The 57,170-nt window shown below is 70.9% G+C and carries 51 protein-coding genes and 1 pseudogene (2 of these 52 running past the window's edge); 28 read left to right on the top strand and 24 right to left on the bottom strand.

Translation table 11 applies throughout. The features are described from left to right. Positions 1-288, top strand: partial view of an RCC1 domain-containing protein gene (locus ACFQV6_RS25185; RefSeq protein ID WP_378030045.1) — the end only. The gene continues 876 nt to the left of window position 1, outside the view; 288 of the gene's 1,164 nt are visible here — the last part of the coding sequence; its start codon lies off the left edge, out of view; it ends in the stop codon at positions 286-288. 52 nt (positions 289-340) lie between these two features. Then, on the top strand, positions 341-718 hold the full coding sequence (locus ACFQV6_RS25190; protein ID WP_378030046.1) for a hypothetical protein: 378 nt from the start codon (positions 341-343) through the stop codon (positions 716-718). Between the two features lie 10 nt (positions 719-728). Here the strand turns inward: ACFQV6_RS25190 and ACFQV6_RS25195 are convergent, their stop codons facing one another. Then, entirely contained in the window at positions 729-881 is a 153-nt protein-coding gene (locus ACFQV6_RS25195) for a hypothetical protein (protein WP_378030047.1), read from the bottom strand. Beyond that, positions 878-1,531 carry a DsbA family protein gene (locus tag ACFQV6_RS25200; RefSeq protein ID WP_378030048.1) on the bottom strand — a complete coding sequence of 218 codons (654 nt, stop codon included), beginning with the start codon at positions 1,529-1,531 and terminating at the stop codon, positions 878-880. The genes ACFQV6_RS25195 and ACFQV6_RS25200 overlap by 4 nt, the downstream gene beginning before the upstream one ends. Before the next feature lie 107 nt (positions 1,532-1,638). Between ACFQV6_RS25200 and ACFQV6_RS25205 the strand changes: the two genes are divergently transcribed. After that, entirely contained in the window at positions 1,639-2,229 is a 591-nt protein-coding gene (locus ACFQV6_RS25205; RefSeq protein ID WP_378030049.1) for a TetR/AcrR family transcriptional regulator, read from the top strand. Between the two features lie 73 nt (positions 2,230-2,302). On the opposite strand, the gene ACFQV6_RS25210 is transcribed toward ACFQV6_RS25205, so the two are convergent. Then, positions 2,303-2,899 carry a DUF4352 domain-containing protein gene (locus ACFQV6_RS25210; RefSeq protein WP_378030050.1) on the bottom strand — a complete coding sequence of 199 codons (597 nt, stop codon included), beginning with the start codon at positions 2,897-2,899 and terminating at the stop codon, positions 2,303-2,305. Positions 2,900-3,605: 706 nt separating this feature from the next. Here ACFQV6_RS25210 and ACFQV6_RS25215 point away from each other — a divergent pair. From ACFQV6_RS25215 to ACFQV6_RS25230, 4 genes are all read left to right on the top strand, one after another. Then, entirely contained in the window at positions 3,606-4,982 is a 1,377-nt protein-coding gene (locus ACFQV6_RS25215) for a histidine kinase (protein ID WP_378030051.1), read from the top strand. Between the two features lie 164 nt (positions 4,983-5,146). Then, on the top strand, positions 5,147-5,794 hold the full coding sequence (locus ACFQV6_RS25220) for a response regulator (protein WP_378030136.1): 648 nt from the start codon (positions 5,147-5,149) through the stop codon (positions 5,792-5,794). Positions 5,795-5,817: 23 nt separating this feature from the next. Beyond that, entirely contained in the window at positions 5,818-6,270 is a 453-nt protein-coding gene (locus ACFQV6_RS25225; protein ID WP_378030052.1) for a hypothetical protein, read from the top strand. A gap of 215 nt (positions 6,271-6,485) precedes the next feature. Then, positions 6,486-6,782: a hypothetical protein gene (locus ACFQV6_RS25230; RefSeq protein ID WP_378030053.1), complete on the top strand. Its 297-nt coding sequence runs from the start codon at positions 6,486-6,488 to the stop codon at positions 6,780-6,782. A gap of 52 nt (positions 6,783-6,834) precedes the next feature. Here ACFQV6_RS25230 and ACFQV6_RS25235 read toward each other — a convergent pair whose 3' ends face one another. From ACFQV6_RS25235 to ACFQV6_RS25250, 4 genes are all read right to left on the bottom strand, one after another. Continuing rightward, positions 6,835-7,167, bottom strand: a complete 333-nt coding sequence (locus ACFQV6_RS25235) for a transcriptional regulator (protein ID WP_378030054.1) — start codon at positions 7,165-7,167, stop codon at positions 6,835-6,837. Then, positions 7,160-7,717: a hypothetical protein gene (locus ACFQV6_RS25240; RefSeq protein ID WP_378030055.1), complete on the bottom strand. Its 558-nt coding sequence runs from the start codon at positions 7,715-7,717 to the stop codon at positions 7,160-7,162. The genes ACFQV6_RS25235 and ACFQV6_RS25240 overlap by 8 nt, the downstream gene beginning before the upstream one ends. A gap of 75 nt (positions 7,718-7,792) precedes the next feature. Beyond that, positions 7,793-8,764 carry a phosphotransferase family protein gene (locus ACFQV6_RS25245; protein WP_378030056.1) on the bottom strand — a complete coding sequence of 324 codons (972 nt, stop codon included), beginning with the start codon at positions 8,762-8,764 and terminating at the stop codon, positions 7,793-7,795. Positions 8,765-8,790: 26 nt separating this feature from the next. Then, positions 8,791-11,487 (bottom strand): ATP-binding protein, encoded by a 2,697-nt coding sequence (locus ACFQV6_RS25250; protein ID WP_378030057.1) that lies wholly within the window; start codon positions 11,485-11,487, stop codon positions 8,791-8,793. A 116-nt stretch (positions 11,488-11,603) separates the two neighbouring features. On the opposite strand from ACFQV6_RS25250, the gene ACFQV6_RS25255 reads away from it, so the two are divergent. Then, positions 11,604-12,836 (top strand): MFS transporter, encoded by a 1,233-nt coding sequence (locus tag ACFQV6_RS25255; RefSeq protein ID WP_378030058.1) that lies wholly within the window; start codon positions 11,604-11,606, stop codon positions 12,834-12,836. On the opposite strand, the gene ACFQV6_RS25260 is transcribed toward ACFQV6_RS25255, so the two are convergent. Then, positions 12,826-13,770 (bottom strand): calcium-binding protein, encoded by a 945-nt coding sequence (locus ACFQV6_RS25260; protein WP_378030059.1) that lies wholly within the window; start codon positions 13,768-13,770, stop codon positions 12,826-12,828. The genes ACFQV6_RS25255 and ACFQV6_RS25260 overlap by 11 nt on opposite strands. A gap of 157 nt (positions 13,771-13,927) precedes the next feature. On the opposite strand from ACFQV6_RS25260, the pseudogene ACFQV6_RS25265 reads away from it, so the two are divergent. Beyond that, positions 13,928-14,374: pseudogene (locus ACFQV6_RS25265) on the top strand (ATP-binding protein); the annotation flags it as partial. Between the two features lie 22 nt (positions 14,375-14,396). Next, positions 14,397-16,796 carry a LuxR C-terminal-related transcriptional regulator gene (locus ACFQV6_RS25270; RefSeq protein WP_378030060.1) on the top strand — a complete coding sequence of 800 codons (2,400 nt, stop codon included), beginning with the start codon at positions 14,397-14,399 and terminating at the stop codon, positions 16,794-16,796. Here the strand turns inward: ACFQV6_RS25270 and ACFQV6_RS25275 are convergent. Beyond that, positions 16,779-17,060, bottom strand: a complete 282-nt coding sequence (locus ACFQV6_RS25275) for a DUF4242 domain-containing protein (RefSeq protein WP_378030061.1) — start codon at positions 17,058-17,060, stop codon at positions 16,779-16,781. The genes ACFQV6_RS25270 and ACFQV6_RS25275 overlap by 18 nt on opposite strands. 167 nt (positions 17,061-17,227) lie before the next feature. Here ACFQV6_RS25275 and ACFQV6_RS25280 point away from each other — a divergent pair, with 167 nt between their 5' ends. Then, positions 17,228-18,199, top strand: coding sequence for a hypothetical protein (locus ACFQV6_RS25280; RefSeq protein ID WP_378030062.1), 972 nt, complete (start codon positions 17,228-17,230; stop codon positions 18,197-18,199). Between the two features lie 116 nt (positions 18,200-18,315). Next, entirely contained in the window at positions 18,316-20,208 is a 1,893-nt protein-coding gene (locus tag ACFQV6_RS25285) for a discoidin domain-containing protein (RefSeq protein ID WP_378030063.1), read from the top strand. A 497-nt stretch (positions 20,209-20,705) separates the two neighbouring features. Here ACFQV6_RS25285 and ACFQV6_RS25290 read toward each other — a convergent pair whose 3' ends face one another. Beyond that, positions 20,706-21,197 carry a VOC family protein gene (locus ACFQV6_RS25290; RefSeq protein ID WP_378030064.1) on the bottom strand — a complete coding sequence of 164 codons (492 nt, stop codon included), beginning with the start codon at positions 21,195-21,197 and terminating at the stop codon, positions 20,706-20,708. Positions 21,198-21,319: 122 nt separating this feature from the next. On the opposite strand from ACFQV6_RS25290, the gene ACFQV6_RS25295 reads away from it, so the two are divergent. The 3 genes from ACFQV6_RS25295 (at position 21,320) to ACFQV6_RS25305 (ending at position 24,818) form a co-directional block, all read left to right on the top strand. Next, the gene (locus ACFQV6_RS25295; RefSeq protein ID WP_378030065.1) at positions 21,320-22,516 is read left to right on the top strand and encodes a serpin family protein; all 1,197 of its coding nucleotides are present in this window, start codon (positions 21,320-21,322) and stop codon (positions 22,514-22,516) included. Between the two features lie 156 nt (positions 22,517-22,672). Next, a complete protein-coding gene (locus ACFQV6_RS25300) occupies positions 22,673-24,175 on the top strand; it encodes a multicopper oxidase family protein (protein WP_378030066.1) in 1,503 nt (500 codons plus the stop codon). 25 nt (positions 24,176-24,200) lie between these two features. Beyond that, positions 24,201-24,818 carry a hypothetical protein gene (locus ACFQV6_RS25305; RefSeq protein ID WP_378030067.1) on the top strand — a complete coding sequence of 206 codons (618 nt, stop codon included), beginning with the start codon at positions 24,201-24,203 and terminating at the stop codon, positions 24,816-24,818. Positions 24,819-24,827: 9 nt separating this feature from the next. Here the strand turns inward: ACFQV6_RS25305 and ACFQV6_RS25310 are convergent, their stop codons facing one another. Then, on the bottom strand, positions 24,828-25,820 hold the full coding sequence (locus ACFQV6_RS25310; RefSeq protein WP_378030068.1) for an AraC family transcriptional regulator: 993 nt from the start codon (positions 25,818-25,820) through the stop codon (positions 24,828-24,830). A gap of 251 nt (positions 25,821-26,071) precedes the next feature. Between ACFQV6_RS25310 and ACFQV6_RS25315 the strand changes: the two genes are divergently transcribed. Both ACFQV6_RS25315 and ACFQV6_RS25320 read left to right on the top strand, forming a co-directional pair. Further along, positions 26,072-26,386 carry an STAS domain-containing protein gene (locus tag ACFQV6_RS25315; RefSeq protein ID WP_378030069.1) on the top strand — a complete coding sequence of 105 codons (315 nt, stop codon included), beginning with the start codon at positions 26,072-26,074 and terminating at the stop codon, positions 26,384-26,386. Between the two features lie 49 nt (positions 26,387-26,435). Continuing rightward, positions 26,436-27,320: a UbiA prenyltransferase family protein gene (locus tag ACFQV6_RS25320; protein ID WP_378030070.1), complete on the top strand. Its 885-nt coding sequence runs from the start codon at positions 26,436-26,438 to the stop codon at positions 27,318-27,320. 1 nt (position 27,321) lies between these two features. Here ACFQV6_RS25320 and ACFQV6_RS25325 read toward each other — a convergent pair whose 3' ends face one another. From ACFQV6_RS25325 to ACFQV6_RS25360, 8 genes are all read right to left on the bottom strand, one after another. After that, positions 27,322-27,930 (bottom strand): DNA-binding response regulator, encoded by a 609-nt coding sequence (locus ACFQV6_RS25325; protein ID WP_378030071.1) that lies wholly within the window; start codon positions 27,928-27,930, stop codon positions 27,322-27,324. Further along, entirely contained in the window at positions 27,927-29,081 is a 1,155-nt protein-coding gene (locus ACFQV6_RS25330; RefSeq protein WP_378030072.1) for a sensor histidine kinase, read from the bottom strand. Before ACFQV6_RS25330 ends, ACFQV6_RS25325 begins: the two co-directional genes overlap by 4 nt. Positions 29,082-29,091: 10 nt before the next feature. Next, positions 29,092-29,880, bottom strand: a complete 789-nt coding sequence (locus ACFQV6_RS25335; protein ID WP_378030073.1) for an ABC transporter permease — start codon at positions 29,878-29,880, stop codon at positions 29,092-29,094. A 73-nt stretch (positions 29,881-29,953) separates the two neighbouring features. Continuing rightward, positions 29,954-30,910 (bottom strand): ABC transporter ATP-binding protein, encoded by a 957-nt coding sequence (locus ACFQV6_RS25340; protein WP_378030074.1) that lies wholly within the window; start codon positions 30,908-30,910, stop codon positions 29,954-29,956. 165 nt (positions 30,911-31,075) lie between these two features. Further along, positions 31,076-33,337, bottom strand: coding sequence for a putative bifunctional diguanylate cyclase/phosphodiesterase (locus ACFQV6_RS25345; RefSeq protein ID WP_378030075.1), 2,262 nt, complete (start codon positions 33,335-33,337; stop codon positions 31,076-31,078). 182 nt (positions 33,338-33,519) lie between these two features. Continuing rightward, positions 33,520-36,003, bottom strand: coding sequence for an AAA family ATPase (locus ACFQV6_RS25350; RefSeq protein ID WP_378030076.1), 2,484 nt, complete (start codon positions 36,001-36,003; stop codon positions 33,520-33,522). Positions 36,004-36,025: 22 nt separating this feature from the next. Further along, on the bottom strand, positions 36,026-37,627 hold the full coding sequence (locus tag ACFQV6_RS25355) for an FMN-binding glutamate synthase family protein (protein WP_378030077.1): 1,602 nt from the start codon (positions 37,625-37,627) through the stop codon (positions 36,026-36,028). A 43-nt stretch (positions 37,628-37,670) separates the two neighbouring features. Beyond that, entirely contained in the window at positions 37,671-38,318 is a 648-nt protein-coding gene (locus ACFQV6_RS25360; RefSeq protein ID WP_378030078.1) for an AbfB domain-containing protein, read from the bottom strand. A gap of 134 nt (positions 38,319-38,452) precedes the next feature. Between ACFQV6_RS25360 and ACFQV6_RS25365 the strand changes: the two genes are divergently transcribed. The 4 genes from ACFQV6_RS25365 to ACFQV6_RS25380 all read left to right on the top strand — a co-directional run bounded on the left by ACFQV6_RS25365 (position 38,453) and on the right by ACFQV6_RS25380 (position 43,456). Beyond that, entirely contained in the window at positions 38,453-39,298 is an 846-nt protein-coding gene (locus ACFQV6_RS25365; RefSeq protein ID WP_378030079.1) for a serine protease, read from the top strand. Then, positions 39,282-41,345, top strand: a complete 2,064-nt coding sequence (locus ACFQV6_RS25370; protein ID WP_378030080.1) for a tetratricopeptide repeat protein — start codon at positions 39,282-39,284, stop codon at positions 41,343-41,345. Before ACFQV6_RS25365 ends, ACFQV6_RS25370 begins: the two co-directional genes overlap by 17 nt. Further along, complete coding sequence (locus ACFQV6_RS25375) at positions 41,333-42,505, top strand: hypothetical protein (RefSeq protein ID WP_378030081.1); 1,173 nt, start codon at positions 41,333-41,335, stop codon at positions 42,503-42,505. Before ACFQV6_RS25370 ends, ACFQV6_RS25375 begins: the two co-directional genes overlap by 13 nt. Positions 42,506-42,586: 81 nt before the next feature. After that, positions 42,587-43,456, top strand: a complete 870-nt coding sequence (locus ACFQV6_RS25380) for a hypothetical protein (protein ID WP_378030082.1) — start codon at positions 42,587-42,589, stop codon at positions 43,454-43,456. 7 nt (positions 43,457-43,463) lie between these two features. On the opposite strand, the gene ACFQV6_RS25385 is transcribed toward ACFQV6_RS25380, so the two are convergent. From ACFQV6_RS25385 to ACFQV6_RS25395, 3 genes are read right to left on the bottom strand one after another with little or no spacing between them, the layout of a single operon-like run. Continuing rightward, on the bottom strand, positions 43,464-44,645 hold the full coding sequence (locus tag ACFQV6_RS25385) for an amidohydrolase (RefSeq protein ID WP_378030083.1): 1,182 nt from the start codon (positions 44,643-44,645) through the stop codon (positions 43,464-43,466). A gap of 14 nt (positions 44,646-44,659) precedes the next feature. Beyond that, positions 44,660-45,160 (bottom strand): VOC family protein, encoded by a 501-nt coding sequence (locus ACFQV6_RS25390; protein ID WP_378030084.1) that lies wholly within the window; start codon positions 45,158-45,160, stop codon positions 44,660-44,662. A gap of 25 nt (positions 45,161-45,185) precedes the next feature. After that, positions 45,186-45,809, bottom strand: coding sequence for a TetR/AcrR family transcriptional regulator (locus ACFQV6_RS25395; RefSeq protein ID WP_378030085.1), 624 nt, complete (start codon positions 45,807-45,809; stop codon positions 45,186-45,188). Between the two features lie 52 nt (positions 45,810-45,861). On the opposite strand from ACFQV6_RS25395, the gene ACFQV6_RS25400 reads away from it, so the two are divergent. Both ACFQV6_RS25400 and ACFQV6_RS25405 read left to right on the top strand, forming a co-directional pair. Continuing rightward, positions 45,862-46,797: an LLM class F420-dependent oxidoreductase gene (locus ACFQV6_RS25400; protein ID WP_378030086.1), complete on the top strand. Its 936-nt coding sequence runs from the start codon at positions 45,862-45,864 to the stop codon at positions 46,795-46,797. Positions 46,798-46,922: 125 nt separating this feature from the next. Then, a complete protein-coding gene (locus tag ACFQV6_RS25405; protein WP_378030087.1) occupies positions 46,923-48,950 on the top strand; it encodes a cellulase family glycosylhydrolase in 2,028 nt (675 codons plus the stop codon). 47 nt (positions 48,951-48,997) lie between these two features. Here the strand turns inward: ACFQV6_RS25405 and ACFQV6_RS25410 are convergent, their stop codons facing one another. After that, on the bottom strand, positions 48,998-50,644 hold the full coding sequence (locus tag ACFQV6_RS25410) for a substrate-binding domain-containing protein (protein ID WP_378030088.1): 1,647 nt from the start codon (positions 50,642-50,644) through the stop codon (positions 48,998-49,000). A 79-nt stretch (positions 50,645-50,723) separates the two neighbouring features. Between ACFQV6_RS25410 and ACFQV6_RS25415 the strand changes: the two genes are divergently transcribed. The 4 genes from ACFQV6_RS25415 (at position 50,724) to ACFQV6_RS25430 (ending at position 55,980) form a co-directional block, all read left to right on the top strand. After that, on the top strand, positions 50,724-52,226 hold the full coding sequence (locus ACFQV6_RS25415; RefSeq protein ID WP_378030089.1) for a glycoside hydrolase family 43 protein: 1,503 nt from the start codon (positions 50,724-50,726) through the stop codon (positions 52,224-52,226). Further along, a complete protein-coding gene (locus tag ACFQV6_RS25420) occupies positions 52,201-53,226 on the top strand; it encodes a LacI family DNA-binding transcriptional regulator (RefSeq protein WP_378030090.1) in 1,026 nt (341 codons plus the stop codon). The genes ACFQV6_RS25415 and ACFQV6_RS25420 overlap by 26 nt, the downstream gene beginning before the upstream one ends. Positions 53,227-53,235: 9 nt before the next feature. Further along, positions 53,236-54,588 (top strand): gluconolaconase, encoded by a 1,353-nt coding sequence (locus ACFQV6_RS25425; protein WP_378030091.1) that lies wholly within the window; start codon positions 53,236-53,238, stop codon positions 54,586-54,588. A 633-nt stretch (positions 54,589-55,221) separates the two neighbouring features. Beyond that, positions 55,222-55,980 (top strand): hypothetical protein, encoded by a 759-nt coding sequence (locus ACFQV6_RS25430; RefSeq protein WP_378030092.1) that lies wholly within the window; start codon positions 55,222-55,224, stop codon positions 55,978-55,980. Here the strand turns inward: ACFQV6_RS25430 and ACFQV6_RS25435 are convergent. After that, entirely contained in the window at positions 55,959-56,621 is a 663-nt protein-coding gene (locus ACFQV6_RS25435; protein ID WP_378030093.1) for a hypothetical protein, read from the bottom strand. The genes ACFQV6_RS25430 and ACFQV6_RS25435 overlap by 22 nt on opposite strands. Before the next feature lie 171 nt (positions 56,622-56,792). Between ACFQV6_RS25435 and ACFQV6_RS25440 the strand changes: the two genes are divergently transcribed. Further along, positions 56,793-57,170: the 5' portion of a hypothetical protein gene (locus ACFQV6_RS25440; RefSeq protein WP_378030094.1), read on the top strand. 369 nt of this gene lie beyond the right edge of the window; only the first 378 of its 747 coding nucleotides appear in the window; it begins with the start codon at positions 56,793-56,795; its stop codon lies beyond the right edge, outside the window.

Genomic DNA, 57,170 nt, shown 5'->3' on the forward strand with positions numbered 1-57,170 from the left:
GTGAACGCCGGGGACAACTCGGCGTGCGCCGCCCGCACCGACGGCAGCCTGTGGTGCTGGGGCAACAACATGGCGGCGCAGCTGGGCGACGGAACCACCGTCAACCGGTACGCGCCGACCCGCGTCGGCACCGCGACCACCTGGACGAACGACGTGGCCATGAACTACCACAGCTGCGGGGTTCGCGCCGATCGCAGCCTGTGGTGCTGGGGCAACAACGACAACGGCCAGCTGGGCGACGGGACCACCACCCAGCGGTCGGCTCCGGCGCAGCTGACCCTCGGCTGACGCTCCCCGGGGGAGTGCGGCGCGAGCCGCACTCCCCTGCAAGGATGCTCCGGTGCCGAGCGAAGAGTTCTTCACCACGTCCGCGCAGGTCCTGCCGACGCTTCTGATCGGCTTCGTCGTCGAGGTCAGCCTCTTCCTCAACGCGTTCCGCGCGGCCATCCGGCAGGAGATCGGGGACGCGCGGGAACGGCCGGGCGGCGAGATCTCACAGGCTTGGCAAGCAGAGGTACGCCGTACGCGATCCGCCCTTGTGGTTTTCGGCGGAGCCGTTGCGATCTCCGAAGCGCTTGCCCTGACCGCCCTCTGGTCCTCCGACGACCAGGGTTTCGCGATGTTCGCGGCGGCGTCTTGCTTCACCGTGATCGTCGCCGGCATCCTCGCCATCGTGTTGTTTCCGCTGGGCAAGCTGACGATCGAGACGATGTCCTAGCTCGGTGGGGTCATTCCGGATCGCCCGGAAGGTCGCCCTCTCGGTGCAGCGGTGTTGTGCCGGGGATCTCGCAGAAGTCGCCCTCACAAACCGGGCCGTCTCCGCCGGCGAGGATCGTGAACGCGGGCTTCTTCTCCTGCGCCTCTGACTCGACGTCGCTCACGCGGCCGGCTCCTTCTCCTTGTCGATCTTCGCGAGGACGCCGGCGAAGGTGGCCGGTTCCTGCGCTCCGGAGACGCCGTAGCGGCCGTCGAAGACGAAGAACGGAACGCCGGTGATGCCGTAGCTCACCGCGGTGCGCACGTCGGCCTCCACGGCGGCGGCGTATTCGCCGCTCTCCAGTGACCGCAGGACGTCGGCGCGGTCGAAGCCGAGCCCGGCGGCCAGGTCGGTGAGCTCGTCGATGCGGCCGACGTGCAGTCCGTCGGTGAAGTACGCCGCGAGCAGCCGGTCCTTCGTCTCCACCTGGCGGCCGTGCGCCTTGGCGTAGTGCAGCAGCTCGTGCGCCTTGCGGGTCGGCGTGGGCTTGAGCAGGTCGTAGCGGAAGTCCAGCCCGACGGCCTCGGCGAGGGCGGTGGTCTGCCGCTCCATGCCGCGTGCCTGTCCGGCGGTGACGCGCAGCTTGGCGGCGAGGTAGTCGGCGTGGCTGCCGGCGAAGTCCTCGGGGGTGTCGGGGGAGAGCTCGAAGGAGTGATACTCGACCTCGACCGGTACGCCGGACGTGGCGGCGGCGGCCTCGAACTTGCGCTTGCCGATGTAGCAGAACGGGCAGGCGATGTCGGACCACACATCCACCTTGATCGGAGTCGCCACCCGCGCACCTCTTCCGCGTCCTCAACTTGAGGTCGGCCTCAAGTTACCGGCCGCCAACATACTCTAAGTTGAGGGCGGCATCCAAGTTTCCGGGTCAGGGGGCGATCATGGCGGTGGAAAGGGCGGCGCTGCGCCGGGACGCCCGGCGCAACGTGGAGAAACTCACCGCCGCCGCGGTCGAGGTCTTCCTGGACCAGGGCTTCCAGGCGCCACTCGAGACCGTTGCCCAGGCCGCCGGGGTGAGCATCGGGACGCTCTACAACCGCTTCGGTACGCGTGAGGCCCTGATCGAGGCCGCGGCCCCCGCCATCGCCGCCATCTGCACCGAGGCTCTCGCCGCGGAGGCGCAGGCGCAGCCGGACCCCTGGCAGCAGTTCCGCCACTACGTCACCGGGCTGCTCGAGAAGCAACTCGCGAGCCCGCCCGTCGACGACGTCATGGCCCGGCGCTTTCCCGGCTCACCGCGGCTGTCCCAGCAGTGCGACAACGCCATCCGGCACGCCACCCACTTCATCGAACAGGCCCAGGCCGCCGGCAGCCTCCGCCCCGACTTCCGCCCGGCCGACCTCACCGCGCTGTTCCTGGCCAACTCGGGGATCGCCCGCGCCTCGACGCCGGTCGCCGAGGATGCCTGGCGCCGGCACCTGGCCTTCTTCCTCGACGGCCTCAGAGTCCCGGCCGCCGGCCGGCGCAAGTGAGGCTCCGCTCTCCCTGCAGCTCGTTCGCCGGCCGCCGGCCGGCGCGATTGACACGCCGGCCGGGGGGCGACGGCTATTTCAGCGCTACCTCGACACCGCCGGAGAAGATCGAGTCGTGCAGTTCGAGCTTGGTGAGCTTGGTCCCCTTCGGTACGTCGAAGACCAGCTTTCCGGTGACCGAGTTCCCCGGGTTGATCTCGTTGAGGAACGTCTGTGCCTCACCGTTCGCGTAGATCTCGGCCCCGGTGTCGTTGGAGAACTCGGTGCCCTTCGCGTCGAACGCCTTCTGGTTCGATCCGGCGAACATCTGCGCCTCGTCGCCGATGTTCTTCACCTTCACGGTGACCAGGCAGAACTGGCCCTGAGCCTTCTGGTTCAGCAGCGACGAACCGACGGAGCTCTTGCCGCAGGCCATCTTCGTGACGGTGAACTGGAACTTGCCGTCCTTCACCGCCTTGCCGATTCCCGGCAACACTTCCGCGGCGGGCTTCTCGGGCTCGGCTTCTTCTTCTGCGGCCGGTTTCGCCGCCTTGTCCGTGGCCGGTTTGCTGGTCGCGTCGGCGACGGCAGCCTTGTCGGTGCCCGGTGCGGCGGAATCGTCGTCCCCACCGGACAGCGCGCTGCCGATGCACACGAGCAGAAGCAGCACGCCGGCCCCGCCGGCGATCATCGGCCATTTCTTCTTCTTGGCCGGGGGCGCGACCGGCTGCGGGTAGCCGGGCGGGGGCCCGTATGCCGGTTGACCGGGTGCGGCCTGCGGCTGGCCCGGAGCCGGCGGGTAACCGGGAGCGCCGGCCTGGCCGGGAGCGGGATAGCCGGAAGCGTCAGGGTGACCGGGAGTGGGGTAGCCGGGAGCGGCAGGGTAACCAGGAGTGGGGTAGCCGGGAGCGTCAGGGTGACCGGGAGTGGGGTAGCCGGGAGCGGCAGGGTAACCAGGAGCGGCGGGATAGCCTGGCTGCGGGTACCCGGGGGTGGCCGGCTGGCCTGCCGGTGGGTTCGCGGGCTGGCCCGAATAGGGGTTAAAGGGCTGGTCGGTCAAGGGGTCGGAGTCTCCACGGACGGGGGAGCGGACCTGGTCGCGGCCGGTCCCCAGTCCAGACATCCGACCGCGCCATCAGCCAATCCGATCAGCGCTCCGGACGCCTTCCGCACTTCGGCCGGGAAAGTGCAGCCGGCGAGTAACCCATCACCTCCGCGCGGTCACGGCCCCGCATCGACACGGTCATTCAAGATCACCTGTTCGGCCCGGCGATTGTCACTGTTCCTACAGCAGGGGTACGACACAAAACGCTCCGCCGTGCACTACGCCCAGCCCTACTTCTGGAGTAGGCCGGAGCACCTGGGAAGTGTCGTACCCCGTCGATACGGTTCCTTCTGTGTCCGCTCCTACTGTCCTCACCGCGATGCGGTCCCGCCGGTTCCTGATCAGCTGGTGGCCGTGGCGGTCGGTGCTGTTCGTGGTCAGCACGGTGCCGCTGGTGGCGGCCGTGGCGGTGCCGGTGGGTGTGCTCGTGGCGCCGTGGATCGTGCTGATCCGGCGGCTGTTCACCGGAGAGGCCGAGCCGGTCGGGTCGCTCCTGCTGTTCGTGGCGGGTGCGGTGCTGCTGGGCGGGTTGGGGCCGCTTGTCGCGCGGCCGTTGCCGGCGGTGGAGCGGCATCGGTTGCGCCTCGTCGACGATCGGCCGCTGGAGGTGGGGCGTTTCCCGACAGGCCGCTCGCTGACGGGGCGCTTGCCGGCGGGGCGGTCGTTGATGGGGCGCTTGCCGGCGGGGCGGTCGTTGATGGGGCGCTTGCCGGCGGAGCGGTCGTTGATGGGGCGCTCGCCCTGGCGGCGGCTGGGCTATGCGGTGGTGCTGGTGACGGCGGTGCCGATCGTGCACGTCGCGCTTGTGGTGACGGTGATGTTGATCGTGGTCTGCGCGTTGAGCCCGGTGCTGGTGGAGGGCGGGCCGATCTCGTTCGGTGTGGTGACGATCGTGACGGCGGCGCAGGCCGTGCCGTACGCGATCGGGGGTTTGATCGCACTGACCGCTGTGCCCTATCTGATCGCGGCGACCGCCGCGGCGCATGCCGCTGTTGCCCGCGCGGTGCTGCATACTGCGCCCACTGAGGAGCTTCGTGCGGAGTTGGTCGAGGTTTCGCAGTCGCGGGCGCGGCTCGCGGACGCGTTCGAGGCGGAGCGGCGCCGGATCGAGCGGGATCTGCACGACGGTGCCCAGCAGAAACTCGTCGGGCTCACCCTGCAGCTGGGTCTCGCGCGGGTCGACCTGCCGGACGACTCACCGGCGGCCGGTGCCGTGGCCACCGCACATCAGCAGGCGAAGGAGCTGATGGGGGAGTTGCGGGAGCTGATCCACGGCATTCGCCCGCAGCTGCTCACCGATCTGGGGCTCGGTGCCGCGCTGCGGGATCTGGCCGGTCACACGGCGGTTCCGGTGACGGTTCGTGCCGATCTGTCGCGGCGGCTGCCCGAGCATGTCGAAGCCACCGCCTACTTCGTCGTCGCCGAGCTCCTGGCGAACGTCGGCAAGCACAGCGGCGCCACCCGCGCCGCGGTCACTGCCGACGAGCGTGACGGCCAGCTGATCGTCGAGGTCACCGACGACGGGCGCGGCGGCGCCGATCCGGCTCGCGGCACCGGCCTGACCGGACTCGCCGATCGGCTCGCGGTCATCGACGGGCGCATGCTGCTGGCCAGCCCGACCGGCGGCCCGACCGTGATCCGAGCGGAGCTGCCGTGCCCGGCGACGTGACGGGATCCGCCGCGCTCGGATCCGCCGTGCCTGGCGGCGCGCTCGGATCTGCCGTGCCCGCAGCTGCCACGCCTGGCGGCGCGCTCGGATCTGCCGTGGCTGGAGCTGCCACGCCTGGCGGCGCGCCTGGATCTGCCGTGCCCGGAGGGGGCGGGACCGACTCGGTGGACGTGGTGCTTGCGGAGGATGGCGTGCTGCTTCGGGAGGGCTTGGCGGGGCTGCTGGAGCGGTTCGGGTTTCGGGTTGTGGCGGCGGTGGGCGACGGTGAGGCGCTGGTGCGGGCGGTTGCGGTGCATCGGCCTCAGCTGGTCATCACCGACATCCGGATGCCGCCGGGTTTCACCGACGAGGGGCTGCGTGCCGCCGTTCGGCTGCGGCGGGAGGATCCGGGGCTGGCGGTCGTCGCGCTCAGTCAGTATGTGCAGCACGGTTATGCCGCTGAGCTGCTCGCCTCCGGTGACGGTCGTGGGGTCGGATACCTGCTCAAGGACCGCGTGGTGGATGTGACCGAGTTCGTCACCTCGCTGCGGCGGGTGGTCGGCGGTGGCACGGTGATCGACCCGGATGTGGTTCGGCGGCTTCTCGGGCGGCACCACGACCCGGTGGCCCGGTTGTCGCCGCGCGAGCGGGAGGTGCTCGGGCTGGTCGCGCAGGGCCATTCGAACGGGGCGATCGCCCGGATCCTCGTGCTCTCCGAGGCGGCGGTCGGCAAGCACGTGGGGAACATCCTGGCCAAGCTGGACCTGCCGCCGGACGACAACATCAACCGGCGGGTGCTGGCCGTCCTCACGTACCTCAAGGATCAGGCATAGGAGGTGATCGATAGGGTGTGATCGTGCGGAAGTATGACGGAGACGCGTTCGGCCGGGCGCTCTGGGTGTGTGCCCTGACCGGCGTGGTGATCGGGCCTGCCACGTTCGCCGTGTACCACCTGGGGCTCGGCCACGACACCTTCTTCACCGGCATGGTTACCGTCTGGATCATCTTCGTGGTGATCGGCGCCTTCACCGGGACGCTGGCCGGCCTGCTGGCCGGATCGCTACTGCTGGTCGCCGGGCCCCGGCTGCGCGAGACGGCGTGGGCGGCACGGTCGGCGGGCGCGGCCGCGTGCGCCACCGGCTTCACGGTGCCGTTGCTGCTTGCCGGACTGGGGATCTCCTTCGTGTACGGGGGCGCCTGGACGCCGATCGTCCTGTGGGTCGTGGCTGTCGCCGCCGTGGTCGGAGGGTTCGCCGGACCGTACCTTTCGCGCGGCTCGGCCCGTGCCGTCGAGCCCCCGCTCTCGTAGCCTTCCGCCACCCGCGCGGCGTTCGGTGAGATCCAGGTGCCCTCGACGCCTCGTGTATTGCACCCACCCCGGAAGCTGACCAGGTGTTTCTCGGAACCGCGGACGGGGCAGCCCTTCAGGACTGGCGGGATGGCGGAAGGGCAGCCCTCCGGGGTTGGCGGGATGGCGGAAGGGCAGCCCTCCGGGGCTGGCGGGATTGCGGAAGGGACGGCCGAATGGCGGGCAAGGACAAGCCGGAAACCACCGACGACGGGCACTACGTAGTCATTTCCGGTCGCCGCTGGCGTGCCACTGATCCGGACATCCCTGAGGACGTGGCGGCGGAACTCCGGAAGGCGCTGATGGCTGCCCGGCGCGACGTCGGGACGATGATGCGGGCGGGCGACGACCCGGCGCCGGCGCGGGCCCGGGTGCAGGCGGCGAAGGTCGCGCTCGGCGAGCGCGGAACCCCGTGGTGGGAGGAGAGCCCCGAGCAGCGGCGGAAGCGATGGGAACAGGGCCTCGGCGGCTGACGGATCCGCGGCTGACGGATCCGCGGCTGACGGATCCGCACGGTTCCGAGGGTCAGGGATGTTCGCCGCGAGTGCTGCGGAATCTTTGCACCAGTTCGGCGAGGACGTTCATTTCGGCGGCGAGTGCTGTCCGTCCCTGGGGGGTGATCGCGGCCCAGGTGCGCGGACGGCGGCCCTCGTGCCCTTTCTGGATCTCGACGAGCGATTGTTCGGCGAGCGCCTCGAGGTGGCGCCCGAGGTTGCCGTCGGTGAGGCCGAGGAGCTTCTTGAGGTACGGGAAGTCGGCTCGGCCGGCCTCGTCCAGCACGGTGAGCAGGGCAAGTCTGGTTTTCTGGTGCACCCGCTCGTCCAGTTCGAGGGCGGGGTGAGATGCCGGATCAACCATTGATTTTCCGCTCCCGCTGTCGTTCGACGGCGCCCGCCGCCGTCATGGCGAGGCCTCCGCAGCCCATCATGAGCGGGTCGTACCAGTCGGCGGTCACCAGGGATCCCGCGAACCAGCCGGCGATCATCAGGCCGCCGATGATGCCGGAGCGCCGGGCCAGCGGCTTGTTGCGCTGCCGCAACGCCATGATGGTCAGGACTGTCCCGGGCCACAGCAGCATCTTCGTGAGCGGGTAGAACCAGATCAGATTTCCGGCGACGATCACGGCCAGCAACACGGCGGCCGTCTTTCCGTACGACAGCCGGCCCTCACCGACTCCGGTGCGGCCGCGGCGGATCCGGTCGATGCCCCAGAGCACGAGCAACGCGAGAAGGCTGCACAGCGGCCAGAACAGCGGCGCGGGCACGAAGTAGTAGTGGACCGCGGCCAGGTAGCCGGCGAAGACCATGGTCGTCACGCCGAAGACCAGCAGCGGCCCGGACGTTGCCCATCGGGAGGCCCGCACCCGTAGCCGCAACCGGTTGAGTTCCCTGTGTTCATCGAGCGACATGACCAGTCCAATCTCTCCAGTGCAGAGAACTCTGTCAGGCAGAGTAAGATTGGTCAACACCGGAAGTGGTCGCGCTCAGAGTTGCGCCAGGATCTCGGTGAGCTGGGTGCGGGTCCAGGCGAGGTGGTCCGGGTCGGTGAAGCCTCGGTAGGTGCCCTCGATGACCATGATGAGGACCAGGTGCAGGGCGTAGAGGCGGCGGCGCTGGAGCTGGCCGGGCGTCAGGTCGGTTTGCCCGTACCCCTGCATGAAGGTTGTGGGGTTGCCGAAGTCCGGCAGGACATGACCGACGAAGCCGGCTTCCATCAGGTGATCGCCGTAGAGGGCGCGTTCGTGGTCGAGGATGGCGGCGATCGCGCCGTCGCGCACCATGACGTTCTTGTCCCAGAGGTCCCACCCGACGAAGCGGGGTTCGGTGACCTCGTCGAGGTGGTGGGCGTTGGCGGCGATCGAGGCGCGCACGGTGTCGTAGCCGATGCCCAGGTCGACCTGGCGGCGTTCGCCGTCGCCGAGCACGTCCTCGAGGATGCCGGTGAAGACGGCGCGCCAGCTGGGGTCGCCGGGGCCGGCGAGCGGACCGAAGGCGGCGCCGCGGATCTCGTTGAGCTCGCGGTTGGCGGCGCCGAGTGCCTTCCCGTACGTCTCCCGCTCCTCCGCGGACATCGAGTCCCGATCGACGCCGAAGTTGATCGCGTCGATGTACTCCATGAAGAACCAGTCGGCGTCGCAGAGGTCGTGGCTCTGATCCGCGTAGTCGACCGCCGGCACCGGGACGCTGCTCCGCTCCTGGATGAGCTTGATCGCGGCCAACTCGATGCTCATCGCGCCGCGCTCGTACGTCATGACCTCGACGTCTGAGGGCGGCGCGATCTTGAGAACCTTCTGCGAGCCGTCGCGCAGCCGGATTCGGTACGCCACGTTGAACCAGCCCTCGCCCAGCTCGCTGAACCAGCCGTCACCGGAGGGGACCTGGGTGTCGCCGTAGGCCCTGGCGATCATCGCGCGCAGCGTTTCCGGCGTCTGACGGTTCTTGGTGATGCTCTCCACGCGGGTACGCTACCGGTCCGGGGACGTCAGCCGAGTGCCCTGCTCCGGGCGGCCTGAAATCCGCAGCCGGCGGCCTCGAACGCCTCAGCAGTTGCCAGCGCCCGCGTCTGATCACCCTCGAACAATGCGGCCGCCCGCTCCACGATCGCCGCGCAGACCGGATTTCCCGCCACGATCTCCCGCGCCTCGGCCAGCCGCGCGGCCGCCGACGCGTGCCCGGCGAGCACCGACGCCTCGGCACGCAACGCCACGTACCAGTGCAGCCAGATCCACGTCACCCACTTCCACACCTCGTCCGGCTCGGGCGCCATCCGTTCCAGCGCCTGTTCGGGTCTTCCCTGATCCAGCAGCAGGATCCCGTCGAACACCGCCCCGTAGCTGAGCGTGCGACCCGGCGACGGCCCGAGCTGGTCCAGGATGTCCAGCCATTCCCGGCGAGCGGATTCGTCCCCGCGCAGGCCGTGGATCATCGCCACTCCCGCCACCGCCGGGCCGAGGTGGGCGCGCGCCGGACGCCCGGCCCGTTCCCAGGCGTCCCGGAACCGCAGGCTGACACCCACCACCTCGTCGGCGTCGCCGGCCAGGGCACCGGCCATGAGCAGCCAGTTCGTCGCCCGGTGCCCGACCTCCGCCATCAGCGGATGATCGGCCAGCTGCCGGGCCCACTCCCGCGCCCGCCTCACATCGCCCGCGCCGAGGCCCGCCTCCGTGGCGTCACCGAGCGCGTCCAGCAACTCGTGGGTCCCGGCCGGCGTCGGCGGCGCGGACGCCAGCAGCGTCACCCGCCGCCGGGCGGTCGCCGCGGTCCCGAACGTGTCGCCGGCCCAGCTCTGCGCGCCGGTCAGCGCACCGAGGGCGGCCGACTCGGTGAGCGGATCCCCGGTGCTGTCGGCGAGCGTGACCGCGAGTTCGGACCGGGCCAGCGTCGAGGGCACGTCGTTCTCGGCCGGGCCCTGCACGGAGCCGAACGCGTCGGTGATCACCGCGGCCTCGGCGAGGGCCACCGCCGCCCGCGCGGCAGGATCATTTCCGGACAGTTCGCGGGCTGTGTTGATCAGGGCGACGGCCTCGCCGTGTGCCGGGAGCCGTTCGAACTTGCCCGAGAACCGGTAGGTGGTCGTGGCGGCGGTGGCCAGGTCGACGGCGGCGGCCGCGTCGTCGCCGGCACGCCGGGCCGCGTCCGCCGCCGCGAGGAACAGCCGGTACATGTCGTCGCCGCGCATCCGGCATCCGGCCGCGGCCGCGGCCTCCCGCAACATCCGGGCCGCGGCGGCGGGGTCACCGGCGAGTGCCGCCGCTTGCTCGAAGCGTTGCTGGGCTTCGCCCACGAGGGTACGGGCAAACGACGACTCCGCCAGCCGACATGCCAGCTGGTGCGCCTCCAGGGCGTGCGCGGGCTCTCCGGCGGCCCAGGAGAGGGCGGCCCGCAGATCGTCGGCGGCCCGGTCGAAGCGGGCCCGGAAATCCGGCCGGGTGACCGGCAGGTCCAGGCTCAGGCACCAGCGCAGATGACGGGACCGGGCGTCCGCCAGCCGGCCCGACGAGACCAGCTGTTCAGTGCCGTACTGGCGGATCGACTCCAGCGCGCGGTATTCGAGCCCGGTGCCGGCGGTGGTCACCACCAGCAGGCTTTGCTCGGCGAGCCGGGCCAGGCCGTCGGCAACGAGGTAGTGGTCAGAATCGGTCACCTCGGCCGCGGCCGCCACGGTGAACGGGGCCACGAACACCGAGATTCGGTGCAGCAGCGCCTGGTCGGCCGGGTCGAGCAGGGCGTGACTCCAGTCCAGCACGGCGCGTACCGAGCGGTGCCGTTCGTCGGCCCGGGGACCGCCGGCGAGCAGCCGGAGCTGGTCGGAGAGCCCGGCGGCGAGACCGTCCAGGCCGAGCGTCGCGTACCGGGCGGCGGCCAGCTCGATGGCCAGCGCCACGCCGTCGAGGCGGCGGCAGATGGCGGCGACATGGTCGCGCAGCGCGGGCGGCGGCGGATGGCCGGCCGCCGCGGCCCGGTCCAGGAACAGCGCGACCGCGTCCGACTCGCTGTCACCCGACAGCGACAGCGGCGGCACCGGGTAGACCCGCTCGAACGGGACCATCAGCCGCGCCTGGCTGGTGGCCAGCACGGTCACCCGCGGGCAGGCGGCGAGCAGCCGTTCGAGGAACGGCACCACCCCGTCGCGGACGTGCTCACAGTTGTCCAGCACCAGCAGGGCGTGCCGGTCGGCGAGGGCGGCGAACACCGACTCGTCCAGGCCCTGACCGGGTTGCTCGCCGACACCGAGCGCGCCGGCGACCGCTGCCGCGCAGGCCCGCGGGTCGGTGACCGGGATCAGGTCGGCGAACCAGACGCCGTCCGGGTAATCGGCGGCGACCTCCGCGGCGACGGCCAGGGCGAGCCGTGTCTTGCCGACGCCGCCCGGGCCGACAGCGGTCACCTGCCGGCTGTTTCTGATCACCTCGGCGAGGGCGGCGCGCTCCGGCGACCGGCCGATGAACGAGGTGAGCGGCGTGGGCAGGACGGGCGGGGTGCGATCGCCGGACACCGTCTCGGCGGGTGCCCGCTGCGCGAGGGCCCTGCGATCGGCGACGTTCAGCTTGCGCAGCAGGGAGGAGACGTGGCTTTCGACGGTACGCACGGAGATGTAGAGCCGAGCCGCGATCTCGGCGTTGCTGAGGTGCTCGCCGACGAGCGTCAGCACTTCGGACTCCCGGGAAGAGATCTCCACAGACCCATCATCACGTACGGGCTACGTGTGCGGTTCCGTGGTGAGCACGGATGTGGGGTGAAGGGCGGATCGGAAGGGTGGGGAGTGCTTACGCCGTACCCCAAGGAGGTTTTGTCGTGAAGCACTATCGGCAGGTGATCGAGCAGCCCCGGTTGCGCCGGATTCTGCCCGGTCTGGCGGTGTCGGCGCTCGGCGACGGCATGACCATGGTCGCGGTCGCGTGGCTCGCCGTGCAGATCGCGCCGGCCGGGCAGACGGCGATCTGGACCGGTCTGGCGGTCGCCGCCTACAGCCTGCCCGCGACGCTCGGGGCGGCGCTGTTCAGCAGGCTCGTCCGCCGGTTCAGCGGTGCCCAGCTGGTCGCGGCGGACGCTGCGGTGCGTGCGGTGGCTCTCGGCGCGATCGCGGTGCTCGCGGTGACCGGCCGACTCGATCCCGTGGGCTATGTGGTGCTGCTGGCCCTGTCGTCGCTGCTGCACGCGTGGGGGAGTGCGGGCACCTACACGCTGGTCGCGGAGCTGCTGCCGGAGCGGGATCGGCTGGCGGGCAATGCGCTGATCTCGACGTTCGGGCAGGCCGCGTTCGTGATCGGGCCGGCGCTCGCGGGCGGGATGGCGGCTGTCACCGGGCCGGGGTGGGTGATCGCCTTCGACGCGCTCAGCTTCGCGGTGCTGGCGGTGAGCTGTGCCTTCATCCGGCGCGGCGGGACCGTCACACCTCCCTCCACCGCGGCCGGCTGGCGGATCGTTCTCGGTCAGCCGCGACTGCTCGGGCTGCTGGGTGTGACGTGCGTGTTCTTCCTCCTGTACGGGCCGGTCGAGGTGGCGCTGCCGATCTACGTCGCCCACGATCTGGGTGGGTCGCCGGCGCTGCTCGGCGCGTACTGGACGGCGTTCGGCGTCGGGGCGGTCGCGGGCGGTCTGGGCGCCGGCCTGCTGCACGCCCGGCGGCTGTCCACTGTGGTCGTCGGCATCATCGTCGGGTGGGGTGCGGCGCTGCTGCCGCTGGCGCTGACCCATGCGGTCTGGGCCGGGCTGGCCGGGCTGGCGGTCGGCGGTCTGATCTACGGCCCGTTCACGGCGATCTGTGTGGCGCTGTTCCAGCAGGCCAGCCCGCCGCACCTGCTCAGCCGGGTGCTGGCGACCCGCACCGCGCTGACCATCCCGTCGACGGCCCTGGGCACTCTCGCCGGCGGCCCGGCCGTGGCCGAGTTCGGCGCACAGCCGACGCTGCTGCTCTCCGCGGTGCTGACCATCGCCCTCGGCGTCGCCCTGGTGGTGGCCCGGCGGCTGTTCCGGGCGTTCCCCGGCAGGGTGCACCGGGCAACGCCCGAGCTGGTCACCTTGTGAAGACCTCGCAGGTCATGCGCATGTCGGCCGGGGTGATGACGCACAGGTCGCGGTCCGCGTCCCCGAACAGCACGTCGAGCCTGCTGTCGTTGTCGTCGGCGTAGAGCCTGTCCCGCCCGGCACCGCCGAGAAGGGTGTCACTGCCCGCGCCGGCGACCAGGTCGTCACGGCCCCGGTCGCCGACGAGGACATCGTCGCCGCCGTTACCGGCGAGCCGGTTGTCCAGCGAGTTGCCGAACAGGCGATCGGCTCCGCGGCCGCCGGTCACATCCTCGACGTCCGAACCCACGTTGTCCCGCTCGCCCAGCCCACCGTCGTTGGGCCGCCTGTCGGACGTCACGATCACCGGGCCTCCTCTGCTCGCGTAGGTGACGTGGTCACGGCCCGTGCCACCGGCGAAGACGTCGGCGCCGCCGAGACCGTCCAGAGTGTCGTCCTGTTCGTCGCCCAGCAGAGTGTCGGCGTGGGCGCTGCCGATGACGGTGTCGTTGCCGCCGCCTCCGTACAGGGTGTTGTGTGGTGCGCGCTGCCCGGACATGTTGATGGTGTCGCGGCCCGTACCGCCCTTCGCGGTGACCGGCACCGTCACCGCGGCGACGATGGAGTCGGTGAAGTCACCGGTGTCGATCCGGACGCTGGTCACGTGCTCGCCCTGGCACAACAGCGTGCCGTTGGCGCGCGGGGCGCACCGTGCCCCGGGACGCAGGTAGGCGGCGTTGCCGGTCCTGTTCACGACGAAGTCGCCGTTGCTCATCGTGACGCGGATGTTGTCCCAGCGGTTGACGTCCGCGGTCACGAACAGGGTGCTGCCCGCGACGTGGACGTTGGGTGGCAGCGCGGTCGTGGCGGAGTGGAGCGCCGTACCGAGCGGGCCCGTCGCCATCGCGGCGGTGACCAGCAGGACGTGGCTCAGGTCCCTGATGCGAGTGTGCATGGTTTGCCTCTCCTCGGGCTGGTTGTTCCTCCCCTCAGGCTGGATTTCGGCGCCCGCCGCAACATGACCAGAACCCACCATCTTGCGGGTGGCCGCCCGGGTGGCCGAATCTGGCTACGAGCGCCTTTCGCGCCTGCCGGCGGAGGTTTCAGCCGAGATGGTCGAGTTGGAGGGTTGGGAGCGGCCGCTCTTCGCCGCTCGCTGGACAGGGCACCCCGCTTTTGTGGGGCGTGCCCCGGACCTGGCCGTCCTCCGGCAGGCATGGTCAGCCGCGGCCGAGGGCGCACGGCAGGTTGTCGTGGTGTCCGGGGAGCCGGGTGCGGGAAAGTCGCGGCTCGCCGCCCACACCGCCGCCGCCCTGTACGAGGACGGAGCGGCGATCCTGCACGGCGCGTGCTCGGCGGATCTGAGCCTGCCCTACCAGCCGTTCGTCAGGCCCATCGAGGCGCTGCTGCCCGCGGTCCGGGACGAGTCACCGGATCGGCCCAGCCACCGCAGCCGGCTGTCGGTCCTGGCCGGGCGGGCGCCCGGCGAAGGGCTCGCGCCGCCGCACCCGCAGCGGCGCCGGGAGCTGTACGACGCCGCAGTCGACGCCTTCGCCGCGGCCGCCCGCCCAGCAGCCGCTGGTGCTGGTGCTGGAGGACATGCACTGGGCCGGGGACGCCACCGTGCAGCTGCTCATCTACCTCGTCGAGCGGCTGCCGGACGCCCGAATTCTGATCATCCTCACCTGCCGGAGCACGGCACCGGACCGCTCCGAGCTGCTCACCCGGCAGCTCGCCCAGCTCCGCCGTCTCGACGGTGTGCACCAGCTGGACCTCGAGGGCATGGAGACCGGCGACATCGTCGAGTACCTCGGCGTCAGCCGGCGGCAGGCAGCGGACCTGCGGGAGCGTACCGGTGGCAACCCGTTCTTCCTCCGTGAGCTCTGGCGAGAGCTGCTGGCTCGGGGCGTGCCGGCCGGGCGGATCACCGACACCCCGGTTCCGCAGTCGGTCCGCGACGCCTTCCAGATCCGGCTCGACACGTTTCCCGCGGAGCAGCGGCGGGTCCTGGAGTTCGCCGCGGTCGCCGGCGACGACATCGACATCACCGCGGTCAGCAGCGCGGCCGGTGTCCCGGCCGAGTTGACGCTGGACACCCTGGACCGGGCCGTCGCCGGATGCCTCGTCGAACGACGTCCACCCGCACCCTTCAGGTTCGTGCACGCGCTCGCCCGGCAGGGCATCCTGGAACTGGCCGCTCCATCCCTCGTGGTCCGTGCGCACGCGCGGGTCGCCGAGGTGATCGAGAGCAGGCAGCCGCTGACCGGCGAACGGATCCAGCAGCTGGCCCATCACTACGCGCGGGCCCACGTTCTCGGATACCGCACCCAGGCCGTGCGGTACCTGACCGCGGCCGCCGAGATCGCGGGGTGCGGACTCGCCCACGCCGACGCCGGGGCCCTGCTGGAGCAGGCCGCCGGCCTGGCCGACGCGATACCGCAGAGCGACGCACTCCTGCTGGAGGCGGCACATCGGTACATGCTCGGCGCCGACTTCGCCCGCGCCCGCGACCTCAACGAGCGGGTCGCCGCGCACAGCGAGGGCGCCCTGCTGCTGCGAGCCGCCATCGGGTTGGAGGAAGCGTCCTGGTGGATCGGCCGCCCCGGGCAGCAGGCGACCGATGTGCTGACGCGGGCGCTCTCCGAGGCGCCGCACGACGCCACCTACGTGCGGGGACTCGGCAGCCTCAGCCGCGCGCTGGCATTCAGCGGCGCCGTCGAGCAGGCCGAGCAGGTGTCGGCCCGCGCCGCGCACCTCGCCCGGGAACGCGGCGACGAGGAACTTCTGGCGCACGTACTGCTCGCCCAGCCCGAGATCATCCGGCTCACCCTGGTCAACCCCGAGGAGTCCGCGGACGCGGCGATGCGGCGGGCCCGATCGTTGTGGGAGCTGGCGAAGCGGACCGGCAACGCCACGCACCTGGGCCCGGGCGCGTACCACCGCGCTGTGCGGGCCTACCTGTACGGATGGCCGGAGGACGTGGCGGCGGCGCTGGCGGATCTCGTCTACTACGCGCGGGTGTCCGGCCAGCCGGTCCTGGAGTACCAGGCGGCCTGCATGACCTACGCGCGGCAGTTCGTGACCGGGGACTTCGCGGGGGCGGAGCTGTCCAGCGTGCACGCGTACCAGCTGGGAAGGCAGATCGGCAGCAGCAACACGGAGGGGCCGCACGGCCTGCAGATGTTCATGCTGCGGCGCGAGACCGGTGGTCTCGACGTGATCCGGCCGCTGGTCACCGGGCAGGAGGACCCGGCCGGCCACTGGGCACCCGGGCTGCTGGCCACCTACACCGAGCTCGGCCGGCGGCAGGACACGGCCCGCCTGCTCCGGTGGATCATCGACGAGCAGCTGACCGCACACCAGCGCTCGTCGTCGTGGCCGGGCGTGCTCGCGTTCCTGGCCGAAGCCACGGTCGCGATCGAGGACGAGCCGACGGCCCGGCGCCTGCGTCCGATGATCGCCGAGTACGCCGGGTGCAACCTGATCTCCGGAGGCTTCGACGCCGTGTTCGGCAGCGCCGACCGCTACCTCGGCGCGCTGGACTCGCTGACCGGCGAACACGATCCGGAGGCGTCGTTCGCCGCCGCGACGGAGATGGACAGCCGGATGGCGGCACCGGTGCACGTGGCACACACCCTGCTGGCCCGGCTGTGCCACGCTCGGCGCGGGACGTCCGCCCCGGCTCCCGAACTCGCCCGGCAGACCCGGGAAGCGGCGAGGGTGGCGGGTTCGATCCGGACCGCGCGTGCCGCCGGGCCGGCCGAAGCCGGACCGCGGGACACCGGACCGGACGGGCTCACCCGCCGGGAGCGGGAGGTCCTGGCGCTGATCGCCCAGGGGCTCGGCAACCGGCAGATCGCGGCGAGGCTGTTCATCACCGAGAACACCGCCGCCAACCATGTGCGGAGCATCTTGTTGAAGACCGGCTCGGCGAACCGTACCCAGGCCGCCCGCTACGCCACGTCACACGGGCTGCTGTAACGCGACGATCACCCCGTGCGGCTCGACCATCCCGGTGAGTTCTTCGATCTTGTCGGCCGGGATGCCGGCCCGCTCCGCCGCCCGGCGGATGTGATCCGCGCTCGGCGCCTCATAGAGGCAGAACGTTTTACGCAGATCGGCGGAGAGGAACGACCGGAACCATCGGACGCCCTCCTCGTCATTGATCAGGTTGATCCGGTCGGCTTCCTCGCGGCTGATTGCCAGCGCCTCGGCGAATTGGCGCTCGACCATGAAAATCGGCATGACGGGCCTTCTTCCTCAGTCGTCTCCCTCCGAGCGGACCACGCCTCGCGCCCGGCACGCATGACCAGAATTGGCTATGCCCGGCGGCCCGCCTCTCCCTCGGAAGAGGGACACGGATCCCCTCCGGGCGGGAATCGGCCGCGGTGCCGGTGCGTGACGATCGGGGCATGACGACATCGGTGGTTATCACTCGGGATGCCGGGCGGGGATTGACGTACGCGGTGCTCGGCTGGGCCGTGGCATACGGGGGCGTGCGTCTGCTCTGGACGGTCGGTGAGGCTCCGGACTTCGGGCCGTTCGGGTCGGATCTGCTCGGCTTCACCGGGTGGTGGTCGGTCGCGCTGTGTGTGGCGGCCGGCGCCATCGCTGTCGTCCTGGACCGGGCGGTGACCTGGCGGCCGGTGCTGGCCGGGGCCGCCTGGACCGTCGCCGGCGCCCTGGTCGCCTCCGCGGCGATCCTGCTGCCGGAACTCGTCGGGTTCCTGCTGTTGCACGTCGGGCCGAACTTCGACCCGCTTCCGTTCGCCAGCCGGATCGGCTGTGTCAGCGGGGCTGTGCTGCTGGGCCTGGCCGTCGCCCGCTACCAGCGGCGCACCCGCGGCGACTGCCCGTCGTGCTGCCGCACCGGCGAACCCAAGCACCGGCCTGAGGCACCGGCACGCCGGCAGGAGGCATCGGCGCGCCGAACACCGGCACGCTGGGCCGTGTACGCCGCCTACGCCGCCGTCACCGGACTGGTGGCCAGGTTCGCCGCACAAACCATGGTGGGCTTCGACGACCTCCACCAGGAGCCCTCGCTGATCGGGCTGGAGATCGGCCTGCTGCTGGCCGGAATTCTGCTGCCGCTCGCTCTGGTGCACGGCTGGGGCAGGATCTGGCCGCGGTGGGTACCGCTGCTCGCCGGCCGTACCATCCCCCGGTTGTTGTTGTTGATCCCCGGTCTTGGCCTCGGCGTCGGCATCGTGGCCTATTTCGGCATGGGCATGGTGCAGTTGGCGTCCGGGTCGGTCAGCCAGTTCTCGGACACGTTTCTGCTGGTCGCGATGTCCGCCTACTGCGTGCTGGGGCTCGGCCTGATCGTGGCGTCGAGCGACTATCACCTGGCGACGCGCCGCCCCTGCGAGAACTGCGGCCGGTGACTGTTTCATCAGTTACATGAGTTCCGGAACGACTTCCGCTTGACCGGCGTGTTTCCGAACTGTTTCGCTGACAACAGCTATCGATCTCTGTTTCATCTGTTTCATTGGGGGACGGGATGCGGCGCGTTGTAGCGGGACTGTTCGGAACTCTGCTGCTGTTCACCGGCGGGTCGGCGGCGATCGCGAGGCCGCCGTCACCCGCCGCACGGGTCTGGGTGACCACTGTCGATCGGGCCGAGCTGCTCCACGAACGAGCCCCGGTGAAGTTCCGCCGCGGCGAGAGCACGCACCCGACCATCACGATCAACCCGGAGCGCACCTACCAGCGGATGGACGGCTTCGGCGCCTCGATCACCGACTCGTCCGCCGCGGTCCTCCACCGCCTTTCACCAGCACAGCGGGACCGCGCGATGCGGGACCTCTTCGACACCCGGCACGGTATCGGCGTCAGCTTCCTGCGCCAGCCGATCGGCTCGTCGGACTTCACCGCCGCCGCCGAGCACTACACCTACGACGACGTCCCGGCCGGGCAGACCGACTTCGCGCTGCGCCACTTCAGCATCGATCACGACCGCGCCCAGATCCTGCCGCTGCTGCGCCGGGCCCGGTCGCTGAATCCGTCCCTGAAGATCCTCGCCACCCCGTGGAGCCCGCCGGCCTGGATGAAGACCGGTGACTCCCTGGTCGGCGGCAGGCTCAAGGACGATCCGCGGATCTACGACGCCTACGCCCGTTACCTGGCTGAGTTCGTGCGGGCCTACACCGCCGCCGGCGTACCGATCGACTATCTGACCGTGCAGAACGAGCCGCAGAACCGCCGCCCCGGTGGGTACCCAGGCACCGGCATGCCGGTCCGCCAGCAGGCCGCCGTGATCGAGAGGCTCGGCCCGCTTCTCAAGAAGACCAAGATTCTCGGGTACGACCACAACTGGCAAACCCATCCCGGAGACGTCGAGTCGACCCCGCCGGGGGAGGATCCCGAGACCGACTACCCGTACCAGCTCCTCGACACCCCCGCCGCGAAGTGGCTGGCCGGCACCGCCTACCACTGCTACTCCGGCGACCCGAGCGCGCAGACCACCCTGCACGACGCGCACCCCGGCAAGGGCATCTGGTTCACCGAGTGCTCCGGCTCGCACGGCCCCGGCGACACCGACGCGCAGATCTTCCGCGGCACCCTGACCTGGCACGCCCGCAACCTCGTCATCGGCGTCACCCGCAACTGGGGCAAGTCGGTGGTCAACTGGAACATCGCCCTCGACAGCACCGGCGGCCCGCACCTGGGCGGCTGCGGCACCTGCACCGGCCTGCTCACCCTGCTGCCCGACGGCACGCTCCGTACCGACGCCGAGTACTACACCATCGGCCACCTTGCGAAATTCGTGCGGCCCGGCGCCGTACGCATCGCCAGCACTTCTTTCGGCACCACCGGCTGGAACGGCCAGATCATGGACGTGGCCTTCCGCAACCCCGACGGCACCACAGCCCTGATCGTCCACAACCAGAACGACGACCCCCGCCCCTTCGCCGTCTCGGTGGGCGACCGCCTCCTCGAATACACCCTCCCCGGCGGCGCCCTGGCCACCTTCGTCCTGCCCCGCTCCGTCACCGCCCACCCGCACGAACTCTCCCTGACCGGCGCCACCGCCACCGCATCCCCCGCAGGCGAGGGCCCTCTCCTGGCCGTCGACGGTGACGCTTCAACACGCTGGTCCAGCGGCGCGGCCCAGACCCCCGGCCAATACCTCCAGGTCGACCTCGGCGCCACCCGCACCTTCCGCCGCGTGGCCGTCGACAGCGGCGGCAACCTCGGCGACTACGCCCGCTCCTGGGAACTCTCGGTCAGCCGCGACGGCCGCACCTGGACCACCGCGGCGGCCGGCCTCGGCACCGGCCAGCTGACGAACATCAACCTGCCACCCACCCGCGCCCGCCACCTGCGCATAACCGCGACCAGCAGCAGCGCAGGCTGGTGGAGCGTGGCCGACGTGCGCCTCTACAAAAACTAACCCCGTCCCTGTACTCGCAACCAGCTGGCGCTAAGCGGTGCCTCGGGCGGCGAAAAGCACCCCTCACGCCCAGCCGGCCCAGCCGGCTGGCGCTCAGCGGTGCCTCGGGCGGCGAAAAGCACCCCTCACGTCCAGCCGGCCCAGTCGGCTGGCGCTCAGCGGTGCCTCGGGCGGCGAAAAGCGCCGCTCACGCCCAGCCGGCGCAACCGGCTGGCGCTGAGCGGTGCCTCGGGCGGTGAAAAGCGCCGCTCACGCCCAGCCGGCCCAGCCGGCTGGCGTTCAGGGGTGCCTCGGGCGGTGAAAACGCCGCTCACGCCCAGCTGGTTTGGTCGGCTGGCGTTGAGGGGTGTGTCAGATTGTCATGGCGAGCCGAGGATGACGGTGAGGCGGGAGCGCTCAACGGCGCCGTCGGAGAGCCCATGCACGCGCAGAACCTGGCGGACGGTGCGGACCGTCCCGTTGGCGCCGGCGACGTGCACGGCGGCCACTGTAGACGGTCAGCGCTTGGCCAGGGCCTTGAGTGTTTCGTCGAGGGTGGAGAAGACGACGTCCGGGCCGCCCTCCCAGGCGGGCAGGGGATCGGGCCGGCCCGGGGCGGGCGCCCAGAACCACCACAGGTTGTCCCACCGGTCCAGCATCCGGCCGAGGGTCGTCTCCGCGTAGAAGGGTGTCGCCTCGGTGACGATGGTGGCGCCGTTCGCGACGCCGCGCGCCAGGGTCGCGGCCACGTCGTTGACCCACACCTGGAGCAGGGCGGGACGTGCGGGCCAGCCGTCGAGCCTGTCGGCGACCATCAGGTCCACGGTGCCGAGGCGCAGCTGCGCGTGGATGAGCTTGCCGTCGGGCGCCGGGGTTCTCGCCTCGAGGGTTTCCGGTACACCGAAAACCTCGGACACGAAATCGAGGAAGCCGGACGCGTCGTCCACGATCACGAACGGGTTGAGCACGGCGCCGGTGCCCGGGACGGACTCGGCGGGAAGCAGAATCATGCCACTGATCCTGGCGTCGATTCAGGTCAGTCTCCGGCCGCTGGTGGAACCGTCGTGACTGGTGTGGCGTCCTATCCGGCGGGAGGTGGGCGCTCGTGCGTACGAGAAAAGGGTTTGCGGTCTTGATCGTCGGAGTGTTGATGGTGGCCGGATGTGGCTCGGGCGGCGCTCCGGGTGACGCGGGGCGGATCGATGCGCGACTGGTCGCCGAACTGGAACCGGGTGACGCGCGGGCGGTGGGTGATGCGGTGAACGCGTTCGCCTTCGACCTGTTCTCCGAGGTGACGGACGGCCGGGAGAACGCGGTGACGGCGCCCCTGTCGATGACCGTGCTGCTGTCGATGATCCTGGCCGGCGCCGACGGGACCACCGCGGACCAGATCGCGAAGGCGCTGCATCTGAGTGATCGGCGCGATGTGCGGGTCGGTGCGCTGCTGCGGAAGCTGGCTGACACGGACGAGGTGACGCTGTCGGTGGCCAACTCGCTCTGGGCGGACGAGGGGCGCCCGTTCGAGGAGGACTATCTGACGTTCCTGCGGCGCACGCTGGGTGCCACCGCTGAGGAGCGTGACCTCGGGTCGCCGGGGACCGCCGAGGAGATCGACGCGTGGGCCGGCAAGAACACCAACGGGCTGATCGACAAGATCGCCGGTGACCTCGGGCTGCCGAACCCGGATGCGGCTCTGGTGCTGCTCAACGCGGTCTACTTCCTCGGCGAGTGGAAGACCCAGTTCGACAAGGGCGACACCCGGCCGGAGACGTTCGAGGGTGTGGGCGAGGTGCCGACGATGCACCTGGCGGACAAGAAGTTCGGGTACGTGGAGCGGGACGGCTATCGGATGCTGCGGATGCCCTACGGCGAGGACGGCCGGTACGGCATGGAGATCCTGCTCCCGGACGAGTCGCTTCCCTCGTTGCTCGGGTCGCTGGACGCCGCCGAGTGGCGTGCGGCGGTCGACGGCCTGACCGAGCAGACGCTCGACGAGGTGGCGGTGCCGCGGTTCGAACTCCGGTGGAAGGGCGAGATGACGCCGGCGCTGCGGAAGCTGGGAGTCTCGGCGGCGTTCACACCCGGGGAGGCGGATTTCCGGCCGATGTCGCCGGTGGAGCCGTGGCTGGAGACGGTGATGCACAAGACCTATATCAAAGTCGATGAGAAGGGTACGGAGGCCGCCGCGGTCTCCGGCGGGTCGATGGCGACGTCGGCGCAGATCAATCAGCGGGTGTTCCGGGTGGACCGGCCGTTCGCGTTCACGATCTCCGACCGGGAGACGGGCACCGTTCTCTTCCTGGGAGCTGTCACCGACCCGCGCTCCTGACGATCGCTCCGGGGAGGCTCAGGCTGACCCTGAGCGCGGTAGGCGTACGGATGCATGGAATTTCCCTGAGACGGGCGTCCGGGGAGGCACCCAGCTTTCCCCCGCATGTTTGTGCAGGTCTGGCCGCCGCGCCCGCGTGACGGCAGCCTTCGGAGCATGCGTAGGTGGTTGATCGGTGGCCTGATGGTTTCCGTGCTGGTTGTCGCCGGTGCGGGCGTGGGTGTGTGGGTGCTGACCCGGCCGGGGCTGGACACGGTGGGGAAGGTGGCGTTCGAGCGGAGGCTGGCGGTGCCGCCGCTGGCGAAGTCCACTGTCGACGAGCAGGGGCGGAGGGTGTTCGATCTGCGGGCGCAGGCGGGGGAGAGTGATCTGGGGCGGGGGAAGGCGACGGCGACCTGGGGCTACAACGGGTCGTATCTCGGGCCGACGCTGCGGGCGAAGCGTGGGGAGCGGGTGGTGGTGAACGTCAGCAACGGGCTGGCGGAGGACACCACGGTGCACTGGCACGGCATGCATCTGCCGGCGCGGATGGACGGTGGGCCGCAGACGCCGATCCGGCCGGGGGCGGCGTTCTCGCCGGAGTGGAAGGTCGATCAGCCGGCGGCGACGCTCTGGTACCACCCGCATCCGCACGAGCGGACCGAGAAGCAGGTGTACCGAGGGCTTGCCGGGATGTTCCTGATCGACGACCCGGGGACCGATGTGGCGGCGCTGCCGCACGAGTACGGCGTCGACGACGTGCCGGTGATGGTGCAGGACAAGGCGTTCGACGACGACGGGCAGCTGTCGGAGAGCGGGCCGTTCGGCAGTGAGATCGGGATTCTCGGTGACTCGGTGCTGGTCAACGGGACGGCCGGGCCGTATCTGGACGTGACCACCTCGCTGGTGCGGTTGCGGCTGCTGAACGCGGCCACGGCGCGGATCTTCAACTTCTCGCTGTCGGACGGGCGGCCGTTCACGCTGATCGGCACGGACGGGGGGCTTCTCGACCGGCCGCATCGGCTGGACCGCCTCCAGCTGTCGGTGGGTGAGCGGGCCGAGGTGCTGGTGGCGATGAGGCCGGGGGAGCGGGTGGTGCTGCGCAGCGGTCCGCCGGCGCCGGAGGGTGACTTCGCGATACGGCGGTTCCAGGGTGGTGGCGACAGGTTCGACGTGCTCGAGCTGCGTGCGGCGGCCGCGCTGCGGGACAGCCCGGCGACGCCGGGGACCCTGGTGGAGACGCCGCGGCTCGATCCGGCTTCGGCGGCGCAGACCCGGGAGATGACCTTCACCGAACGGGACATCAACGGCCGCAAGATGGAAGGTGCCCGGGTGGACGCGGTGGTCACGCGGGACACCACCGAGGTCTGGACGGTTCGCAACGGGCACGGTACGCCGCACAGCTTCCACCTTCACGACGTGCAGTTCCAGGTGCTGAGCCGTACCGGCGGCGAGCCGGTGCCGCCGTCGTTGAGCGGCTGGAAGGACACGGTCTACCTGCCGCCGCACGAGGGCTACACGGTGATCATGAGGTTCGCGGACTTCGCTGATCCGGAGACGCCGTACATGTTCCACTGCCACGTGCTGCGCCACGAGGACGAGGGAATGATGGGCCAGTTCGTGGTCGTCGAACCGGGCGGTTCGGCCCGGGTCGGCGCGCACCACTCGCACGGTGGATGATCCCGATATGATCGTTTATGGCTAGGTGGCTGACGACGGTCGGGAGGGCTCGATGATCACGGTGCCGGCGGGGAGCAGCCTCACCCTGCGTAACCCGGGTGCGCAGGACGCCGTCGTCGTCACGCTCGCCGACGTGAGTGCGGAGTTCTTCACCGAGCTGCCGGCGATCCCCGTGCTGAGCCTCGACGGGCCGGGCGTCCGGCGCATCGGCATCGTCGAGCTGGTCACCAGCTCCGGCGTGACCTGGGCCGAGGCGGAACTGCGCGACGGCCAGCTGCAGATCATCGGTGACGCGCCGACCGAGGTGGTGCAGCGGCGCGCGTCGGCCCGGAAACCGGGGACCTATCCGGCGGCGGGGACGGCCCAGATCGACCGGCCGGTGGGGCGCCGCCTGGTGGCGGTGTCGGGGCGGGTGGAGGACATCTCGACGGACGGGCTGCTGTTGCGGGCGACCGGGGACGACGGGGTGCCGTCGCTGCCGTCCGGGATCGAGCGGACGCTGCTGCACGTGACGATGCCATGGGGGGAGATGACGGCGGCCGTCGCCACGGTGGACCAGCGGGCGGATCTGCTGCGGGGGACGTACGAGTGGATCGATCCGGTGGACGCGGCGGCGCTCGTGCGGTTCTGCTCTCCCGGGTAGGCGGGTCCGTCAGTCGTCGCCGCGCAGTGTCTCCGCTGGTGAGACGTGGAACCGCGCCCGGTAGAGTTCGGTGAATCGGCCCGGCCCGGTGAAACCCCAGCGGTGGGCCACGGCGGTGATCGACGTCCGGTCCGGGTCGGCGCCGAGGAGTTCCTCGTGGGCGCGCATCAGGCGGACCTCACGTACGTACGTCATCGGGGTGGTTCCGAACTGCCGCCGGAAGGCAGCGCGCAACCGGCCGGCCGTGGTCCCGGCGATCTCGGCGAGGCCCGCCACGGTGTAGGCCCGCCGCGGTTCGGCGTGGACGGCGTCGATCGCGGGCGCGATGCCGCCGGACCGATTTCGTACGGGTACGTCCGATCGCATCGCGTCGTGGTACTGATGGTCGGCGGAGACCAGCAGTGCCGTCATCAACGCCTCCTCCAGCGGTGCCGCAACGATCGGCTCGAAGCACAGGCTGTCGGTATTCCCGATCTCCCCGGCCAGAAAGTGGATCAGGGAGGCGTACGTGCGGCCCGGCGCCCGATCCACGTCGAGCCGGCCGGTGAACCTGATCGCGCCCCGGACGGTGACGTCGTGCGCCAGGTGGAGGTGGGTCTCCAGAGCCTGCGTATCGATCTTGAGGGCGAGCAGGTGACAGTCGGCGCTGGCATAGTGCAGCTCGGTCAGGCCGACCGGCCGGTAGACGGCCGCGTGCCCCGGGCCACCGCTGATCGGCCGGCCGTCCTGCCCGGCGAAGAAGCGGCCGGACCGCGCCACGTTGACGTGGTAACTGCCCAGCTCGCCGGTCACGCCGGCGACTGCGGCCCCGTACCGCACGTCGCCCAGAGTGATGGCCCCCAGCTGCAGGAACGCGAACCTGGCGTCGAGCCTGGAACCGGGTTCCACCAGGCGCATCGATCGCGGGTACAGGTGCTCCCCGCAGACCGCCCGAGCCTCAGCCAGATCGCCCGTCCGCACCGTGATCGCGTAGGACTGGGTGCCACCGCGACGCGCTTCCATCAAGCCCGCCCTCCGAGCCGTTCGCCATTCCCCCGACATCTCGCTCGATATTGAGCGCTTCTTTGTCATACGGCAACTGCCCCGGCCGAATGCCCTACTCCGCGCGAAGTACGCTCCGCGAGCCGTGGCCCGCCGACGGTTCGGCCGCTGTGAATCGAGTAAAATCCTGCGCGCTTCCGGTTTTGCCGGAGGCATCGATGGGTAGGGGTGGCCGACGCTGATCACAGCGTCTGTGGGGAGGGGAGCGGTTCATGTCGTTCGACTGCACTATCGAGCGCAACGGCGACACCCTGGTCGTCGTTCCGGAGGGCGACGTGGACATCGACAACGCCGCCGTGCTGCGTCAGGTGCTTCAGCAGGTCATCGACCGCGGCGACTGCCCGCATGTCGAGGTGGACATGAGTTCGGTGACGTTCCTGGACTCATCGGGTCTGGGCATGCTGGTCGCGGCGCGCCGTGCGGCTGAGGCCAAGGGTGCGACGTTGCGGCTCAGCAACCCGGGGCCGGTGGTGCGGATGGTGCTCGAGGTGACCAACCTGCACGACAGCTTCGTGGTCGCCAAGTAGGGCGACGCTCTCAGCGCGGGCACAGCGGCGGACGGCGATCCTGGTCGGCATGACGATCAGGGAGCGTCCCGCGGCGGTGCTCGTCGCTGTGTCGAGGCCGTGGTTCTGGCCGGTGTCCTGGGTACCCGCGTACCTGGGCACCGTCCTGGCCGGTCACGCCTGGCTGCCCGAGCCCGGGGACGTGGGCCGCGCGCTGGTGGCGCTGCTGGTGCTGGGCCCGCTCGTCTGGGCTGCGGTGCTCGCGCAGAACGATCTGCACGACCTGCCGAGCGATCGCGCGAACCCGCGTAAGGGAACGGCGCCGCTGGTCACCGGTGCGGTCTCCGAGGTTCGCCTGCGCCGGTGGTACTGGCTGGCCGCGGCCGCGTCGGTGGGCTTCGCGCTGTACGTGGGGCCGCTGTTCGTGCTCGGTGTTGCCGGGGTGTTGCTGCTCGGATGGGCGTACAGCGTGCCGCCGCTGCGGCTCAAGACCCGGCCGGGCTGGGACGTGGCGGTCAACGCGTTCGTGGTGGGGGTGCTGTCACCGGCTGCGGGCTGGTCGATCACCCGGCCGCCATGGGAGTTCCCGTGGCAGTTCGGGCTGATCGGGGTGCTGTTCGCCGCCGCCCTGTACGTGCCGACCACGGTGACCGACCTGGCCGCCGACCGGGGAGCTGGGGACACCACGTTCGCCGTCCGGTACGGGCAGCGTGTCGCCTACCGGCTCGGGATCGGGCTGTGGGCGGGGGCGCTGGCGCTCTGCGTGGGCTTCGCGTGGCTGGACCAGGTGGTCCCGAGGTCGACCTTCGTGCCGCAGCTGGTGACCGTGCCGGTGCTGCTGGCCGCGTACGCGCTGCTCACCCGCCGGCCCAGCATCCCCCGGCTGGCCGTGCTGTCGTTCTTCTTCGCCGTGCCGACCGTCGGATTCGCCCTGGCCTATGTGGCCGCAGGCTAGCCTAGATCCAGCCGTGTTTGCGGGCGATCCGGGCCGCCTCGTGCCGGTTCACCGCGCCGAGCTTGCCGGCCGCCGACGACAGGTAGTTGCGCACGGTCCCGGGCGACAGCGAGGCGCGCCGTGCGATCTCCTCGACCGGGGCGCCCTCGGCGGCGAGCTGGAGCACGTCGGCCTCGCGGGCGGTCAGCGGGCTGTCGCCGGCGCTGATCGCCTCGGCGGCCAGCTGCGGGTCGACGTAGCGGCCGCCGCCGTGAACCGTGCGCACGACCATGGCGAGGTCGTCGGCGGAGACGGTTTTCGGCAGGAAACCGCGGACGCCGGCGGCGAGGGCCTGCTTGAGGTGGCCGGGCCGTCCGTGACTGGTCACGATCATCGTGCGGCAGTTGGGGACCTCCGCCTGCAGCCGGGCCGCCACTGTCACCCCGTCGAGGTCGGGCATCTGGAGGTCGATGACGGCGACGTCGGGGCGCAGCGCGCGGGCGGCGGCGATCGCCTCGGCGCCGGTGGCCGCCTGGCCCACCACCGTGATGTCCTCCTCCAGGGCGAGCAGCGCGGCGAGCGCCCCGCGGATCAGGTGCTCGTCGTCCGCCAGCAGAATCCGGATCGTCACGCCGTCACCTCCTCGGTCGCCGGTAGCCGCACCTCGACCTGGAAGCGGTCGGGCGGTACGCGGTCGGCGCCGACGGTACCGCCCACGGCCGTGATCCGTTCGGTCAGCCCGGTCAGCCCGTTGCCGTAGCCGGACTGGGCACCGGCTGCCCCGTCGTTGGTCATCGTGAGCGTGACAGTGCCGTCCGCGGACCGGTCCAGGGTGATCGTGCACTCGTGGGCCTCACTGTGCCGCAGCACGTTGGTGGTGGCCTCGCGGACGGCCCAGCCCAGAGCGGTCTGCGTCCGGGGCCCGAGCCCGCCGGCCTCACCGATCACCCGGCAGGTGATCCCGGCGGCGGCCAGCAGCGAACGGGCACCGGCCAGCTCCTCGTCCAGCTGAGCGGTGCGAAGGCCGCTGACCACGGCACGGAGTTCTGCGAGAGAGTCCTGCGCGATTCTGCGTACCTCATGCATCTCCTCGACGGCCTCGGGCCGGCCACGGGCGCCGAGCTTCGCGGCGAGCTCCGCCTTGAGCGCCACCACCGACAGGGCGCGACCGGCGACGTCGTGCAGGTCCCGGGCGAAGCGCAGCCGTTCCTCGGCGACCGCCAGGTCGGCCCTCACCTGCTGCGCGTCGTCGAGCTGCCAGACCAGGTCGAGCATCCAGACGGTGCTGCGGCTGGTGGCGACCATGCCGAGCAGCAGGATGAACAGGACGCTGTGCGCGGCGAACGCGGTGCCGTCCCGGAGGATGGCCGGGCCGGCGGCCACCAGCCATCCGGCCGCGGCGATCGCGATGGCGAAAAAGGTGGAGATCGCGGGGGTCCAGGCGGTCAGGAACGCCGCGACCACAAACGTCACAACCATGGGGTACGTCGAGTCAGGTGCTTCGTAGGCCGGCCAGCTCGCCAGGACCGTGGCAACACACAGTCCCGCTGCCAGGGCGACCCGCCATGTCGGGCGGGCCGCCCTGCCCAGGCGGAAATTGATCGCCTGGTGCAGCAGCGAGATCGAGGCGGCGACGAGTGCCAGCGCCAGCGTGCCGGCGATCAGCCCCGCGTTGCCGGCCCGCGCCCCGACCTGGCTCCCGATGGCCAGGGGCACCGTCGCGTACAGCGCGTAGAGGGAACCGCGCATGTACCAGTCCACGCGAGAGGCTCGGGACATCATGATCGTCAACCTACCGCCGCGGTTCCCAGCGGAACCGGCGCCGGACCGTCACCAGGCCCACGACGATCCACGCCGCCAGGATCGCGGCGGGGACCAGCGCCTCGCCGAACACCTCGGTGAAGCCGGCCGGCGCCGCCGTGCCCGTGGTGCCCAGCCAGCCGAGCCGCATCAGGTCGACGACCGGGGTGAGCGGCAGCGCCCGCAGTACCGCGACGACCACCTCGGGAGCGTCGTCGAGAGCCGAGTAGATCATCGAACCGATCAGGCAGGCCAGCATCACCGGCAGCGTGGTGACCTGCGCCGACTCGGTGGTACGGGTGAACTCGGTGGAGAGGGCGGCGAGCAGCACGAACACGACCACGCCGCCGAGGGCGCCGCCCAGCAGCAGGAACACGTTGACCGGCGCGGGCAGTCCGAACAGGACGGCACCGACCAGCACGAAGACCACCATCTGCGCGAGGGCCACCGCGACCATCGGGGTGGCGATGCCGGTGAGGATCTCGCCGTCCGAGAGTTCGCCGGCGCGCAGCCGTTTCAGGACCAGCTCCTCGCGGCGGCTGACGTAGGTGGTGACCAGGTTGTAGTAGACGGCGGCGAGCAGCACGTAGCCGAGCAGCGAGGTGACGACGATGGTGGCCGCCGAACCCTGGGACTCGTCGACGCCGGCGCCGGAGATCGCGGCGGCCAGGATCAGCGGCATCGCCAGGGCACTGAACAGGGCTGTCCGATTCCGCCCGAACAGCCGCAACTCCGCCAAGCCCACCGACCGGAGCCGGCTCATCCGAATCGTGGTGCTCATGCCGTCACCTCCGCTGCGCTCCGGCGCCGCCATGAGCTCCGAACTGGGCCTGATGATTCGCTCGCAAGCTCGCTCATCCCCGTGCCTCCGCAGGGTTTTCGTCGTCGGCGACCGCGAGGAAAGCCTCCTCGAGAGAGGCGGGACGGGCCTCCAGAGCTGCCAGTTCGACGTCGTGCCGCCGCGCCCAGAGCAGCAACTCGGTGAGCGTGTGTTGCAGCGCGTCCGTGCGGATCGTGACCGCGCGGCCCGGACCGGCGTCGTCACTGTCGGCACGAAGGCCCGGCAGCATGGGCAGCGCCTCGAGCCCGGCCCCGTCCGGAAGGCGGAAAACGATCCGGGCGGGGTGCCCGGCGACGATCTCCGCGGGGGAGCCGGCGGCCACGATCGTGCCCTGATGCATGATCGCCAGCCGGTCGGCCAGCTCCTGCGCCTCGTGCAGGTAGTGGGTGGTGAGCAGCACCGTCGCGCCGTCGGCGAGCAGATTGCGGATCATCTGCCAGGCGTTGCGGCGACTCTCCGGATCCAGGCCGGTGGTGGGCTCGTCGAGCAGCAGAACCTCCGGGCGGCCGAGCACGGCGAGGGCGAGATCCAGGCGGCGGCGTTCACCACCGGACAACTGCCTTACGCGTACGGCCGACCGGTGCGCCAGATCAACCAAGTCCAGTGCCTCGGCTACCGGGCGAGCATCGGTCAGCGTGCCCGCCCACATGGTGGCGGTCTCCGCGACTGTCAGGTCGGCCGGGAAGCCACCCTCCTGAAGCATGATCCCCAGGCGGGGGCGGACGGCGGGCCGCTCGGCGAACGCGTCGTGACCCAGCACCCGCACGGTGCCCCGCTGCGGCCGGGAGAAGCCGGCCACCAGTTCCATCGTGGAGGTCTTGCCCGCGCCGTTCGTGCCGAGAAGCGCGAACAATTCCCCGCGCCGGACGTCGAAGGAGACGCCCCGCACCGCCTCGAAGCCGTTGCTACCGCCATATCGGCGATGCACAGCGGTCACCTCGACCGCCGCCGATGTCGTCGATGTCGTCATGTATCGAGTCTGTGGGCGGGGAAGCGGGCGGGGCAGTGCCGTCACACACGAGTTCGGGTGCGCGGCACACGGGTTAGGCATGACATATGTCAGCTCGCTGATGCTGCCGCGGGTGGCGGGGGAGGAGAGCTGCGCGGTTCGCGTACGGAAGAGGGAGGGTGACGGTCACGCCGCGGCCGGGACGTCCTTGAGGAGGTGGAGGTCGATCTGGTCGGCGGGGGCGGGGCGGGCGAAATAGTAGCCCTGTGCGTAGCGGTACCCGAGTACGTAAAGGCGTTCGGCCTGGTCCTGGGTCTCCACGCCCTCCGCGACGGCGCCCAGGCCGAGCGTGTCGGCGATGCCGCTGAGGGAGGCGGCGATGGCTTCCTGCTCGGGGCTGCCGTTGAGCTCGTCGATGAACGACTTGTCGACCTTCAGCGTGGTCACCGGGCAGGTGCGCAGCAGGGTGAGCGACGAGTGGCCGGTGCCGAAGTCGTCGAGGGCGATGCCGACGCCGAGTTCGCGCAGGGCGTGCACGGTGGCCAGGGCGGGACCGCCGACGAACACGGCGGTCTCGGTGATCTCCAGGGTGAGCTGGTGCGGTGGCAGGCCGTGCCGCTGGAGGGTGGCGGCGACCAGGCCGGGCAGCTCGGGGTCGAGGAGCTGGCGGGCGGAGACGTTGACGCTGACACGGGGTGCGGCGTCGCCGTGCCGCCGGAGCCAGATGGCGGCGTCGGCGCAGGCGGTTTCGAGGATCCACGCGCCCAGGTCGATGATCAGGCCGGTCTGCTCGGCGACCGGGATGAACTCGGCGGGGGACACCGTCGTCGTACCGTCGCCGGGGTGCCAGCGGACCAGGGCCTCGACGCCGCGGATCTTGCCGTGGGGCAACTCGACGATGGGCTGGTAGACGAGGCGGAACTCGTCCTTCTCGATGCCGTGGCGCAGCGCGGCGGCCACATGGGCGTGATGCTGTGCGGAGGCGTCCATGTCGGCGGTGTGCGTCTCGTAGCGGTTGGCTCCGACGCGCTGGGCGGCCTGGAGGGCGAGTTCGGCGCGGCGCAGCAGGTCGGCGACGGCGTCGTCCTGGCCGGTGGCGACACCGACGGTGACAGTGACCAGCAGGTCGTGACCGTCGACGCAGAGCGGCGCGCGGAAGGCGTGCAGCAGCTCCTCCGCCAGGCCGGTGTGGTCGTTTCCGGACAGCAGGACGCCGAACTCGTCGCCGGCGAGCCGCGCGACAACGGCGGTGCCGCCGACGGTGAGCGTGATCCGTTCGGCCGCCTGGCGCAGCACCGCGTCGCCGGCGTCGTCACCGAGGCGGTCGTTGAGCGCGGAGAAGTCGTCCAGGTCGCAGACCGCCACGAGGGTGCTCGCGGTGCCGTGGTGCAGGGTGTCGGTGAACGAGCGCCGGTTCGGCAGCCCGGTGAGGTCGTCGAACCGCGCCTGGTCGGCGAGCCGGCCGAGCAGCATGGCGTTGTCGGACAGCGCCGCCTGCTGGCGGACCAGGACGAGCAGAATAAGCAGTACGGTGCCGGCGGCGTGCCCGGCCGGGAGGTAGCCGCGGTGCGCGGTGACGCCGATCAGCATGCTCGCGGTCACAGCGACCGCGATGTACGGGACCGGGCTCGTGCCGTGCCGCTCCCTGACCTGCTGCACGGCTTCCGGCGCCGGGCCGGCGAGATTGTTCCGGGTCTGCGCCCACGCGGCGAGCGTCAGCATCACCGCGAACGGCGGCAGGATGATCACGGTGGCGTTCAGGTGCGGCCACGCCTGGACCATCGGCGCGATCACCAGCGCACCGGGCGCGAGAAGCCCCACCGGGCTCAGGATCCACAGCGCCCACCCGTGCACCGGTCCGGCGCCGCTCATACCGACCTTGACGATGGCGACGACGGAGGCCGCGGAGGTGGCCAGGACGATCGTGTTGAGGGCGGTCGACAGCACACTGTCCGCCATCAGAACGGGCATGATCGACAGGAACTGCAGCATCACCAGGGCGGCCGCGACGCCGACGATGGCGACGTCCAGCCAGAGCGCGACCGACGCCCGCCAGGACCGGCGCCGGCCGGGCAGGCGGAGCAGGGCCACCACGGCGACACCCACGGCTGACATGTAGAGCACACCGGTGAGCGGGCTCATCACGACGATCTTGCCGGGGTCGCGCATCGTGTCGAACGACTGGCTGAGGGTCCCGATGTCCAGGAGCGCGGCCGCGACACCCAGCCACTTCCAGAAGAAGCGACTGGCACCGGAACCCGTGGAGGCGGCAACCGCGCAGGCCAGCACCCCGATGGCCAGGGCAATGATCGTCATCGGCCACATGACCCAGGCCGGTACGGCGACGTGGGCACCGAGGACACCGAGCAGCAGGGTGACACCGGTCCAGCCGGTGACGGCGAGGGTGAGCCAGCCCGCTGTGCGGGCCGGCCGGGAGAACTGACGCATCAAAACCCGCGGTTCCTTCGCCTCGCACCTGGTCGTCGGTGCTTCTCATCGGCAGTGGGACCGCTGACCTGAGTGCGGTGCCTGTCACGCTTGAAGAGGGGAAACCTCCACCGGCGGAACAGTGAGCTTTTTCAACGTGGCGAGGGCCTCGGTCGCCGGTGCCGGACAACGGCCCGGCAGCCTCAGGCCCGATGCCAGGTTGAAAATTGCTCAGTGGTGGCGCGGGAACGGCCGGCCCAGGCGGTCGCGCCGAGAGCGTCGAAGGTCGCGGTGGCGGCGGCCAGGTGCGGGCGGGACTCGGTGGGGCGCCCGCGGCGGCGCAGCCAGGCACCGTACGCGTGCTGCCGCCGTGCCCGCTCGAAGGGCCAGCCGGTCAGATCCTCGGCGAGCGCCTTCTCGAAACCCTCGGCGGTGTCGGCGAGCACCGCCTCCGCATAGCCGAGCCCTCTCAGCAGCGCGGGGGAGCGGCACACGTCCGCGAGTGGGGTCAGCGAGTCGACCAGTCGGCGCAGCTCGGCCGTTGCCCCGCAGCCGGCCGCGGCCTCGGCCAGGTGCGCGACAAGCATGAAACCAGTGCTCACATGGTACGAGTCGTCCGCCTCGTCGAAGACCCGGCGCAGCTCGCCGAGCGCCTCCCGCGGCCGCCCGGCGGCGAGCGCGGCGACACCCCGGACCTGCCGCACCCCGGCGAGCAGCGGATTGCGCCCGTACGCCCGCAGCACGGCCTCGGCAGCCGCCGCGTGCCCCTCGGCGACGGCCAGTTCGCCGCGCAGCGCCTCGGCGGTGCCGGCGGCCGTCCACGCCGAGGGCACCCAGTTCGGGTCGCCGAGTTCCCTGGCGAGCGCCTCGCCCTCGGTGATCAGGGGCAGCGCGGTCCGGGCGTCACCGAGGTGTGCGGCGTTCGCCGCGTGGCAGATCAGAGCGCGGTACAGGGTGCCGACGCGGCCCTGTTTCCGCAGGCCGGCCTCCGCGACGGCGTGGAACTCGCACGCCGCCGGGCAGTCGCCGACGGCACCCACCCCGAGCCCGAGGTTGTAGGTGACGTGGGGGTCGGTGGCGCCGGACGCGGACACCGTACGCAGCAGCCGCCGGCACTCGTCACCGCGGCTGACCGGTGCGATCAGCGCCAGGAACGCCGGGAGCTGCGGGTCGGCGGACACCGCCATCACCCGGCCGACCGCCGCGGCCAGCCGCTCGATCACCGCCGGACCAGGGTCGGAGTAGTGGGTGCGCAGGCTGATGGCGTCGAGGAGCCGGATCGCACCGGCCGCCTCACCGGCGTCGGCGAGCGATTCCAGCGCGGCCGCGAAGGCGGACAGCCGCTCGCTGCCGGACGTTCGGGTGCCCTGGAAGACCTCGGCGAGGTATTCGTGCAGAGCCCGGTCGCCGGGGGCCAGCTCGTGCGCCCGGATCTCGCTGAGCAGGCGGCTGTTCGTGGCGTGGTCACCCTGCTCGGAGGCCATCTCGACGGCGGACAGCAGCCGGTGGCCGCGGGCGGCGGGATCCTCGCTGAGCCGGGCAGCCCGTTCGAAGGCGGTGAGCGCGATGCCGGCGGCCTGCCGGTGCCGGGCCCGCGTGGCGGTCTCGGTCAGCTGCCGGGCCAGCTTCTCGTCGGGGCCGTCGGCGGCGGCCGCCCGGTGCCAGACGCCGCGTTCGAGGTCCCCGCTCAGGACCTCCGCGAGTGCCGCGTGCGCCCGGCGGCGCCGCGCGGGCGTGGCCGACTGGTGGAGTGCCGAGCGCAGCAGCGGATGCCGGAACCGCAACCGGAAGCCGTCGTCGACCTGAGCCAGCCGGGCGGCCACGGCCGGGTCGATGTCCTCGTGCCGCACCGGGCCGGTCTCGACCAGCCGGCAGGCGCGTACCGCCTCGTCCAGGTCGTCGCTCTCGTTCAGGGCCGCCACCAGCAGCAGCGAGCGGGTGACCGATGGCAGCTCGCCGGCCAGCCCGGCGAACGTCCGTTCCAGGCGCTCGCTGAGCGGCAGCCGGTGCGGCAGCACGACGACGCTGCCGGAGCGGGCCGCGATCTCGCCCAGCACCACCAGCCCGAGCGGGTTGCCGTGCGCGATGAGCATGACCTGGGTGGCCAGGCTCGGCTCCAGCCCGGGGGCCACCCGGTCCAGGAGGACCCTCGCATCCTCGCGGCCGAAACGCTCCAGGCGTACCTCCGGAAGTGCCGCCCCGGAAAGCCGGCGGTTGACGTCGCGGCCGTCGCGCGCGGTCAGCAGCATCGCCGCGCGGCCGATGCGGAGGCGCCGCGCGGTGAACGCCAGGGCGTGCCAGCTCGCCTCGTCCAGCCACTGCGAGTCCTCGACCGTGATCAGCAGCGGGGTGTCGCTCGCGCCGATCACGTCGAGCAGGGCGGCGGCGGCGCGGAACGGCAGGGTGCCGGGCGAGCCGAGGACCTCTTCGGCGGCGGCGGCCAGGTCCGGCGCGGTGCGCAGCAGGCGATGAAGTCCGGCGTACGGGATGTGCACCTCGGTCTGCACCCCGGCGGTGGACAGCACCCTCATCCGGTGGGCGCCCGCCTGCTCGCTCGCGTGCTCCACCAGCGCGGACTTGCCGATACCGGCCTCGCCGCGGACGACCAGCGCGCCGCCGCGGCCTTCGACGGCTGCTGCGAGCAGGGTGTCGAGCCTGGCAAGCTCCGCGCGCCGACCCAGAATCACCTGGGCCATCCTAGTCAGTCGCTCAGTGACTCACCTTGTCCGTGGCTTGGCCGATTGCGTCGGGGGATGGGGGCGCGGTGCCGCCCTGGGGTTCGGTGGCTGTCATCAGAGCGATGATGGCGTCCTGGTCGGCCGGCGACGGCAGTCCCCAGCCCGGCTGGTAGTCGTAGACCTTGTCCAGGGCGGTGGCGGCGGTACGCCCGTCGAGGATCTCCACCGAGCCGGTGCCGATCAGCCCCGGGTGCTCCACCCCGCACGCCTCGGCGACCTTCACCAGGTCGCGCCGCAGCGTCTTGATGTAGTTGGCGGTGCGCACCGACTTCAGCGCCGGGTCCAGGCCCCGGGTCAGCCACCTGTTCTGGGTGGCCACCCCGGTCGGGCAGGTGTCGGTGTGGCACTTCTGCGCCTGGATGCAGCCGAGCGCCAGCATCGGCTCCCGGGCCACGTTGACCATGTCGCAGCCCAGCGCGAACGCCACCACGGCGTTGTCCGGCAGGCCTAGCTTGCCGGCGCCGATGAAGACCACCTTCTCGTGCAGGCCCCGCTCGGCGAACAATCGGTAGACCCGGGCGAAGCCCACCTGGAACGGCAGCGACACGGTGTCGGTGAAGATCAGCGGCGCGGCCCCGGTGCCGCCCTCGCCGCCGTCGATCGTCACGAAGTCGACGCCGCGGCCGGTGGTCGCCATCAGCGTGGTCAGCTCGTCCCAGAAGTCCAGGTCACCGACCGCCGACTTGATACCGACCGGCAGCCCGGTCTCGTCGGCGAGCATCTCCACCCAGTCCAGCAGGCTGTCGGTGTCGGAGAACTCGGCGTGCCGCGACGGGCTCACACAGTCGACACCCTCGGTGATGCCCCGCGTGGCGGCGATCTCGGCCGACACCTTGGCGGCGGGAAGCAGCCCGCCCAGACTCGGCTTGGCACCCTGACTGAGTTTGATCTCCAGAGCGCGGATCGGCGCACCGTCCACCAGGTCCTTGAGCCGTTGCAGGTCGAACCGGCCCTGCTCGTCGCGGCAGCCGAAGTACGCGGTGCCGATCTGGAAGACCAGCTCACCGCCGTGCCGGTGGTACGGCGACAGCCCGCCCTCACCGGTGTTCTGCAGGCATCCCGCGAGCGCCGCACCCCGGTTCAGCGCCTCGACAGCCTTGCCGCTCAGCGAGCCGAAACTCATCCCGGAGATGTTGACCACCGACTCCGGCCGGAACGCCTTCCGCCGCCCCCGCGCCGCACCGAGCACCTTCGCGCACGGCACGTACGTCTCGTAACCGGCGGCCGGCGCCGAGCGCGGAACGGCACGTCCGAACGTCCGGTGCTTGATGATCGGGTATCCGGACGTGTATTCGATGTCGTTGTCCGTACCGAAGCCGAAGTAGTTGTTCTCTTTCTTCGCCGACGCGTAGACCCAGCGCCGCTGATCGCGGGTGAACGGCCGCTCCTCGTTGTTGCCCGCCACCACGTACTGCCGCAGCTCCGGCCCGATCGCCTCGACCAGGTACCGGGCGTGTCCGATGACCGGGAAGTTCCGCAGCAGGGCGTGATTGCGCTGGAGAAGATCACGTACGGCGACCGCCGCCACCGCTGAGCCGGCGGCGGCCATTGCCGCCCGTAAACCGCGTTTCATGACCGGTGACAATTGCCGCCGGGCGGTTGCTTGAAACAACCTGTCAGTTCGGCGGCTCCTGGACGGTGAAGGTGCTCTCCGCGGTGAACTTCTCCGAGCCGTCCGGCTGGTCGATGAAAAGCTGCGAGTCGCGCCGGTGCAGCACGTGCTCCGGATAGTTCTTCGAGCGCAGCCGGATCGTGCCGGCGGGCAGGCCGTCCTCCAGGCAGAAGGTGGCGTCCGCGCGGAACAGGTCGGAGCGGTCGTTGTCGTCGAAGCGCAGGCGGTAGTCGAAGTGCCGCAGGTATTTGCCGCCGTCGCCGCGGAACGTGAAGCAGTCCTTGTCGGCCAGCCCGGGAAGCACGGTGATCACCATCGGCTTGCCGGACGAGATGGCGGCGAACTCGCCGTCGGCTCTCAGGTGCTGGTCCCGGTCGTCGGCGGGGGAGAGCAGCCACAGGCCGGTGGTGAGCCGTGGTTTGGCCGGGCTCGGCGCCGATTCCGCGGACGATGCGGCCGCCGCCGGAGAGGCTGCCGGTGCGGCGGCGGGGATGGCCGGCGCGGGCGGCTCGGCGGGACTGCGCAGGATCCAGTAGCCGAGCGCCGCGACGACGATGATGCCGGCGCTCACCACCAGGGCGATCACTCCGGGGTGCAGCCCACCGCCCCGCGGCTCGCGGGTGTGTACGCCGCCGCTTCCGTAGACGGTCATGCGCGTGTTTCCCCCCGGTTCACCGGCTCGATGAGTTGACGTCGCCGCTCCCCGGCGTACTGTCGGATCCAGCCGCACACTCAGGAGGTCAACGCCTGTGTCCGCGATCGATCGTACGGGTCGGTAGCGCCCACGTGGACGCGGAGGACTACTGGGTGACGTTCACCTCGGAGTCCGGCAGCCCCGGAGCCGGCTTCCTCCTCACCAGGCGCTGGGTGCTGACCGCCGCGCACTGCCTTCAGGGTTCGGAGCTCTACGACCGCGTGACTGTCCGGCGTGGAGACGACACCGCCCCGGCTCGCGTGGTGGAGGTGAACCAGGGCGGTGACGTCGCACTGCTCAAGGTCGACGGTCCGCTCGGCTGGACGCGCCTGCCGATCGACACGTGCCGGGCTCAGGACAACGACTCGTGGTTGTCGCCCTACACGCCCGCGGAGAACCTCGCCCGGCTCAAGGGCCAGGTCATCACCGGTTCGCGGAAGTTCACCTGCCTGGGCGGCGACGAGATCGAGGCACTGGAGCTGGAGGTGCGGCAGGTCGTCGGCAGCTACCACGGCTACAGCGGAAGCCCTGTCGAGCGCGACGACGGCCCGGCTGGGGACGACCGCCGGCCGGCCGTGGTGGGCATGCTCATCGAGCAGCACCCCCATGCTGTGCGGCCGGAGGAGGCATCGAACGTCCTGTTCGCGATCACCATCGGCCACGCCATCCAGGCGTTGGAGTCACTCGAGCTGCCGGTGCGGCTTCTCGGCCGCGACAAGGCATCGGGCCCGGAGGATCGGCCGGCGAGTGCACGGACTCCGGAGTCGGTGGCCGCCGACCGGTACGCCGGATATCGCGCCGCCCGGGCGGAGATCCATAAAGACCGGGACGGCGGGCATCTCTCCGTCGAGGAGGCGGCCGACTTCACCCGATACGCGCTGCGGGAAGCCACCAAGGCGACAGTCGCCTGGAACGCCGACAATGATCCTCTTTCTTAGGCTGGCCGGGTTGCTGGAGACAGCGCTGGCCACCCGAGCGGCCCTCGATCGCGAGCGCCTGGCGCGGCAGACGGACGGCCTGTTGCGGGTCATGACCCCGGACGATGTTCGTGATCATCCGGGGATGGCCCGTCACGTGGCAGGGCTGCTGAACACGACGGGTCTGTCCGAACAGGCCGACCGGGTACTGGACCTCGCCGCCGACGAGCCCGACCCGGCGATCGAAAACCTGCGGGGCCTGCTGGCGGCTGCCCGCGGCGACAACAGCCGGGCGATGACCATCTGGTCGGCGGCGATGCGGCTGCCCGCCCGCGACCGCACTGAGACGGACCGGATCCGGGCGAACCTCGCGGTGCTCGCGTTACGCATGGGCGATCCGCAACGCGCCCGGGCCCTCGTCGAGGACCTGGCCGCCGCACCGCACGACGGTCCGGCGAACCTGACGGCCGTTCTGAGCGCCGCGGCCGCGACGGCGGCCGACGCCTGGCTCGATCAGGAGGTTCCCCACGACCGGCTGGACCGGATGCGGCGTGTCGTCACCGGCCTGTCCACCGAGGCCGGCCTCGTCACCAGGGTGCGCATCACGGCCGAACTCGCCGCCATCCATGTCGAGGTGGTCGCCGCGACCGGCGACTGGGAACGCGCCGAGGATGCGATGGAGGTGCTGGAACTCGCCGCGCAGACGATGGGCGCCACGCTGGGGTCCAAGGACCCGGCCACCCTGTCGATTCGTGTCCTGACCGCCGCGGCCGAAGCCCGCTGGGCGGCGGCGACCGGCAGCGGTCAGCGCGCCGATCACGCCGTGGCGGTGCTGGCCGGGCTGCTGGACCGCTGCCGGCAGTGGCTGGGTGAGGCCGACCGGGTCACCGTGCGTGCCCACGTCGAGCTGGCCGTCGTCCGTCTCGCGCTCGCCGAGCGGCGTCCGGACCTCGAGCACCTGGAGCGGGCGCTGCGGTCGGCGCAGGAGGCGGCCGCGGCCGCCACGGCCCTTCACGGAGACCGGCATCCCGCGGCGGTGCAGGCAGCGAGCGCGCTCTACGACAGCCGTCAACTGGCCGCCCGGCGGTTCGGCCTGGAGCCGTACCTGATGCCGGCGCCGCGGCCGGACCTGCGGCGCGCGGGTGCCGTCCTGTCCGTCAAGACGGTTCGCGCGCAGGACGACACCGTTCAGGTTCACCTGGCGTGGCCCGAGGCCTCCCCGCGGGTCGTGCGGATCCGGCACAGTGACCGGCCTCCGCCGTGGGAGCCGGGAACGACCATCGCGGTCGAACGGCTGGAGGAGTACGGCAGTGAGGTGGACGGTGCCTGGCTGGGCACCGACGACGGCCTGGTCCTCGCCGCGACCCTGCCACGGGAGGAGCGGCAGTGCGTTGCTTTCGCCGTCGAGGACGGTTGGGCTGTGGTCGGCACCGTGAACACCGCACTGGTGACGTGTCCCGTCGAGGACCTTCAGGCCAGGAGGCTGGGTGACCGGGTTGTTGCTGGTTGGCACTGGCCGGAGGGCGTACGCCAGGCGCGCGTGTCGTGGACGACCCCGGAGCGAGGGCCGCTCGTCCGGACTCTCACCAAGGCCGAGTACGACAGAGGCGGCGGTTGTGTGCAGGAGGTCGGCAGGGGCGGCGGCGTGCTGTCGGTACGAGCTGTCGTGCCCGGAACGTCCGGGGAGATCCTCTCCGATCCCCGTGAGACCACGGTCGGCGGCGTCACGAAGCGGCTCAACTACCGTTTCGACCGCCCGGCGGGGTTGTTCCGGCGACAGCACCGCACGGTGCGGCTCTGGGCGGACGAGGAGTGTGCGGGGATCAGCGTGACAGTCATCCTGACGCAGGGTCCCCGGTTGCCGCTTGACCCGGACAGCGGGCAGGTTCTGCTGCGCGCCACCGGCCTGCGGGTCTCGCCCGGCGAGGAGCTCGTGCTCGGCTTCGAGGTGCCTTCCGGCACCGCCCGGCCGTTCGTCCTGCGCTGCTCAGTGGACAGTGAGGAGCCGCTCGCGGTGATCGACCCGCCCGTACTCGAGCCCGGAGGCAGCCGCGCATGGCCGACGTGACCTGCCCCTTCTGCTATCGCGCCTTCAACCGCCGCGAACTCTGGTTCGAGTGCGCCGGGCAGCCCGCGATCGGTCATCCGGCGTGCGAACCCACGCTCGACGTGGCGCGGGTGCGGCTGCTCGGCGACGAGGCGATGAGCCGCACCGCCTTCGCTCCGCCGCGCCGGCTGCTGGGGGAGACCCGCGAGGCGACGTGCCCGGCCTGCCACGGCCGCACCGCCCGGCGGGTCTGCCCGCACTGTCACAGCCGTCTGCCTTCGACGTATGGCTCCTCGCCCGTTCCGCTCATCGCGGTCGCCGGCGCGCGGGCTGTGGGCAAGACCGTTTACCTGACGGTGCTGGCGCACACGTTGATCCGCCAGCTCGGCAGGCGATTCGGCGCTGACGTCACCATGCCCGCGTGGGCCGAGGAGGGTGCCGACCCGATGAAGTTCCGCATTCACGACCTCGTGGATCGACTGCAGCTCTCGCCACTCACCACGCCGGCGATCGGCCCCGGGCACCGGAAGCCCGCCGTCATCGAGTGGCGGTCCCCACCGTCGCGGTTGGGGCGACTTCGTAGTTCGGTGCTGTCCCTCTACGACTCCGCGGGCGAGGACCTGGCGTCCTTCCGGGCGGCGGAGGAGCTCCGCTACGTCGCCGCAGCGGATGGCCTGATCCTCCTCATCGACCCGACGACCCTGCCGCAGGCGCGCGATCTGCTGACCACACCACCCATGGACGGGTACGGCGTTGCGGCGATCGACGTCATCAGCCGGGTCACCGAGCTGCTCAGGCAGAGCCGTCAGGTCGACGGGCGTCGTCGTATCGATGTTCCGGTGGCCGTCGTGCTGACGAAGATGGACGTCTTCTTCGACGTCCTCGGGTCCGATCACCCGCTGCTGCAGGAACCCGCACCGGCGCCGTTCTACGACGACGCGGTCGGCCGCAGCACTCACGAACACGTCCGTGCCCTCCTCCATGGGTGGGGTGCCGACGACATCGACGCTCATATCGCGCACAACTATGCGAACCACCGCTACTTCGCGGTGTCCTCGCTCGGCGCCGCGCCGGACGAGCAGGCCGGGCGGGTGAACTCGCTGGGTGTGCGGCCGCTCCGGGTCGCCGAGCCGCTCATCTGGCTCCTCCACGAGTTCGGTGTGGTTCCGGCGAAGGGGTGAGCCGGTCGGCCGGGTGCCGTCGGGCGGGTGTACCGTGCCTCCCGGACATCGACCGTCATTTAAGACAATTTGGAGTTTGGCGTGGGTGTGGACGCTGCGCACGGGGGCCGGCCGGCCGACGAGGGGGCGGAGTTCGCGGATCAGCGGGCCGCCTCGCTGCGGAGGATGTTTCCGCATCGGCAGCCACCCGTGATCGCGGTGCCACCGGTGGCCACGCCGCAGCCGGTCAGACCTGAGCCGAGCCCGGAGGTGCCGGCCCGCCGTCGCCGGCGGTGGTGGATTCCGGTGGTGGCCGGGGTGACGCTGGGGCTCGTCGCGGCCGGGTCGGTGGTGGCGTTCCGGGTCGTGCAGGCCCGGACCGGTGCCGGGCCCGCGGTGGCCGGTCAGCTGCCGGAGGGCTTTCCCGTCGTGGTGGCGCCCTCGTTCGAGGCGACCCCGTCCGCCGCGGTACCCGTTGTGGCGTCGCCGCCGCCGTCGGAGCCGGCGCCGGAGGAGCCGAGCGGAGCGGGGGTGGTGAGCAGATCGGCCGGTCCGCTGCCGGTGCACACGGGCGCCACCAAGGCGACCACCACGAGGAAGGGGCCGATCACCGCGTACTCGGCCTGCTCGACCAGCACCGCGGTGACCTTCGCCGCTACGTTCACCGAGACGTTCTCCTGGCATCACGTCTTCGTCGACTCGGACGGGGACAAGAAAACCGGCTATCAGATCCCCGAGGTCGCGGGTGGCCTCGGCGCGGAGTACATGATCGAGGACGGTTTCCTGTACGAGTCGACCGGCACCGACTGGGCCTGGCGGGAGATCGACGGGGTCAGCCCGCTGCTCTCCCGGTCCGGCGGGGAGTTTCGCTGGCAGGTGCTGCCGTCCTACGGCGGTGTGCGGGTGACCTTCAACGGCTCGCAGGGCGAGAAGGACGTCTTCACTCCGGCGGTGCGCGTCAAGCCCTGCTGAACGCGCTTCACCCGAGGACGGCGTGCGCCGCGGTGGTCAGGGCGGTGACGACCGTGCGGACCGCGGACAGGTCGGGGGCGAACCGGGAGGTGTGGTTGCCGGGCACGCCGCGCAGCTTGTCCGCGGGACGGTCGCCCGGTGCGGCGTCCCAGACCGGCTGCGGCGTGGTGCCGACGAACCAGTACGCGTACGGGATGTCGCCCGCACCGAAACGGGGGAAGTCCTCGCTGGCCATCAGCGGGTCGTACTCGAGCACCGCCGCCGGTCCGAACACCGCGGCATGGGCGGAGCGCACCCTGCGTACGGTATCGGTGTCGTTGGAAAGGGCGGGAAAGTCGCCTGCCGTGGTGATCTCGGGTTTCCGGGGGCAGCCGGAGGCCGCGCACTCGGCTTCGGCGATGCGGCGGACGGCCTCGAGCACCCGGTCGCGGACGTGTTGTTCGCGCGTGCGCAGGTTGAGCGTCAGCACTGCCTCGTCCGGGATCACGTTCGCCCTGGTGCCTGCGTGCATCCGGCCGACGGTGACCACCGCCGCCTCGCCGGCGCCGATCTCGCGGGACACCACTGTCTGCAGCCGGGTGACCAGGTAGGCGGCCGTGACGACCGGGTCGACGCAGTTCTCCGGCATCGAACCGTGCCCGCCCCGCCCGAAGATCCGGATCTCGACGTCGAGCGCCGCGGACATCAGCAGGCCCGCGCGGTGCCCGACGGTGCCGGCCGGCGCCGGGCCGACGTGCTGGCCGAGGATCACGCCGGGGTGCGGGAACCGCTCGAACAGGCCGTCGGCGAGCATCGCGACGGCGCCCTCGGCGGTCTCCTCGCCGGGCTGCCCGACCGCCAGCAGGGTGCCGGACCAGGAGTCGCGCACCCGGGCCAGCTGGCCGGCCGCACCGGCGAGGCCCGTGACGTGCAGGTCGTGGCCGCAGGCGTGCATGACGCCGGGGACGGTGCTGGCGTACGGGAGACCGGTCTCCTCGGCCAGCGGCAGCGCGTCCATGTCGGCGCGGAGCATGACCGTCGGCCCGTCGCCGTTGCGCAGGACACCCGCCACGCCGGTGCCACCGATGTTCTCGGTCGTGTCGAAGCCGGCGGCACGGAGTTCTCCGGCGAGGCGGGCGGCCGTACGGTGTTCCCGCATCGACAGCTCGGGATGGGCGTGCAGGTCACGGTAGAAATCGACGAGGGTCATGAACCCTGTTCGCGCTACACACCGCGGTGGATGATCCGGCGGCGCATCTCGTCGTCGAACGTCTGCTGCGCCGACTTCATCACGGCGAGCTCGGCCGGATCGCTGAAGCGCTCCAGCATCGTGGCGTGGTCGATGTCCTCCAGGTGGGTCTGCACCCACCAGATGTTGCCGACCGGGTCCTTGATGCGCCCGCCACGGTCACCGATGATGCCCGAGGTCCGGACCTCGGTGACGAGCGTGGCGCCCGCCGCGAGCGCCCGGGCCACGACCTTGTCGGCGTCGTCGACGTAGACGCTGAGGAACGCCGGGGTGTCGGGCCACTCGGGCCGGGAGTCGAACACCATGATGACCGAGTCGCCGATGCGGATCTCCGCGTGGCCGATCGTGCCGTCCCCGTTGAGCACCGTCATGGCCTTGCCGGTCTGGAAGACCTCCTCGGCGAACGCGAGGAACCGGGCCGCTCCCTTCGCCGCGACGTAGGGCGTGACGGTCGACTTGCCTCCGGGAATGTTCATGCCCTCAGCCTGCCGGGTGCAGCGGTCAGTTCCTGACCTCAATGGCGCCAGGTGTGATGAGGTTGCGGGCGGCTTCGACGGCGCGGGCGGCGATGTCGTCGGCGGTGCTGGCGTTCTGGGCGAAGAAGCCGTCGGCGTAGAGCGACGTGTACCCGTGTGCGACGGCGATCGTCGCCTCGACCAGCTGAACACTCTCCTGGTAGGACCGGGCCTCGGTCGCCGCGGCCAGCTCGACCAGGGTGGTGATCAGGGCGCGGGTGTGCTCGCGGCGCTCCTCGTCGGGGAGCCGGTACAGCTCGGCGGCGAAGATGACGTGGAAACCGGCTCCGGTGCGTGCCACGTAGCGGACGTAGGCGCCGGCTGTCGCGGCGAGCCGGTCGGCGGGATCGGGGCCCGCCGCGTCCGAGGCGGCGACGATCTCGGCGCGCAGGTCGCGGGCGGCGGTCGTGGAGACCGCGCTGAGCAGGTGGTCGCGGCCGGGGAAGTGCCGGTACGGCGCGGCCGAGCTCACCTGGAGGCGGCGGGCGACGGCGGCGACCGAGAAGCGTTGCAGGCCGCACTCGGCGAGCAGGCCGAAGCTGGCCTCGATCAGCGCCGCGCGCAGGTCGCCGTGGTGGTAGGCCCGGTTCGCCGCCACGCTTGCCTCCATGTGAGTAGGCTCTTACATTAGCAAGTGATAGCCCTCTTACATCGGAGGCAGTGTGAGCATCCGGCTCGGTTACCAGATTCCCAACTTCACCTATCCCGGCCCGGTCGAGCAGACCTTCGACACCGTCGCCGCGCAGGCGCGGGAGGCCGAGGCCGCCGGTTTCGACACCGTGCTGGTGATGGACCACCTCTACCAGCTGCCGGGCATCGGCGCTCCGGAGAACGCGATGCTGGAGGCGTACACGACGCTTGGTGCTCTGTCGTCTCTCACCTCGACGATTCAGCTCTCCACGCTTGTCACCGGCAACACCTACCGCAACCCGGCCCTGCTGGCGAAGACCGTGACCACGCTCGACGTGGTCTCGCACGGCCGGGCGATCCTGGGCATCGGTGCCGGCTGGTTCGAGCGCGAGCACCACGACTACGGCTTCGAGTTCGGCACCTTCGGGCAGCGCTTCGAGCGCCTGGAGGAGGCGCTGACCATCATCACGCCGATGCTGAAGGGCGAGCCCGCCACCCTCGACGGGAAGTGGTACACCGCCCGGGGCGCCATGAACAACCCGCGGGTCCGCCCGACCATCCCGGTCATGCTGGGCGGCAGCGGCGAGCAGAAGACGTTCCGGCTGGCCGCGCGCTTCGCCGACCACATGAACATCATCTGCGACCTCGAGGTTCTGCCGCACAAGGTCGCCGTGCTGCGGCAGCGGTGCGAGGAGATCGGGCGTGACCCGGACACGCTGGCCACCAGTTACCTGGCGATGGGCCTGGTCGGCGAGACCGAGCAGGAGGTCAAGGAGCTGGCCGGGACCATCCCGGAGGACCGGCGCAACCGCGCCTTCCTGGGTACGCCGGACCAGGTCGCCGAGCAGCTCCACAAGAACGTTCTCGGTGCCGGGATCGGCGGGATCACCATCAACCTCATCCGCAACGGCCACCGCCCCGGTGTCGTCAGCCGGGTGGGAGAGGCGCTGAAGCCCATCGTCGATTGACGATCCTCAACGCCTCGCGTAGCGTCCGGGCCGGAAACTTTCGTTATGGGGAGTGATTGTTTCCAGATATCGGAGCCGGACGGCGCGCCCTGGGGGCAGGGCGCATCCTGACTGCGAGGCACAACGTGAGAAAGACCCTGCTCGCTGCCCTTTCGGCCGCGGCGCTACTGACCACCCTGGTGATCGCGGCCGCCGCGCAGGCGGCCGCGGGATGCCGGGTGACGTACGCGGTCGCCGCCCAGTGGGCCGGCGGCTTCACCGCGAACGTCGCCGTGACCAACCTCGGCGACCCGATCAACGGCTGGAACCTGAAGTGGGCGTTCGCCGCCGGTCAGCGGGTGACCCAGGCGTGGAGCGCCTCGGTCACCGCGGCCGGTGCCGACGTGACGGCGACGAACGTGTCCTGGAACGCCGCGGTGGCGACCAGCGCGAACGTCTCCTTCGGCTTCAACGGCTCCTGGACGGGCACCAACCCGGTGCCGTCGTCCTTCTCCCTCAACGGGGTCACCTGCACCGGAACCGTCGGCACACCGTCGGCGTCACCGTCGGCGTCGACGCCTCCCGGCCCGTCCGATCCGGCGGCGACCGTGGCCGCCATGCAGCCCGGCTGGAACCTCGGCAACACCCTCGACGCCATCCCCGACGAGACCGCCTGGGGTAACCCGCTGACCACACGGGCCCTGCTGCGCCACGTCAAGGCCCAGGGCTACAACAGCATCCGCATCCCGGTCACCTGGACGAACCACCACGGCAGCGCACCGGCCTACACGATCGACACGGCCTGGCTGAACCGGGTCAAGGAGATCGTCGACTGGGCCCTCGCCGAGAACCTCTACGTGATGATCAACCTGCATCACGACTCGTGGCAGTGGATCAACACCTACCCGTCCGACCGCACCACCGTGATGGACCGTTACACCAAGCTCTGGACCCAGATCGCCACGACTTTCCGCGATCACTCGAGCCGGCTGGTGTTCGAGAGCATCAACGAACCGCAGTTCGCCGGCACCTCCGGCGACGAGCAGAACTACCAGGTGCTGCGGGAGCTGAACGCCGAGTTCGTGGAGCTGGTCCGCGCTTCCGGCGGGGGCAACACGACCCGGCTGCTGGTGCTGCCCACCCTCTTCACCAACGCCGAGCAGGGGCGGCTCGACGCGCTGAACGCCGAGTTCGACGCGCTCGACGATCCGAATCTGGCGGCCACCGTGCACTTCTACGGCTACTGGCCGTTCAGCGTGAACATCGCCGGCGGCACCCGTTACGACGCCGCAGTGGAGCAGGATCTCGTCGGCACCTTCGACCGGGTCAAGGCCAGCTTCGTCGACCGCGGCATTCCGGTGATCGTGGGGGAGTGGGCGCTGCTCAACTGGGACCACAACCGGCCCGGCGTGATCGAGCGCGGTGAATTCCTCAAGTTCCTCGAAGCGGTCGGATATCACGCCCGCATCCGTGGTCTGACCACGATGCTGTGGGACGCCGGTCAGTTCCTCAACCGCACCGAGCTGCGCTGGCGCGACCAGGGCGTGCACGACATGATCAAGGCGAGCTGGACGGCGCGATCCGGCACCGCTTCCGCCGACCAGGTCTACCTGCCGAAAACGGGCGCGATAACGAGCAAGACATTGACGCTCAACCTCAACGGCACCACGTTCCAGGGGATCACCGGTCTCACCCAGGGCACCGATTACACCGTCTCCGGGAGCACTCTCACGCTGACTGCGGCGGCGCTCACGCGCCTTGCGGGCAACCGCGCCTACGGCGTCAACAGCACCATCGAGGTGCGTTTCTCCAGCGGCGTGCCGTGGCAGATCAACATCATTTCGTACGAGGAACCTGCGCAATCCCCGGCGAGTGGCACCACGGGTTCGTTCGCGATTCCCACCCAGTTCCGCGGTGACCAGCTGGCCACGATGGAGGCCAAGTACGCCGACGGCAGCAATGCGGGGCCGGCTGACTGGACGCCCTACAAGGAGTTCTGGACGCACTTCCAGCCCGACTACGCCGCGGGAACCGTTCTGCTCAAGCCGGAGTTCTTCGCCGAGGTCAAGGACGGGACCGTCACGCTGACCTTCCATTTCTGGAGTGGTGCGGTTGTCTCGTACCGGATCACGAAGTCGGGTGAGAGCGTGACCGGGACGCCTGGCTCATCCTGAAACGGTCTATCGGCCGTCCGCGACGCGATGTCGCGGACGGCCTGCTTTCAGCGGCCGGAATCGGTCAGGGCTTTGGCCATCAGGGCGCGTGCCTCCTCGCCACCGTTATCCCTCCACTCCTTCACCAGAGCGTCGAAATCGGACATGGGCCGGCGCCCGCGCAGCACGTCGGTGAACTTCTCCTCGGCCGCGACCCGGTAGGACGCGAACTTGACCGGCATCTCCAGCTTCAGGCCGTCCCAGGGGTCCTGCTCCAGGTACTTGACCGTCTCGTTGGAGTAGGTGAGCACGTCACGCACGTAGTTGGGGGTGTCCGGGAACGGGCCGATGGCCGGGTTGCGCCCGCTGATGAAGTAGTACTGGTTGACGATCTCCTTGAAGGCCAGGTCGGTCTTGACCGGGCCGTCCGGCGTCACGGTGTGATGCTTTCCGGCCACGCCGTAGTCGCGCAGCTGGGCCTCCTGGGTGCCGAGCGGGGCGGAGCACCAGTTGATGACGCGCAGCAGTTCCTCGACCCGGTCCTTGGGGAGGCCGGCCTTGAGGAACGTGTAGCTGATCGGTTCGGCGGCGCCCCAGACCAGCGGGTCGCCGCCGCCCACCGCGAACACCGGCAGCGGCTGAATGTTCAGCTTCGGGGTGATCTTCTGGTTCTCGGCCTGTGCCGGCTGCCAATAACCCACGCCGGCCTGCGCGAAGAGAATGCCGCCGCTCGCGAACAGCTGATTCTGGTCGGCGCCCTTGCTGGCGACGAGGTCGGGGTGGACCAGGCCGTCGCGATAGATCCCGGCCATTACCTCGAGCGCCCGGCGGTACTCCGCGGTCTCGTACTTGAACTCGGGTGTCTTGCCGGCGGTCAGCCGCCATCCGCCCTTGGCACCGGGCACCCGGTGGTACATCTGGAGCATCGCGAAGATGTCGCTGAATGCCCACACCCGGCGTTTCGGATCGGTCACCTGCTTCGCCATGGCGAGCAGATCGTCCAGGTTGCCCGGCACGGCAAGGCCACGCTCGTCGAGCAGATCCTTGCGGGTGAACATCGCGTAGGGGAACGGTCCGTCGCTGGGGTTGGGAATCGCGAACAGGCGCTGATTCCAGACCGCGTGGCGCCAGGCGCCGGTCGGGAAGGACGAGAGCATCGGGTACGCGGAAACGCGCTCTGCCTGCAAATGGTCGGTGAGATCGGTGAACAGCGCTGTCGCCGCCTCGGCGAAACGGGGAATCTTGTCCACCTCCCACCCGGGCACGCACAGCACCTCCGGGACGTCACGGGCGCCGAACATCGCGTTCAGCTTGTCGCCGTAGGTGCCGCCGTCCTGGACGACGAAGTTGACCGGGGCGCCGAGCTCGGCGCCGACGGCCCGCAGGTAGGCGCTGCGGTCGATGCCGGGCGGGGCCGGGCCCCAGACCGGGGTCATCGCGCTGATCTCCCGCCCGCTCGCCGCCGGCTTCTCGGTGATCGCGTCCACGAGGGTGGCGGGGTAGCGCAGGTAGCCGTCGGGCACCGGGCGGGTGCCGAGGATGTCGGGCTTGACCGAGCCGGTGAACTCGTGGTGGGAGGGCAGGAGCCCGGCGACGCTGTCGAGGTTCTGGGCGGTGCCGGAGCCGGCGGGTTCCTTGCTGCACCCGCCCAGGAGCGGCCCGGCGGCGACCGCCGCTGTGCCGAGCAGGAGCGTGCGCCGTGACAAAGTTGTCATTTCTCTCCGATGTCTGGAAAGTTTCTCTGATAGGGCCGAAACTTAACATCGAAAATCGTCGCTATGGAAGGGTGGCTTCGTGCAACCGGTGATCGCGGGGATGCACCCCGACCCGAGCGTCTGCCGGGTCGGCGACGACTACTACCTCGCCTGCTCGAGCTTCGAGTACTTTCCCGGCGTACCGATCTTCCACAGCCGGGACCTGGTCACCTGGAGGCAGATCGGCAACGCCCTCGACCGTCCGAGCCAGCTGTCGCTGCCCGCGTCCACACCGTCGTCCGGCGGTGTCTACGCGCCGACGCTGCGCCACCACGACGGCCGGTTCTGGCTGATCACGACGAACGTCGCGCCCGGCGGCGGCGCCATGATCTTCACCGCGGTCGAGGCCGCCGGCCCGTGGTCCGAACCGATCCGGGTGCCCGGCGTGGGCATCGACCCCGACCTGGCCTGGGACGAGCGGGGACACTGCTGGTGCACGTACGCCGGCGTCGAGCAGATCCGGATCGAGCCGGCCACCGGCCGGGTGCTGACCCGGCCCCGCCGCCTGTGGTCCGGCGGCGCCGCCGCGCAGGCACCGGAGGCGCCGCATCTGTACCGCGTCGGCGAGTACTGGTATCTGCTGATCGCCGAGGGCGGAACCGAGCGGGGGCACGCCGTCTCGATCGCCCGGGGCACCGATCCGGAGGGGCCGTTCGAGCCCTGCCCGGCGAACCCGATCCTCAGCCACCGCGGTACGAACCTGCCCGTTCAGAACACCGGCCACGCCGACCTGGTGGAGGGTCCTGACGGATCGTGGTGGATGGTGTTTCTCGGCGTACGGCCGGGTGGTGGCACCCCGGGATGGCACGTGCTGGGGCGCGAAACCTTCCTGGCGCCGGTGACCTGGGTGGACGGCTGGCCCGTCGTCGGTGACCTGGTGTCGCCGACCGCCGTCGAGTCGGTGGTCCGGGACGACTTCGACTCCGCCGCGCTGGCTGTCGAGTGGGTTTCGGTGCGCTCCCGGCCGGCCGGGTCCTGGTCGACCGCCGAACGCCCGGGATGGCTCACCCTCCAGGCCCGCGACCCGTCCCTCGACGAACCCTGCGTCACCTTCGTCGGCCGCCGCCAGCAGCACCCGTCCTGCCGCGTCAGCGCCCTGATCGACACCTCGGCCGGGCGGGGCGGGCTGGCCGTACGGCTCGACGAGCACCACCACTACGAGGTCGAGGCCGGCGACGGCGGCGTCCGGGTGATCGCCCGGATCGGCTCGGTACGGCACACCATGCCCGCCTGGCCGGTGCCCGCCGGACCGGTCCGGCTGCGGATCGACGTCCGCGCCGCCTCCCGCGACGACGGCCACCCCCGCCAGGAGCCCGACACGCTGCACCTGGGCGTCGAGGACGAGGACGGCCATTTCCAGGTCCTCGCCGAACTGGACGGCCGGTACCTGTCCACCGAGGTGGCGGGCGGCTTCACCGGCCGGGTGATCGGCATGTACGCCGCGGCGGGCACCGTCCGCTTCGACTGGTACGAATACGCGCCTGCCCTATCCTGGCGCGATGACGGAAGGAGCGAGGTTGTCGCATCCCGAGCATCCGCGTGACGACCCGGCCAAGCCGGTGACCATCTCCTACATCGCGGAGACCGCCGGCGTGTCCGTGCCCACCGTCTCCAAGGTGATCAACGGCCGGTCCGGTGTCGCCGCGGACACCCGCGCCCGCGTCGAGGCCCTGATCACCCGGTACGGCTACCGCAAGTCGAGCCCGGTCCAGCGCAGCAACATCATGGAGCTCGTCGTCGACGAGATCGAGCACATGTGGGGCGTCGAGATCATCCGAGGCGTGCAGCAGGTGGTGCGCGAACACCGCATCGGGCTGGTGCTCACCGAGTTCGGCCCCGACCGCAACACCATCCGCTACTGGATCGACGACACCATCGCCCGCCGTCCCGAGTGCATCGTGACGGTGGCCCAGCTCTCGGTGAACGAGCAGAACCAGCTGCGCGCCAGGGGCATCCCGTTCGTCGTCCTCGACCCGACCACCGAGCTTCCCGGGGACGTGCCGTTCGTCGGCGCGACCAACTGGAACGGCGGGCGGTCGGCCACCCGCCATCTGCTCTCGCTGGGGCACCGGCGGATCGCGATGATCAGTGGGCCGGGGCATCTGTACTGCCAGGCGCGCCTGGACGGGCACAGTTCCGCGCTGCGGTCGGCGGGTCTGCCGGTTCGAGACGACGATGTGATCTCGGCGCCGCTCACCCAGGAGGGCGGGCACAGTGCGGCGCTGCGCCTGTTGCGGGGTGCCGAGCGGCCCACGGCGATCTTCGCGGGGAACGATCTTCAGGCGGTCGGGGTGTACCAGGCGGCGCGCTCCCTCGGGCTGCGGATCCCCGAGGATCTGAGCGTGGTGGGGTTCGACGACCTGCCGATCGCCGCGATGGTCTCGCCGGCGCTGACGACGGTCCACCAGCCGCTGACGGAGATGGCGATGGCGGCTACCGAGCTGGCGCTTGCTCTGGGGCGGGGTGAGACGACGTCGCAGACCGGGCTCGAGTTGGCCACCCGGCTCGTGGTGCGGGAGAGTACGGCTCGCCCGGGTGGGTAGGGTCGGTGGATGGTCAGCCTCCGATCCGCTGCCGCGGTCGTAACGGTCCTCGCTCTGGCGGGTTGCTCCAACGACCAGCCGGCCGCCTCCGGCGCCCCCGCCACCACCGTGCCGCCCTCGGCCGGAGCGTCGGCGTCGGCCGAGGTGCCTGAGCTGGCCGCCACCACCGTGCGTACCCTGCCCGGCACCGACTCCGCGCCGTTCGACCAGGCCCGCCAGGTCCAGGCGCCGCCCGGCTGGACGATGACCGTGTGGGCGCGGCTGCCCTCCGCCCGGCTGCTCGCCTGGACCCCGGACGGCCGCCTGCTCGTGTCCCGCCCGAAGTTCGGCGACGTGATCGAATTCGTACCCGGTCAGGGCGAAGCCCCACCCACCCAGCGCACCCTGATCAGCGACCTGAACCAGCCGCACGGCCTGGCCTTCAAAGGCGACACCCTGTACGTGGCCGAAAGCGATCAGGTCGACAGCTTCACCTACCGGGCCGGCGCGGTCACGAACAAACGCGTCGTGATCGGCGGGCTCCCCGACGCCAAGAGCCCCGAACTGGGCGGTGCCTACGCCCACGCTTTGAAGAGCGTCGCGGTCGGCGAAGACGGCTCCCTCTACGTCTCCGTCGGCTCCACCGGCAACGTCTCCGCCGAGGACCGCGACGCCACCCCCGAACGCGCCTCCATCCTGCGCGCCCCGGCCGGCGGCGGCACCCCCACGACCTTCGCCCGCGGCGTGCGCAACGGCACCGGGCTGGCCATCGACCCCGACGGGGCGGTGTGGACCGCGGTCAACCACCGGGACAACGTGGCCTATCCCCACGAGGGCTCCGACCAGGGCGAGGTCCTCCAGTGGTACGTGAACGACCACCCGTTCGAGCAGCTCGCACGCCTGACGCCCGGCCGTGATCTGGGCTGGCCGTACTGCAACCCGGACCCGGACCTCGCCCCCGGGGAGCGGGGCTCGCCGCTGAGCTACACCAACCGGCCGTTCGTCCGCGACTTCCAGATGAACCCCGGCGGTGCGAAGCTCGACTGCGCCGCACTGCCCCCGACCGAGCAGGGCATGGGCGCCCACTCGGCGCCGCTCGGCCTGAGCTTCGCCACCGCACCCGGCCTGGCCGGCGGGTACGGCGCCGGCGCCCTCGCCGGCATCCACGGCTCCTGGAACCGCAACCCGCCCCGGCCGCCCGAGGTCTCCTTCTTCGCCTGGCGCGACGGAACCCTCGGCCCCCAGCAGACCCTGCTGACCGGCTTCCAGCTGCCCGACGGCTCCCGGTGGGGCCGGCCCGTGATGGCAGTCCAGGGGCCCGACGACGCCCTCTACGTCTCCGACGACGCGGCCGGCGCCATCTACCGCCTGACCGCACCCTGACCTCCCGCCCTCCGCTCCCCTCCGCTCCCCTCCGCTGCCTGCTTCGCGCCGCCAGGCCTGCCCCGGCTGGCTCTCAGCGGTGCCGCAGGCGCCTCGAGCCACCACTCACGCCCAGCCGGTCGTCTGGGCTGGCGCTGAGGGGGGCTTGTGCGGCTCGGGGACCCCGCTCGCGGCCAGCTGGCTGACTCGGCTGGCGCTGAGGGGTGCTCATTCCGCTGCGGGACCCCGCTCGCGGCCAGCTGGCTGACTCGGCTGGCGCTGAGGGGTGCTCATTCCGCTGGGGGACCCCGCTCGCGGCCAGCTGGCTGACTCGGCTGGCGCTGAGGGGTGCTCATTCCGCTGGGGGACCCCGCTCGCGGCCAGCTGGCTGACTCGGCTGGCGCTGAGGGGTGCTCATTCCGCTGCGGGACCCCGCTCGCGGCCAGCTGGCTGCCTCGGCTGGCGCTGAGGGGGGCTTGTGTCGCTCGGGGACCCCGCTCACGGCCAGCTGGTTGTCTGGGCTGGCGTTCAGGGGGCTTGTCGATGGTGGGCATGTGGGTGCCGTCCCGATAGGTTCCCGGCGGATCACCGACGGGGGAGAATGTGGTTACCACGCGGCGTGATGTGCTTCGGGCCGGGGCTGGCGGCGGCGGAGTGGGACTGCTCAATCAGGTGGGTGGCGGCAGCGCTCAGGCGGTCGAGAGCGCTCAGGCGGCTGTCAACCCTGTGGTGGCCGGGGACACGTCGGACGTGGAGATCGATGGGGTGTACGTCTACAACGTGAAGTGGTGGCACGCGATCGAGCTCAACGCGGTGCACACGGCGACGGTGTCCGGCTGTCACCTGCTGGGCTGGGTGGAGGACCCCACGGTGGGGCTGTGGCACGGCGAGGCGATCCAGCTCGATGTGGCCTCCAGCGGCACCACCTGGAAAGGCGCGGCCGACAACACGCCGTGTGCGAACATCCGGCTGGTCGACGACGAGTGCGACACGTCGGGCAGCAAGCCGGGCTGGGGTCGCTTCGCCGGGTCGCACACGAGCGTCGCCGGTGCCGTCCACACCGATGTCGCCGTCGAGTTCAACACCGTCGGCAACACGAAGTTCGACGCGATCGGGCCGCAGGACACGCAGCGGCTCTCCGTGCGCGCGAACACCATCACGAACTGCCGGGGCGGTGTCTACCTGAAGGCCGCCCTGAACAGCCTGAACCGGGTGGACATCGTCGACAACGTCATCGGTACGACCGACGCGAGCCGGCCGCTGGTGGCGGTGAACGACGGTACCGGTCAGCACCCGATCACCGACGTCGCGGTGTTCGCCAACACCGTCTCCGGTCCGGGCGGCTACTGGTACGCCAACGCTTCAGCCCGGACCGGCCACACCCTGCAGGGTCAGACGCAGGGCGGCGTGTAGCGGTCGACGCGCAGACCGCGGAACTCCAGCTCGTTCGCGGTCTTGCCGACGAAGACCAGACCGCGGGCCTCGCTGATGGCGGATTCGAAGGAGTGGGCGGGCGCGCCGAGCTCCGGCACGGCGGCCCAGGCCTGCGGGCGGAGGCTGAAGAACCGGGACACCGTACGCCCATGAGTGGACGGGATCCGGGTGGCCCACTGGGCGCCACCGCTCCAGTGGGATGCCGGGCGCAGCTGCACCCACAGGTCGTCGGTGGCGCTGTAGGTGAGCCGGAAGCCGGCTGACCGCGACAGATCAGCCTGGGCCTCGAACTGGTTGGCCAGCCAGACGACCGCCACGTGCCACTCGGCGTTCACAAAGCTGATCTTGGCGGTGTAGCGGGAGTTTCCGCCGGCGGCCGCGGGCAGGCTGCCGGTGGGCGGCGCGGGCCGGTTGCGGCCTGCGGGGACGAGGAGGCTGCCGGTGGCCGGGACCGTGGTGCCCTCGCCGCTGGCCAGCCACTGCTGCAGCCGGTCGATCGACGGCGTCGCGCACTCGTGAGGATGGCCGTGAGAAGCGGGATGGCCATGAGCAACCGCCGCGCCGGGTGAGGCCGCCAGCATGGCGAGCGAGAGTGCCACCGCGAGCGTCGGCTTCCGCATGGACCGTACCCCCAAGATTTTGATCAGTAAGTGTTGTTAAGAGTTACCGGATCAACGCGGGGCAGTCAAGTGCATCGATATTCGGTCGTGAGGGATGGGAGGTGCCACCCGGATGGGCGGTATCGGCGCCTTCGGCCGACGGCGACCGGCGGAGACGGCCAACCTGTGCTGGTGCTGTACAAACTGCCGGGCCGGCTGTCCCGTCCCCGCGTCGTTCACCGCCGTAGCGTCTCCATCATCCGGACGCCTGCCCGCGCCGGCCGGGCTCGGCGGGTGCAGATCTGGTCCCAGGTCAGCCAGTCGATCGCCGCCGTGATTGCCCTGATCCTGGCGATCCCCGGTGTGCTGTTCGCCATGAAGACCTACCGCGACCAGCAGAAACTGAACCGCGACCAGCTGGTGATCAACCGGATGGTGGTGGACCGTTACGAACGCCGGTACGCCTCCCGGGTGTCCTTCTGGGACTCCGGGCCCTACCTCGACAAGCCGGATGCCTACTTCCACGTGACGCTGGTGACGATCCGGAACATGGCACCGTCGCCGATCACC

The sequence above is a fragment of the Actinoplanes sp. GCM10030250 genome (genome assembly GCF_042666575.1).
Lineage (GTDB): Bacteria > Actinomycetota > Actinomycetes > Mycobacteriales > Micromonosporaceae > Actinoplanes.

Excerpts from the sequence above, each read along its gene's own strand:
- ACFQV6_RS25205 (WP_378030049.1), top strand. The coding sequence starts at position 1,639 with ATGGCGGTGGAAAGGGCGGCGCTGCGCCGGGACGCCCGGCGCAACGTG.
- ACFQV6_RS25210 (WP_378030050.1), bottom strand. The coding sequence starts at position 2,899 with ATGATCGCCGGCGGGGCCGGCGTGCTGCTTCTGCTCGTGTGCATCGGC.
- ACFQV6_RS25230 (WP_378030053.1), top strand. The coding sequence starts at position 6,486 with ATGGCGGGCAAGGACAAGCCGGAAACCACCGACGACGGGCACTACGTA.
- ACFQV6_RS25235 (WP_378030054.1), bottom strand. The coding sequence starts at position 7,167 with ATGGTTGATCCGGCATCTCACCCCGCCCTCGAACTGGACGAGCGGGTG.
- ACFQV6_RS25240 (WP_378030055.1), bottom strand. The coding sequence starts at position 7,717 with ATGTCGCTCGATGAACACAGGGAACTCAACCGGTTGCGGCTACGGGTG.
- ACFQV6_RS25260 (WP_378030059.1), bottom strand. The coding sequence starts at position 13,770 with ATGCACACTCGCATCAGGGACCTGAGCCACGTCCTGCTGGTCACCGCC.
- ACFQV6_RS25275 (WP_378030061.1), bottom strand. The coding sequence starts at position 17,060 with ATGCCGATTTTCATGGTCGAGCGCCAATTCGCCGAGGCGCTGGCAATC.
- ACFQV6_RS25280 (WP_378030062.1), top strand. The coding sequence starts at position 17,228 with ATGACGACATCGGTGGTTATCACTCGGGATGCCGGGCGGGGATTGACG.
- ACFQV6_RS25285 (WP_378030063.1), top strand. The coding sequence starts at position 18,316 with ATGCGGCGCGTTGTAGCGGGACTGTTCGGAACTCTGCTGCTGTTCACC.
- ACFQV6_RS25290 (WP_378030064.1), bottom strand. The coding sequence starts at position 21,197 with ATGATTCTGCTTCCCGCCGAGTCCGTCCCGGGCACCGGCGCCGTGCTC.
- ACFQV6_RS25300 (WP_378030066.1), top strand. The coding sequence starts at position 22,673 with ATGCGTAGGTGGTTGATCGGTGGCCTGATGGTTTCCGTGCTGGTTGTC.
- ACFQV6_RS25310 (WP_378030068.1), bottom strand. The coding sequence starts at position 25,820 with ATGGAAGCGCGTCGCGGTGGCACCCAGTCCTACGCGATCACGGTGCGG.
- ACFQV6_RS25315 (WP_378030069.1), top strand. The coding sequence starts at position 26,072 with ATGTCGTTCGACTGCACTATCGAGCGCAACGGCGACACCCTGGTCGTC.
- ACFQV6_RS25320 (WP_378030070.1), top strand. The coding sequence starts at position 26,436 with ATGACGATCAGGGAGCGTCCCGCGGCGGTGCTCGTCGCTGTGTCGAGG.
- ACFQV6_RS25330 (WP_378030072.1), bottom strand. The coding sequence starts at position 29,081 with ATGATGTCCCGAGCCTCTCGCGTGGACTGGTACATGCGCGGTTCCCTC.
- ACFQV6_RS25335 (WP_378030073.1), bottom strand. The coding sequence starts at position 29,880 with ATGAGCACCACGATTCGGATGAGCCGGCTCCGGTCGGTGGGCTTGGCG.
- ACFQV6_RS25340 (WP_378030074.1), bottom strand. The coding sequence starts at position 30,910 with ATGACGACATCGACGACATCGGCGGCGGTCGAGGTGACCGCTGTGCAT.
- ACFQV6_RS25345 (WP_378030075.1), bottom strand. The coding sequence starts at position 33,337 with ATGCGTCAGTTCTCCCGGCCGGCCCGCACAGCGGGCTGGCTCACCCTC.
- ACFQV6_RS25355 (WP_378030077.1), bottom strand. The coding sequence starts at position 37,627 with ATGAAACGCGGTTTACGGGCGGCAATGGCCGCCGCCGGCTCAGCGGTG.
- ACFQV6_RS25360 (WP_378030078.1), bottom strand. The coding sequence starts at position 38,318 with ATGACCGTCTACGGAAGCGGCGGCGTACACACCCGCGAGCCGCGGGGC.
- ACFQV6_RS25370 (WP_378030080.1), top strand. The coding sequence starts at position 39,282 with ATGATCCTCTTTCTTAGGCTGGCCGGGTTGCTGGAGACAGCGCTGGCC.
- ACFQV6_RS25375 (WP_378030081.1), top strand. The coding sequence starts at position 41,333 with ATGGCCGACGTGACCTGCCCCTTCTGCTATCGCGCCTTCAACCGCCGC.
- ACFQV6_RS25385 (WP_378030083.1), bottom strand. The coding sequence starts at position 44,645 with ATGACCCTCGTCGATTTCTACCGTGACCTGCACGCCCATCCCGAGCTG.
- ACFQV6_RS25390 (WP_378030084.1), bottom strand. The coding sequence starts at position 45,160 with ATGAACATTCCCGGAGGCAAGTCGACCGTCACGCCCTACGTCGCGGCG.
- ACFQV6_RS25395 (WP_378030085.1), bottom strand. The coding sequence starts at position 45,809 with ATGGAGGCAAGCGTGGCGGCGAACCGGGCCTACCACCACGGCGACCTG.
- ACFQV6_RS25410 (WP_378030088.1), bottom strand. The coding sequence starts at position 50,644 with ATGACAACTTTGTCACGGCGCACGCTCCTGCTCGGCACAGCGGCGGTC.
- ACFQV6_RS25425 (WP_378030091.1), top strand. The coding sequence starts at position 53,236 with ATGGTCAGCCTCCGATCCGCTGCCGCGGTCGTAACGGTCCTCGCTCTG.
- ACFQV6_RS25435 (WP_378030093.1), bottom strand. The coding sequence starts at position 56,621 with ATGCGGAAGCCGACGCTCGCGGTGGCACTCTCGCTCGCCATGCTGGCG.